This window comes from Tigheibacillus halophilus, from assembly GCF_042683165.1.
Taxonomy (GTDB): Bacteria; Bacillota; Bacilli; order Bacillales; family Amphibacillaceae; genus Tigheibacillus; species Tigheibacillus halophilus.
Genome location: NZ_JBHUIZ010000003.1, coordinates 57,672 through 115,342 on the forward strand (window position 1 = coordinate 57,672; position 57,671 = coordinate 115,342).

Below are 57,671 nucleotides of genomic sequence, written 5' to 3' on the forward strand. Positions count from 1 at the left end.
GAAAGAATTGCCGGAAGATATCTACATCCAGGAAATTCAGAGCGTTTTTCCGTCTATTGCAGAGACACTTGTACATATGTATATGGTGGATACGATATGGCTCGGTGTAATGAAGGGCAATAGCATGGCGGAAATCCAAGCTTCAATCGCAAGCGTGCAGGAAATAACGAAAGATAATCAACTACAAAAAATGGAGAAATTGTTCCAAGATTTATCAGCGGAGTATCAAACATTTCTTCATCATGAGTCTGACTTGGATAAAGAGATTTCTCCTGAGCATCCACAATTTGGCCGTTTGGACACACAACTTTCCGAATTGGTACAGCATGTAGTAAACCATGGTACATATCATCGTGGAAATCTTTCGGCGATGATCCGTCAACAGGGATATGCCAGTGTTGCCAACGATTATGTTTTCTATCTATACGAGGGGAAGGCGGAGAAATGATTGATATATGCTTGACGAATGGAATGGCAGCGATAATGCTCAGCTAATTAAAAGCGATATATATGCACACAAAATCATATAGCTGTGGACAATGCGTCCTTGATGCAACAATTCGATGTCAAAGAAAAAGAGCTTTTTGTCAATTACTTCTAGGATACATCTTTCTTACGAGACCATAGATGGTGAATGGCTTTGTAAGCACTGCTGTCCAATTCAGCAGGAAGGCAGGAATCTTTTTGGGAAAAAAGATTTCACATAAAATCGGCAAGGTCTCGCAAACAACACGAGTGTGTTGTCAGCAAAGCTGAGGAACAGGTCCTGTACTGACGACTTTGCTGTATAGCCACTCCTCTTAACAACCGGCATTCATTTATTGCGCTCATTATAATGACTATATATTTTGGTGTCAAATGGTTTTGATCCTATACTAGCTGACAGGTAGAATCATATTGAACCAACGTAAGAAAACCTATGATAATAGCAGCTGCAATCAAACACAATGCCCCGGTAAACTATCCAAATCCAATGCATCAATTTTGCCAAGGTAAACCCGTTTTGAACAATTTTTTCAAAACGGGTTCTTTATATTGAATTACTAATTTTTACTTGAAATCAGTTATCATTTTCTATTTTTCTTGGTTCGGCACGATATACTTTAAATGCCATGATTACAGCAAATAAAGTCATTGCGAAGGCAATGAGGTAGACAAGTTTTACACCTGCAACCATTGCCTGGCTAATTGTTGCAGGATCAGCAGGTGTGGCTGATTTCTCCAGAAAACCAATCTGTCGCGTGTTCATGATGCTGATAAAAACAGATACACCGATGGCACCTGCCACAGGCTGCAATGTAGTCATCACAGCTGTACCATGCGGATACAACGATTTAGGCAACTGATTCAAACCGTTTGTTTCTGCAGGCATCATGATGGCCGAAATACTGAGCATCAGTAAAATATAACTGACGACAATGACCCAAACCGATGTCTCAGCTGTCAGTTTGCTCATGGAAAATACAGTACCGCTTAAAACCAATGTCCCAGGAATCATCAATACACGCGGCCCGAATTTATCAAATAAATGCCCTGTCAGCGGTGACATGAACCGTTGAGGATACTCCCGGGCAGTAATACCAAGCCTGCAGCTGCCGCTGTCAATGCCAATGGACCTTGCATGAAAACTGGAAGTATGATTTCAGAGGCAAACATCGCCATGATGATAATCAGAAACATAAACACAGCATGGGTGTACATCGGAAATTTGAATACACGCAGGTCCATGACAGGATCCTTTAGCTTGAACTGTCTCATAGAAAATAAAACAACGGCAAGTACGCCAATAATAATGGCAGTGTAAGCATTTGGACTGAAAAATCCTGTCTTGCTTTCACCAGCTGCACTGAATCCATAGATAATTCCACCGAATCCAATCGTGGAAAGCACAATTGATAAAATATCGATTTTTGGTTTGGTGACCTCAGATACATTCATTAAATATTTATATGCAAAGGCTATGGAGAACAGGGCGAATGGAATCACACAGATGAATAGGAATCGCCAGCCTAGATATTCTACTATAATCCCAGATAGTGTCGGACCAATCGCAGGTGCGAACATTATGATCAGACCGACCATCCCCATGATTTTACCACGCTTTTTCGGTGGATATAACAATAAGAATACATTAAATATAATTGGCATCAGGAGTCCTGTGCCAACAGCTTGAATCAATCTGCCAACTAGCAGGATGGAAAAGACGGGTGCAATGGCACTGATTATTGTTCCCGAGGTGAAAATAATCATCACACCCATGAACAATTGTCTAGTCGTAAACCATTGCAGCAAGATGGCTGAAATAGGAATGACGATTCCCATCACCAGCATAAAACCGGTTGCCATCCATTGAGCAGTAGGAAGTGTAATGTGAAACTCCTTCATAAGAGTTGTCAGTGCAATGTTTAATAATGTTTCATTCAATATGGCGAAAAACGCACCAATAATCAATGTCAGCATAATCGGCAATGTTTTTACGTGCGGATCATCGGCAAGAAATTCGTATTTCGGGGATTTGTTGTCGTCCATCGTAACCCTCCAATCGGACATAACAGATTGATATGCAACGTACCTCTAAAAATAATTTCCATCAAAAAACTCCTATTCAATTCTGAATAGGAGGCAATGTTTACTTACAATGACCATAAAAAGAACATAACCAGGCTATATCACTTTTTATTGGTAACGAAGAACATGCTAACCCTATTTAGAAAAGTCAGTTATAAACCCGTTGCAGCAATCACACTTCGATGTGACTAAAGAGCACAGTCGTAACGTATAACGGAATTTTCTGAGGAAATAGGATTAGAAAATCATGTAACTCAATCACCCTTCTGCAATGTAGTAACCATATTGTATATGTGGGATTCGGGTAAGTCAAGTAATTTTAAGACTGCTGATAAGTTGCAATGAATGGTAGAAAGAATAAAAGGATATAGGGAATTTGTTTAGACATGGAGCAAACCATTTACAACCAAAAATGGACCATTTAACCATTCTTTTCGACCATTCATGCAAAAGTCCCCTGTGGAGATGGAGGAACATTTATAATATTCGGTAAGCGCTTACAAACGAGAAAGACATGGGCGTTAAATTATGCACGGGGGGTAAAAAAGAGATGAATGGCGAGCAGTTAAGACCGATTCTTCCGGAAAAACCTGACTATGTGAAGGTGGAACAAAGTAAGGAATTCAAGAATTACATGGGGAAACGTAAAAAATTCATCGTACCGTATACTGTCTTTTTCCTTGTTTTTTATTTTCTATTGCCGATATGCACTTCGTATACAACCTTTTTGAACAAGCCGGCAATTGGCGATATATCATGGGTGTGGTTATTTGCTTTCGCGCAATTTGCCATGACATTCATTCTCTGTATCATTTACGTGAAAAAAGCTGGGAAACTTGATAAAGATGCAGACAGGATTATTCAGGAACAGTTGGAGAAGGGAGGAGAAATGAGATGAGTGCCACGGTCATCATATTATTTTTGGCAATTGTGCTGCTTACGTTGGTAATCACCTTCTTTGCGGCAAAGCATACAAAAACGACTGGGGATTTTTATACTGCCGGTGGTGGTTTAAAAGGCTGGCAAAACGGGATTGCTATTTCGGGAGATTATTTGTCAGCTGCATCCTTCCTAGGTATTGCAGGGGCCATTGCATTAAATGGATTTGATGGTTTCTTTTACAGTATCGGATTTTTGATTGCATATCTGGTAGTGATGTTTCTGGTAGCTGAGCCATTACGCAATCTTGGAAAATATACGCTGGCAGATATGATCAATTCTCGGTTTGACGCCAAAAAAGTACGTGGTGCAGCAGCGCTCAGTACCATCACGATTTCCATCTTTTACATGATTGCGCAGCTTGTTGGTGCAGGTGCGTTGATTCAGCTTTTGTTCGGTATCGATTATTGGATTGCTGTGCTGATTGTTGGCGTTATGATGACAATATATGTTTTATTCGGCGGAATGATTGCCACGAGCTGGGTGCAGATTACTAAAGCTGTACTGCTGATGGCGGGTATGGTAGTTATTTCGTTCCTGGTTCTATGGGAATACAATTTCAATTTGGGGACGATGTTTTCCGAAGTGAAGACGGCAACAAGCCATGGGGCGGCTTACCTGGAGCCGGGCTTGAAATACACACAGCCGCTGAGCACCATTTCTTTGATGTTGGCTCTCGTATTAGGCACTGCTGGATTGCCACACATCCTCATGCGCTTTTTCACAGTGAAAGATGCGAAGTCTGCCAGAAGCTCAGTTGTCTCGGCAACATGGATCATTGGTATCTTCTACATCTTGACCTTGTTCCTGGGATTCGGTGCAGCTGCTTTTGTCGGTGATTCGAAAATCATCGCTGCCAATGCAGGGGGCAATATGGCAGCACCGCTGCTGGCAGAAGCACTTGGTGGAGAATTCCTGTTTGCATTCATCTCTGCGGTGGCATTCGCGACTATCCTGGCAGTAGTTGCCGGTTTGGTACTTTCTGGCGCTTCTGCATTCGCACACGATTTGTATGGAGAAATTTTTAAAAAAGGCAAAGCAACAGAGAAACAGCAAATGCTGGCTGCCCGCTATGCAGCATTGGGAGTGTCAGTTCTGTCAATCGTGCTTGCTCTGTTTACGCAATATATGAATGTGGCGTTCCTTGTTTCACTTGCTTTTTGTATGGCAGCCAGTGCGAATTTGCCAGTCATTTTATACACAGTTTATTGGAAACGCTTCAATACAGCAGGGGCAGTCACGGCTATTCTTTCTGGCTTAATTTCTGCACTAGTGCTCGTATCCATGAGTCCAAGTGTATTTTCACCGGTGGAAGGTGCAGCGTTGTTCATTGGCAATCCGATTTTCCCATTGGATAATCCGGCACTTGTATCTGTACCATTAGGCTTCTTAGGAGGCTACATTGGAACAGTAATTTCTAAGGAATCGAATCCAGTCCGCTATGCAGAGGTCAAAGTGAAAGCGAATACGGGTTTCAGGGAACAAGCTTAAACTAAATTTTGTCAGCCCATCAGGCTATGCAGAAAGTACTCGCAGCTATCACGCTAACTACACTCGTAGCGGCGCTGTAGGAATGCGTTAATTGAATGTCTGCATAGCCCCATCATGTTTTTTAAACAATCTATCATAATTCATCTGTCATTGCGATAGCATGATAAAAAGAGAAAGGGGAATAAGCATATGAGTAAAGTCGCTGCAAGAACAGGTCAGCCAAACCTGATTAATTATGATGAGACCTGCGCAAATTTTTCCTGGAATGATGTGGAAGCTGCTTTTACCTGGCACGAAACAGGAAAAGTGAATATGGCATACGAGGCTATTGATCGCCATGCTGAAACATGGCGTAAGAATAAAGTTGCCTTATATTACAGTGATGGGAAACGTGATGAGAAGTATACGTTTCAAGAAATGAAATGGCTGTCTAATCAATTCGGAAATGTGTTGAAAAAGATTGGTATAACAAAAGGAGATAGGGTGTTCCTTTTTCTGCCGCGCTCTCCTGAAACCTATATCAGCTTGATGGGCACGTTGAAAATAGGGGCGATTGCCGGTCCGCTTTTTGAAGCGTTCATGGAACAGGCAGTGAGGGACAGGCTCGAGAACAGCGGTGCGTGCGTCTTGGTTACGACAACAGATTTGCTTTCGAGGGTGCCTTATCATGAACTGCCAGATTTGCAACATATCATCTTGGTTGGAGATGGAGAGGCCCCTGCAGATACAGAAGAGGTCAAATTTTATTATTTTAAAGATGAAATGGCAAACGCGACCAGGAAATTGGATATAGAATGGGTCGATCGGGAAGATGGCATGATTCTCCACTACACCTCGGGATCCACAGGTAAGCCAAAAGGTATTTACCACGTACACAATGCAATGATTCAGCATTATCAAACAACCAAATGGATTTTAGACCTGAAGGAAGATGATGTATTTTGGTGCACAGCTGACCCAGGGTGGGTGACCGGTACATCTTATGGTGTGTTTGGGCCGTGGCTGACAGGGGCTTTGAATGTCATTCGCGGTGGCCGTTTTACTCCGGAAGACTGGTATCATACGATAGAAAAATATGGTGTTACAGTTTGGCACAGTGCACCAACAGCTTTCCGCCGATTGATGGCCGCTGGGGATGCTGAAATAAAAAGACATGATTTGCGTTCACTGCGGCATATTCTGTCGGTCGGGGAGCCATTGAATGCGGAGGTGGTGCACTGGGGCAAAAAGGTGTATGGCCTTTACATCATGGATCATTGGTGGATGACAGAAACCGGCGGAGCCTTAATTGCTAATTATCTCTGCATGGATGTCAAACCGGGCTCGATGGGCAAGCCATTCCCTGGTATCCAAGCAGCGATTTTGGATGATGCAGGCAATGAACTTCCACCTGGTCAGATGGGGAAACTTTGCATTCGTTCGGGATGGCCATCAATGATGCGGAAAGTCTGGAAAAATGAAGCGAAATTCCAGAGCTATTTTGATATTCCTGGCTGGTATTTTTCAGGTGATTTGGCTTCAATGGACGAAGAAGGATATTTTTGGTTTCAGGGGCGTGACGATGATGTTATTATGACTTCCGGCGAGCGGGTCGGGCCATTCGAAATTGAAAGCAAGCTTGTAGAACACCCTGCTGTTGCTGAAGCTGCAGTGATTGGAAAGCCTGATGAAGTACGCGGAGAAATCATTAAGGCATTTGTATCGTTAAGAGATGGTTATGAAGCAAGCCCGGAACTTGAGAAAGAATTACGTGAATTTGTCAAAACAGGACTGGCAGCACATGTAGCTCCACGAGAACTCGAAATTCGCGATTTTCTGCCAAAAACAAGAAGCGGAAAAATCATGCGCCGTGTTTTGAAGGCATGGGATTTGGATTTGCCTACAGGAGATTTATCAACCATGGAAAAATAGAGAAACAGAGCATCCCCTTTCGACTTGAGAAAGGGGATGCTCTGTTGAGGTGAATCATGGGCGGTTTGATCGAATGTTTGCCAGGGGTGCCCAATCCTGAGGGTCGACCAAGGCATGTCATTTGACTATCCTCGGCAATAGTACAATAACTTTACATAAATGGGTTTTTCAAAGCCAATTTCTATGGTGCGGTTGGATGGCCGTCATTGATTTCAGTTTCAATTTTTGAATGTCTGATCTAGACAAAATATCCCCCCTCCTTGTTCTTCTCAAAGGCTATTCGTAATGCCCGTATGGAGATGCAGCTGTTTAGCATTTGGATTTGAAGGGAAAAAATGAAATAGAAATTGGAGGGAAGATGAATGACGGAAAAATTCGATATACTTGTAATTGGGTCAGGACCAGCAGGATCTAATTTGGCGGGACTGACAAGTGGAAAAGGCTTGAAAACTGCCATTGTGGAAAGTCGTGCATATGGCGGAACATGCCCATTAAGAGGATGTAATCCGAAGAAAGTACTTGCCAGTGCTGCAAAAATGATAGCTGAAGCGGAAAATATGCAAGGAACAGGCATCTCTGGAAATAGCCATATCAATTGGAAGGATTTGATTACCTTCAAACAATCTTTTGTCGACCCTATACCGGAGGCAAAAGAAAAGAGTCTTCAAAAAAAAGGTGTTATCACATTCCATGGGGAGGCAAAATTTATTAGTGATAATCAAGTGAAGATAGCAGATCAAACAACAATTGAGGCTGATAAAATCATCATAGCAACAGGAGCAGTTCCGGCTGAATTACCAATTAAAGGCAAGGAACATTTGGTAATCAGTGATGATTTTTTGAATCTAACGGAACTGCCGAAGGATATCATCTTTATAGGCGGCGGCTATATTGCCTTTGAATTTGCACATATTGCCAAAAGAGCCAGCAGCAATGTTCACATTATCCAGCGTGGACAACATCCCTTAAGGAAATTTGATCCAGACTTGGTGGACAAATTGATTGCTCAATCTAAAAGCATTGGTATACAGGTGCATTTGGAAGCTGATGTCAAGGCAATTGAGAAGGATGGGCAGAAATATAGCGTAGTGGCGGAACAAAACGGTTCAAAGGTATCCTGGGAAAGCGATATGGTTGTTCATGGAGGTGGACGTGTGCCGAATGTTGCCGATCTCGGCTTGGAGGAGGCGAATGTGGCCTATGATAAACAAGGTATAAAAGTAGATAATTATTTGCGCAGCCCAAGCAATCCACATGTGTATGCGATCGGTGATGCTGCTGCATCTGAAGGGGCACCTTTAACCCCGGTCGCACAGCAGGATGCCCAAATTGTCTTTAAAAATATAGGGAAGGAAAATAGTGTTCGTCCTGATTATACAGGAGTGCCATCAGTTGTTTTCACGACACCGAAACTGGCTTCCGCTGGCTTGTCTGTAGCAGCAGCCCAAAAGCTCGATAAAGAAACTGAAATTCACGATTTGGATATTTCCAGGTGGTTCACTTATGCACATGTCAATAGTGAATTTGCTGCTGTGAAAGTGATTATGGAAAAGGACACACAGAAAATACTTGGAGCTCATATGCTTGGTGATAGTGCAGATGAGTTGATCAATATATTCGCGATGGCCATCCAGCTGAGATTGACTGCAGATCAGCTGAAAGGAGTGACATATGCTTTTCCGACAGCAGTATCAGATATAGGATCGATGCTTTAGGAAATACCTACGCTGGCTTACTGCCTGGTTTTCAGATGCATAGAATAGAGTAAATGACTGAAACTAATTGCGATGAAAATCAGAGGAGGATGAAGTGCATGCCTAACCCTAAAGGACCAAAACAAAGAGAACATGTGGATTTACCAGAAAGTCCGAAGCAACCATATGGTGAGCCATTAAGCGGGTCTAAGAAAGTGAAAAATGCTAATCATTCGCGTCAGAATAGCAAAACACATCATGATATGTGAGTTGAAGAAGGCAGGCGGTTAAGCCTGTCTTTTCATATGTTTTTTCTTAGCTGTTTTGTTGGAAAGCAGTCAACCCGCAAGATAATTTTTCATGTCCCATGGCTTGTCTAACGGATCATAAAAATAGTATGATGTTACACAGAGAGAAATGGAGGTCATCGTTGTGTGGAAAGACTTCAAGGAATTCATCAATCAAGGGAATGTCATGGACTTGGCAGTCGGCATCATCATTGGTGCTGCATTCGGTAAAATCGTTTCTTCCCTGGTTGATTATATTATCACGCCATTGCTTGGCATCTTGATGAAGGGAATCAATTTTTCGGAGCTGTCATATACGGTGGGCAATGCCGACATAAAATATGGTCTGTTTATCCAAAATGTCATTGATTTTTTTATCATCGCATTTTCGATATTTTTATTTATCCGATTGTTGATGAGATTCAAGCGCAAAGAAGAAGTGGTTGAAGAAGAGGCGGAAATAGATCCAAAAGAAGCACTGTTGACAGAGATAAGGGATTTATTGAAAGAGCAGAAGAATCCTGAATAAGAAGAAGGGATAGGATATTATCCCGAAGTTAGTTTGAAAATCTAATTTCGGGGTCAATAACCCATTACCCTTCTTTTTTTATGATGCTGTCATGAAAAACATATTTTTTGTCTTTCCCTGCGAAGCTGCACCGTGCCCCGGCAAGAGCTATTTAACCTTCCAGCAATTTTAAGTGACAGCGGCGGTTTCGCGGTCCGTCGAATTCGCAAAAATAGATTCCTTGCCATGTTCCTAATAGCAGTTTCCCAGCAGAAATGATTAAAGACTGTTGATGCCCAACGGTAACAGCTTTCAAATGTGCTGCTGTGTTTCCTTCCATATGTCTGTCTTTCGGATGCTTCCATGGAAATATTTCTTCCAATCGCATGAGTATATCTGTTTTTACGTCAGGGTCGGCATTTTCATTGACTGTAACCCCAGCTGTCGTATGCAAAGATGAAACGACAAGTATACCATCTTGAATGCCAGTTTCATGCACCCAATGTTCGATTTCAGATGTGATATCCACAATCTCAGCGTGATTATTTGTTTTCACTGAAATTATTTTTTCCACTGCATTCATCCTTTCCGTTCCAGTGGTTTCCCACTTGATTTTAAACGCAGTATAGGTTGTATCGGTAAAATATGTCAAATTTTTCGTTTTCCGCTGGAAACGCCGCCACTCCCTCAGAAGCAAAGTGCGCTTCTTGGGAATTTTTGGCTGTTGCTTTTCCCACAGGAGTCCCCACTTTCCGTTACAACCAACGAGGTAAGCTATCTCCCGGTTAAACTTTCTTTAGAAACTTAGTCGGTGGTGTCCCGATCATTTCAAACCAGCAGTCTCTTTCACTTAGTCCTTTTATGCAGAATGATGACTTTATCGTGCCTAAAGATATATGTGTGCCGAATCAAATGAGCTAATAGAGTTTTCCTTTACATATTATCTTGAAATGGCTGTCGAGAGTCAGTATATAAACCTATTGTGATGCAAGAAATAGTGGAGATTTGCGCTGGAAAAAGAGCTGATAGGCAATATTGAAATTGATGAGTTGAAATAAGCAGGGGATATCTCTTGTTTTATTAAAAAGGCACCACCAAATTCCGTTTTGGAAATTTTAGTGGCGCCTTTTTTGTACAGCCATAGTGATCTACCGAAATATCCGAAGATTTTCAGTGGCCTCAGATTTCTCTGGGGCTTACTGCTCTACAATTATTTATCTTTTTTCTTCGCTTCCAATTCTTTTTTGTGGGCGAAATAGATTTTCTTGGAAATCAGCGTCTGCAATACGATGAACAAACCGCCGACTGCCCAATATAATGGTAGTGCAGCAGGCGAATTGATGGAAATGACACCGATCATGATTGGCGAAATCCAGCCAATCATCGCCATTTGCTTTCGTTGCTGCTCAGCTAGTCCCATCTGTGAAACCTTGAACTGTACAAAATAGATAATAACCGCAATGACCGTCAATGCGATATCCACATGTCCCAGGTCGAACCACAGAAAATGATGGGTTGCGATTTCAGGTGTTCTGCGAATGGCGTAGTAAAATGCCAGTAATATCGGCATCTGAATGACCAAAGGTAAACAACCGGCCATTGACGCAAGTGGATTGAAATTATGCTTTTGGTACAGCTGCATCATTTCCTGCTGCATTTTCGTTTGTGATTCACGGTCTTTTTTTCCTTTGTACTTTTTCTGAATAGCATCCAATTCCGGTTTCATGATGCCCATTTTATCCTGCATTTCCAGACTGCTTTTCGTCTGTTTCAGCATAAATGGCATCAAGACAAGACGAATCGCCAATGTGATGATAATAATCGAGAGGCCGTAACTGCCACCCATAAAGTCAGCGAGTGCTTTAATCAGTACAGAAAAGTTGTAGATAAAATAGTGATTGAAAAAGCCCGTCGTATTTTCTTCAATTGGCTTGTTGAGATCAGAGCATCCTGTCAGTACCAACGCCAATAATAAAACAATCAGGCCATATTTTTTAATGAAAGTGAATACAGATTTATTTTCCATCGTAGTCCTCCTCGTAATATAAACAAGTATGCTGTGTTTTTACGTATGGGGTCTGAATCTGTATCATCCTCGGGTGCTTCGGTACGTTTTACTTTTAATGTAATCCAATTCCGGATTCCCGTAATTTCACCGATTGGTTCGGGAATTGGCGGGAGCTGGATCTTGGGAGCTTGTCCCTGTGCGTAAAATCCCTGGTCATTGACAAAACGATGCAGATGGACATTAGCGATATGCAGGACACTTACTGCAGATAAAAGGATGCTCAAATAAAAATAAAACGGGGAGACATCATTGATAAATTCTGTGAGTAACTCGACAGACAACTGTATTCACCTCCTTCAATGTCTAATTTTTCAGCGTAAAGAACATAAATAATCTTCTTCATACTGCATGTTCTTTGGAGATGGGCATCAATAATATGAATTGAAGAATAACATCGTTATATCCATACATAGGCAAACAATCCCACATTCATCCATCATACATGAATTACGAATGAAAATAAATAAAAAAAATATATTTTTTGAACGTTCATGAATGGGAAGGGAATGCAGAGGCATAGTATGATTCATTCTCGGCCAGAGGATAAAGCATCATGGCCGGTTTTCATTTCAGTATTAAACAGTGAGAGCACCTTTAGCGAAAACCGGTTTGTCTATGCTGTTCAGATGGGAAGATTGTGAGTTTATCACTTGGGAAAAACAGAAATAAGTAAGTCTTGATATTATTGGTACGCAATGGAGAAATAGAAAAGACGGCAAATTTTTCCGTCTTTTCTTCTTGAAGGAATGATTCATTTGTTTTAGTGGGATACACTTACGAGCTCGCTCACCCAATAATTTTGCAAATATAGGTAGCTGTCTTATACACGATCTGTTTGTTTATCATAGGTTAATAGTGAATTAACACAAGAAAGGGGAAAATGATATGAGTTTTCATCATCATGGGAATCCTTGCGGGTGCCAGCCAAGGAGAATCGTCCATCCTGTAAAGCATAATTGTGTGCATTGTTGTTCAGAAAGCGTCGTGGAGCATATTCACCCAGAGCATACAACCATCATGAATCACCATGTCGTTAAAAATAAACATGTTTTTCCTAAAACTGCATCAGTACAGAATTCGTGCAGCAATGTGAATGTGTACGGTGGTTCGCCGCAAATGCCAGCAATGCAGGATCCAGGGTACGGTCAAGGGCATCATCACGGCTCCCACCATCATGGCCACCATCATATGCAACACAGTCATCAACACGGCCATCACCATGGCCATCATCCACACCAAGGGCAGAAATGGTGTTAGGAAAGATTTAGCATGGATGTATCGGGCGCTTATGGCAATTTCATTTTGCTGTAAGTGCTCAATTTATAACAGCCAAAGAAATTTTAACGGTTGATTGCGGTTTCTTTAACATAGAATATTCCAAGCAGACTGGTGCTGGCTGTGTTTTAGCGGACTGGATCATTAGGCTTCTGATTGAATTATTTATTATATTTTTTCATGTATAATGGGGATACATTATCATGAAGGTGTGTGAATCGTTGTGAAAATTTTAACGGTAACAGGTTACAAACCAATGGAACTGAATATATTTAAACAAGATGATCCTCGTATTGCTTTTATAAAGTTCGCACTTGAAAAACAGCTCATAGCTATGATGGAGGAGGGGCTGGAATGGGTAATTATTTCCGGACAGATGGGTGTAGAATTGTGGGCAGCTGAAGTAGTTTTGGATTTGAAAGAAAGCTATGATATACAGCTCGGTATTTTTCCGCCGTTTGAAAATCAGACAAGCCGCTGGCCGGAAAATTATCAGGAAACATATGAGGAATTGATCATGTCGGCTGATTTTGTTGAGCCAATATATAAGGGGGATTATAAAGGCCCTTACCAATTCAGGGCAAAAAATAAATGGTTTGTGGATAAGAGTGATGCCTGTCTGCTCATTATTGATGAAGAATTTCCCGGAAGCAATAAATTTTTTTTGAGTGAGGCACAAAAGGCCGAGGATTACGCTATTTATATGATTACGCCGGACGATTTGGATGATGCAGTGACGGAATTACAGATGTCTGACCCGGATTATTGGAGTTGACAGGCAATTTTCATTTCAATAGCTTGGCAAATTTCCGTCTGCAGTTTTATCCACTACCTCATGTTTTACCAAAGGGACTCATCCATCTCTTGTTTAAAAAGATTCATATCAATTTCGCAATTTTTTGCTTCAATGGTATATTGCCACCCATACAGCTTGGTATCGTGCATCCCATCAGGTTTAAAATCCGGCGCTTCTTTTCTGGAAGTTTCCTTTGTTTGAGGCTGGGCTGACCATAATATAGTATGCTGTTTCGCGTTCTTTTCTGCACCGTCCAATGCTTTTGACAATTTGCTTTTATTGGAGAAGTCCCCATAAATACCAGCATTCCATTTCGCTTGATGGAGAGTTTCATACCAGCCTTGGATAAACGCAGAGTCGACTTTGTAGTTTGGTTCTATATCTGCAAAAATAGCAACAGTATTGGGTGCATCTATTTCGTTAGCAAATTTCAGAGCTTGTTTTGCTGATTCTTTTCCATTATCGTAACCAGTAGCATTCTGAAAGTGATTATAGATTAATAAGATTTTAATACCCTCGTCATGTAAATAAGAAGCTTCATTTTTTGTTATTCCCTTAGATACTTCCTTGTCGCCAAGATAACGCCCCCATACTTGCGGTTTTCCATAATTCTCTCTAGCACAGGAATATAATGCTTTACTGACCTCTGATGCAGAATCGACGCCCCAGTATACTTTGCTGTTTTTCTTCCTTTCGTTACTGTTCTTCTTTTCTTGTCTCTCCTTTTTGTGTTTACTGTCATTCTCTTTTTTCACGTGGTCTTTAATATCTACGTGTTCTGCATTCTGAGCTGATTGCTTGTTTTCAATGGCTTTATTGAGAATTCCAATGAAAAAAAGTACAACAATCACTATTAAAAGTAGGGACATTAACCATTGCCAAACCCTTTTAAAAAAATAGATTCTTATCAACTCCCTTTTTGGCTATACAGTCAATATATGAAATCCGACATTGCGAGTGCAGGCTATGATTCCAGGGTTGGATACCTGTTTTTGCTTGTTGAATCAATCGTTCATGAAATATTCAGATTTCTGGTCCCTTTTTTCCGGCATAACATGGTACGCTAATAAGAAGAACTTCTATCAAAAGGGGTGAAGATAAATTTATGGAACAATTTCCAGCTCTTGAAACAAAGAGGCTATCACTTATCCAGATGCAGCATGATCAAATGCAAGCATTGTTCTCGATTCTTTCACTGAAGGAAGTTACTGAATACTATGGCATGGAGCAGTTACAGGAAGAACAGGAAGCTTCAGCTATCATTGATTCATTTACTGCCATGTTTGACCAGAAGCGGGGAATTCGTTGGGGGATCGTTTGGAAAGAAACAGGAGATTTAATCGGAACAATCGGGCTTAATCATTTGTTCCTTCAGGGCAAGCGTGGAGAAATCGGTTTTGAAATCCACCCTGAATACTGGAATAAGGGTATTGTTACCGAAGCAGCAACTTCAGTTATCCGTTATGCATTTACAACATTGGATGTATACCGAATCGGTGCGGTAACTTTTCCAGCTAATGATGCGAGCAGACATGTGCTCCAAAAACTGGGATTTCAAGAAGAGGGTGTGCTGCGTGGATATATTCATCAGGCAGAGGCGAACCACGATGCGATCATGTTTTCTCTACTTCGTCCAGAGTGGAGAGGAATGAATCAAAAAGAGAATCGTGAAATTGATGAGCGTTTGCAATATACGGATCACCTGACTGAAATTATCCGCCAGGCAGAACGCCAAGGTGACTTTGATAATCTAAAAGGTAAAGGAAAGCCATTAAAACTGGAAAAGTCGTATTTTGCTAATCCTTATGAAAAGCAATTGCATAAAACGATGAAAGAGAACCATGTGCTGCCACATTGGGTTAAACTTGGCAAGGAAATTGATCAGGAAAAGGAATTGTTATCTGCGTTGCAGGGTAAAGCATACACAAGGAAAATGAAACAAATCAATAAAAAAATCAAAGAATATAATTTTGCTTGCCCGCCGTCCTTACAAAGGAATATCCTTCGTGAATAAGGATATTTCATTCTGAAAAAAGGTGCTAACTATGACAAGATCAATCGAATAATAGAAACCAGTGAGTCAAAAGACCTGATGTTGTTACAGGGTGTAAAGACCCATTTTTTTACTTGAAAATAGGATGGTGCGAATTATCCTCCATTGGCAGATGCGGCCAAGCTGTCCATTACAATCATAATATAGATAGTTTTTTTGATAAAAGACAATTCGTTTAAAAAGGATATCTATTCAATCAAATCATAAGATGAAAAATGGATCATTGACCTAAAATAGGTGAAATGATTCATTTTTTATGGGCAATTTTGCTATGAGTCATATTAGAAAAATGTCGCGTGTAACTTGAAATCCTTGTACATCAGTATTTACACTAGACAGAAATTTTTGGAGGATAGGCTATTAGTACCTAAAACAGCAGTTTTTTTATAGTTCTATGAACCTAAAGTAATCGACAGGAATTTCATCGACAGGAATCGACTGCATTCTGCTTGGCCGATGCACTAAACTATGAGAAACAGTGGAAAGGGGTGGCCGCTATAGTTCTGCTTTTCATGAAAGCGCTTTAAATTGTTGTGGAATGAAAGCAGTGAATCGTTTTCGGCAAGACCAGCCTTTCATCGTTAAAAATCGTCAAAAGGGAGGAAGAGCAATGAAGAAAACATCGAGCGCTTTACTAAGTTTTCTGTTGCTTGTCATGATGGTAACGCCAACACCGTTTTTGGCAGACCGTGTGCTGGCGAAAGGGCAGAAAGACAATCTCGATGCCAAGGTGCAGAAAATCATGGCTGACATGTCTATAGAAGAAAAAGTGGGTCAGCTATTCATTGTCCATGTCTATGGTAAAACAGCGACAGACGAAGCATACGAACAAACGAACATCGACCAAGAACGGGGCGGTAAAAATTTTAAAGAAGTGATAGAAAAATACCATATTGGAGGAGTGATCTATTTCAATTGGACAGACAATATCACCATCCCTCTTGATGCAAGACAGGTGAATAACCTGTCTAACGATATACAGAAGGTAGCTATGAATGATAACGGAATTCCGTTATTTGTTTCAACTGATCAAGAAGGTGGCATTGTGCAGCGTGTTGTTGAACCTGCTACTGTTTTTCCCGGCAATATGGCTCTTGGGGCTACAGGATCCGAGCAATTGGCTAATGCTTCAGGCCGGGTGCTTGGAGAAGAATTGAAAAGCCTTGGAATCAATGTCGATTTCGCACCTTCGCTTGACGTGAATATGAATGCCGAAAACCCGGTTATTGGCGTTCGTTCATTTGGAGAGGATCCGGAAATGGTATCACGTCTGGGAGTAAGTCAAATAGAGGGTTACAATCAAGAAAATATCATATCGACCGCAAAGCATTTCCCGGGGCACGGTGATACGGATACCGATTCGCATTACGCTTTGCCCATCATCGACCATGATTTGAAAACATTGCATGATATTGATTTAAAACCTTTCAAAGCAGCTATTGATGAAGGTGTTGATGCTATCATGACGGGGCATATCGTTGTGCCGGCATTGGATGATTCCGGGTTGCCCGCAACGTTGTCGAAACCGATTCTTACCGATTTACTCCGGGATGAGATGGGCTTTGATGGGCTGATCATTACAGATAGCCTGGGGATGTCGGGGGCCAATGTGGTGCCGGAGGAAAGAGTCGGGGTAGAGGCGTTCAAGGCAGGCGCGGATATCCTGCTGAATCCGCCTAATGTAGAGCTGGCGTACAACGGCGTACTGGATGCTGTGGAAAGCGGGGAGATAAGTGAGAAAAGGCTTGATGCGTCCGTATTCCGTATTTTGAAAAAGAAAATGGAAAACGGATTGTTCAAAAATCCTTATACATCCTCTGATGCCATTAACAATATTGGTTCAGAAGAAAATTTACAAACCGCCGACGACATTGCTGATAAAAGTATCACTCTTGTGAAAAATGATGAGGACCTACTTCCATTAGATGGAAGTGAAACAGTGCTGGTGACCGGTCCTTCCGCAGCCCAACCGGATTTGCTCACTAGGTTCTTGAAAGACAAAAATGTGAAGGCGGATGCATTTTCTACAGGGGTGAGCCCATCCAAAGAAGAGATATCTCAAGCAGTTTCTAAAGCGGAAAAGTCAGACGTCATCATGATAACCACCTATACGGCAAATACAAATGAAAAACAACAGGAAATGGTTAATGCAATACAGGAGACCGGTAAAAAAATCATCGTGGCTGGGATGCGTAATCCCTATGATTTAATGGCCTTTCCAAATGTTGCTGTGTTTTTAAATACCTACAGTTATTTAGATGTTTCCGTTGCAGCACTTTCGCGGGTGCTTACAGGAGAAGTCAACCCTTCAGGTGAATTGCCAGTAGCCATCCCTGATCAGTATGAGATCGGCCATGGCCTGGATTATATTGGAAATGTGGAACATACAAAGGATATACAAACACTGGTAGACAGGTTTAAAGCAACAGATGATATGAAAAAGGATACAGCACGTAAGTTGACGATTCATTTAAATGCGGTGGAACGTTTTGAACAAACCGGTAAAACCGACAAGGCCAGCAAACATTTAACTGGATTCCAACAGCTAATCGCACATGACAAAAAGAATGGAGATATCAGTGAAAAAGCTTTCAGTTATTTGGATACGGCTGCAGCGAAACTACAGCATAAATGGAGTAAGTGATCTCTGTTGGAAAGTTGAGGTAGAGAAAGTAATTCCAGTCAAGACAAATGAAGAAAGCTTCATAAATAAATTAAATAAATAAAAAAGGGAGAGGAAAAATGATGGGGATGAAAAAACAATTATCAATGGGAATTATGTCTGCAGCATTGGGAATGACATTGATTGGGGGAGGCACTTACGCCTATTTCAGCTCAAGTTCTACAAGCAATAATACATTTGCAGTCGGGACGCTGGATCTCTCTGTGGAACCGACCGTTGTTGTTGATGTAGGTGATTTGAAGCCTGGAGATTCAGTGATCCGAGATTTTGAATTGCAAAACAATGGTTCGCTTGATATGGAGAAGGTTTTTCTTCAAACAGAATACGAGGTGAATGATGCCAAAGGGGACAATACCGAAGACTTTGGCAAGCATATTGAAGTGGAATTTTTGTATAACGCTGATAAGCTGGACGAAGTTATTTATAAGACCACACTGGACAAGCTTAAAGATATGTCACCTGAGGCGGTTAACAAGCACATTTTTTATCCGAATTTTGGAGAAAAAGGGTTGCCGGCTGGAGAAGCGGATGATTTAGTGGTCAAATTCAATTTTATAGATAATGGGGAAGATCAAAACCAGTTCCAAGGAGACTCATTGCAATTGAAGTGGACTTTCCAGGCACAGCAGACTGAAGGAGAAGAAAAGTAAAGGAATTGAAATCTGTTGCTTGAATCGAGTCCAGGATTGTATTTCAAAAAAATAAATAAACTCCAAGCAGGAGGCGAAATCCATGAAAAAAAGCCGGATTTTCATAGTAATGGCAGCTGTACTGATAATGGCTGGTACTGGAGCAGCTATATCTGGCAACTCTGTGGAGGGCAAACCACCATCTGGCAAAAAAACACAGCTTAAACTTGGTGTGGATGTGTTGCTGAATGAGGAAATCGATAAGCTGAAAGGCAAACATGTTGGGTTGATTACGAATCCTACAGGAGTCGATAAGGACTTGAATAGTATAGTTGACCTCTTGGATCATGCCGAAAATGTAGACTTGGTTGCGCTATATGGTCCCGAGCATGGTGTGAGGGGAGATGCGCAGGCGGGAGAAGGCGTCGATTATTATATTGATGACAAAACAGGGCTTCCTGTATACAGCCTGTATGGTGAAACAAGGAAACCGACACCGGAAATGCTGGAAGGCGTGGATGTACTGCTATTTGATATACAAGATGTCGGAGCTCGTTTTTATACGTACATTTACACGATGGCCTATGCGATGGAAGCAGCCGCTGAAAACAACATTGAAATGATTATTTTAGATCGCCCGAATCCGATTGCAGGACAAGTGGAGGGGCCGGTACTGGAGCCGGATTTCTCCTCATTTGTCGGTCTGTATCCGATCCCGCAAAGGCATGGTATGACGGTAGGCGAACTGGCACAGTTATTTAATGAAGAATTCGATATTCATGCAAAACTTGATGTTATCAAGATGAAAAATTATAAGCGTGCAAGCTATTATGATGAAACAGACTTGCCGTGGGTACTGCCATCACCTAACATGCCGACAGTAGAAACTGCGTCCGTTTATTCCGGAACTGCTCTGATTGAAGGGACGAATGTCTCTGAGGGGAGAGGGACTACCAAACCATTTGAGTTAATTGGGGCTTCTTACATTGACGGTGATGCGCTTGCCCAAAAATTGAATCAAGCGCATTTGCCTGGCATCAAGTTTCGCGCAGCTTACTTCACGCCGCAATTTTCAAAGGAAAGCGGTAAATTGTCCGGCGGCGTTGAATTGTTTGTGACAGATCGGGAGAAGTATCAAGCGGTCACCACAGGGGTAGCAATTGTGAAAACGATTCATGATATGTACCCGGATGATTTTTCTTTTCTGGCAAGCTTCGACAATTTGGCGGGCAACAGTTGGATCAGGGAAGATATTGAGAAAGGAAAGTCTTTGGAGGCAATGGCAGAGAAGTGGCAGGGTGAATTAAAGGAGTTTAAAACACTGCGCAGAGATTACCTTTTATACCAGATTACCACTGAAGATTTACTAAAAATGATTGATCAATTGAAAAGCGACGGTATGATTGCAAATAATGAAACAGCTAACATGTTAAAAATGCATCTGCAGGCAGTACAGCAGTTTGAAAGAAAGCAGTCCGCTGAGAAAGTGTTCAAACATATGGATGGATTTTTGGATTTACTTAACAGACAATATCAAGTTGGTGATATTTCAGAACAAGGTTATCAACAGCTGAAGATAGAGGCAAAATCGATGCAGCAGCAATGGTGAATAAAAATTGGCTGTAATCTGATAGTACATTCAGAAGTTCAAAAAAGAATAATTAACTAAAGGTGTATAGGCAGCAGCCTGGAATTTGCATCAAGGGAGGGGAAATAGTATGTTGAGGAAAACAATGCCAGCGATGTTCATCTTTGTATTCATGCTTTCATATATCGTACTGGATGCCGGGACAATTTCAGCTGCACACGAGCTGCCACAAGTTGATCCGGCAGCAGTGCATATGCTGGACAAGCCTTTGGAAGATTTGGATACCGAAGTGGAGCGTGCGATAGGGGAGGACGTAATGCCAGGGGCAGTAGTGGCTATAGCAAAAGATGGAAAAATCGTGAAACAACAGGCCTATGGATATGCAGCACGCTATATAGACAGTGATTTCTCGGAAATGGAAAACCCTGTACAGATGCAAACAGATACGATATTTGATATAGCATCCATGTCCAAGCTTTTTACAGCAACGGCCATCATGCAATTATGGGATCAAGGGGCGTTCGATTTGAATGAACCGGTTGCCCAGTATATTCCGGAATTTGCAAAAAATGGCAAAGGGGACATCACGATTAAACAGCTGCTGACCCATACTTCCGGGCTTAGGCCAGGTCCTTCCAAAAGTCTTTATGAAGTGGAAGGAGATAGGGAAGACCGTTTAAAGTTTGCGATGGAGGATGCACCGCAAACAGATCCTGATACGGATTATATATATAGCGACATCAATTTCATGACGCTTGGAGTACTAATTGAGCGTATCAGCGGGCAGAGAGAAGATGTTTTTGTGCGAGAGCATATCACGGAGCCGCTGGAAATGCGTGATACGATGTATCAGCCGCCTGCTGGTTTAAAAGATAGAATCGCGGCAACGGAGTACCAACCATGGACGAACCGGGGGCTGGTTTGGGGAAGTGTGCACGATGAAAATGCATGGGCCCTGGATGGTGTCGCTGGCCATGCTGGCGTATTCAGTACAGCAGCAGATCTGAGCGTGTTTGCTGAAATGATACTTCATAATGGCTCTTACCAAGGAATACAGGTTCTTTCTAAAAAGGCGATCAAGCTGATTCAAACCAATTGGAACGGGGATTTTCCAGGGCAGGATCATGGCCTTGGCTGGGAATTGAACCAAGATTGGTATATGGATGCGCTTGCCGATGAAAACGCAATGGGTCATACAGGCTATACAGGAACATCTATTGTCATTAATCCCAATAACCAAGCTGTCACCATATTACTGACCAATCGCGTACATCCAACGAGAGAAACAGTTTCAACCAATAGCATCCGGAAAAAAGTTTCCGAAAAAGCCGCCCATGCAATTTATGGGTGGAGCGCAAAGGATTTGCAACGTTTTGTTGTAAAATTGCAAGCCGATGGCGAATTCGAGAGCAGTATGGTCTCACGCGCTTTGGAGACACATTTGACAGCAGTGAGCCAATTTGAGAAAAAAAATTCTCCAGAGAAGGTGGTCAAGCATCTACAAGGTTTTAAATTAATGCTAAAACATGAAAGAGAGAACGATGCGATCAGTGCGGAGTCATATCAGCATTTGTATGACAGTGCAGATTACTTGATGCAGAAATGGCAGGAATCTTAGAGGGAAAACCCGTTATAGCCGAGGGCTTTAACGGGTTTTATTAAAAACAAAAGGGAGAAATCGATAATGAAAAAAAGATGGTCATTTTTACTCAGTTTGATTTTCTTTGTTGGATTTCTAAACCTCACAATAGCATCAGCCGCACCGAAACCCTCTGATGAGGTAAATGCAAAGGTAGCGACCTTTAATATTCAGGCGGGATCAGGTGCCGACGGAAAATACGACTTGAACCGAATTGCATCTGCGCTTTCTGAAATGGATGCAGATGTCATCGGGTTACAGGAGGTGGATGTTCATTGGGGCAGCCGCAGTGATTATGAGGATACGATACAGTTACTTGCTAAGAAATTGCATATGCACTATTATTTTGCTCCGATATATGATTTTGACCCAGATACAGAGGGAGCCCCAAGGCGGCAATTTGGCGTTGGAATATTGAGCAAATATCCGATTATTCGAACTGAAAACCATTTCATCACGCGTCTATCCACACAGGACACGGATCCGATACCAACACTTGCTCCTGGTTTTTTACAAGCTGATATAGACATCGATGGAGCTGCCGTTTCTTTTTTTGTCACGCATCTGGATTATCGGCCAGACCCTGCTGTACGGATAATGCAAGTATCGGATATGATGGAGATTATGTCTGAAAACACCTATTCCATCTTAATGGGTGATATGAATGCAGGGCCTGAAGCAGAAGAACTCTCTCCTTTATTAAGATGGTTCCAGGATGGATGGGATTTACAGGGAGAAGAGCCAGGTTATACTTATCCATCCAATGCACCCGAAAAACGGATTGATTATATCTTCGCCTCCAAACGAATGCAAGTCAATGCATCGGGCCTAGGGCTCTCTGGACCGTCAGATCATGTACCCGTCACAGCTGAATTGACATTAGCTCCAGGCGGCCATTCTCTATCAATTGCGGGCATGCAAATGCTTGTGGATTTATTTGCCAAGCGCGGGGAGATCACCGATGATTTATCAGCACATCAGCTGTGGCTTCATTTGTCTGCAGTTCAGCATTACAAAAAACAGTCGAAGGAAGATAAAGCGTTAAAACATATGCGTTCTATTCAAGTATTATTGAAAGAATTACGTAAGGAACAGACTGTATCAGATGAAGCTTATGATGTGTTAAGAGGAGACGCAGTATATTTAATGAATAAGTGGCAATCGGGAATATAAGAAAAACGAGGCATTCACCGCAACCTGAAGGTGGATGCCTGTTTTTAAATGAAATCGAAATTCGGGTCCTGGTTCTTGCGGACGCGTAATCTGCCTTGATGATGATATACTAGTATATATGGATTATCGAAAAGGCAGTGACAATCATGAATTACAAAATGGTGAAGAAGAGGACCTTATCTCCATTAATAGATAGTCAAGGACATGTCATCCCCGGGAGCCTGCGTGTCAAAGAATATACAGATATTAATCAATGCCGCCAAGGGATAATTATAGAGAGTGAAAAACCCGGAAAGCCTGTATTGCTGTTCATTCATGGCGGCCCTGGTCTGCCAGCTTATCCATTGATGAAAAAAGGCGGTCTGCGGCTTGAAAAGTACTTTACAGTTTGCTATTGGGATCAGCGCGGAACTGGAATGTCGTTTGTCAAAAAGGATGGACAAGAAAAAGTTACCGTGGAGCAATTGCTGGCAGACACGATTGCAGTAACGGATTATTTACGAGACAGATTTCAACAGGAAAAGATATATTTATTTGCACATTCATGGGGGACCTTTTTGGCAACTATTACAGCAGGCAGATATCCAGAGCGATACCATGCCTATATCGGCTCTGGGCAGATTGGCAATCAAGTAGAATCAGAAAAAGAAACGCTTTCCTTTCTGAAACGTGTTGCTAGAAAAAAACGGGATAAACAGGCATTGAAGCATATGGAATCACTGGAGATCGACACGAAGTACTATCAAAATGAAAAATATGAATTCGTTTTACGTAAATATTTGATGAAATATGGAGGAGCGATGTTTCGCAGGCAATATTCTCTTATAAAGCTTTTAGCGGCCTATGCGGTCAATGATGCATACACCTTTTGGGAAAAAGTCAACATTATCCGTGGGATGCAAATTTCTTCTCCGCTTCTTCGCCATTTGGCTGAGATTGACTTGATTGCCAAAGTACCTGTTATCCATATACCGATATACATCATCCAAGGGTTACATGATTATCAGACCACCTTGCAACAGGCGATGGCCTATTATGAGCATGTGGAGGCACCGGAGAAAACTTTCTATACCTTTGAATTATCCGCACATATGCCTTTTATCGAAGAAGCTGAGCGTTTTGAAAGGATAATCGAACAAGACATTTTAAATTAAAAGGCCCCTCTGCTGAATGGTTATAATCTCAGTGGAGGGGGCTTTATGTTAATTTACAGGCGATTCATTGGGCTTTGTTGCCGCGAATTCGACAGGGTCCACTGACTTGTCTGGACTTGGCGCAGAACCTGGAGATGTTGGTACACGTTTGATAAAGAATGCTAATATCAAAGCGACCCCTGCAATCATTGTTGAAATGAGAAATGAAAAATTTATGCCGTGAAGCATCGCTTCATTCGCGATTTGTTGTTTCATTTCAGCCATGCTATGAGCGGACTCTTGTACTGTTGCGTCCATATTAGCCATGGCTTCCTTGCCGAGTTCTGTCGCTTTGGATTGTGTACGATTATTCATGACGGTGATCAACAATGCGGATCCAATTGCCCCAGATACTTGCTGCAATGTATTATTCATGGCAGTACCATGTGGATAATCCTTTTGCGGCAGTTGATTCAAACCGTTAGTCATAATCGGCATCATGACCATCGACATACCAAAGTTGCGAATCGTGAACAACATGACGAGTTGCATATAGGATGTATGCAGCCCCAATTTTGAAAAGAAATAAGTCGTTCCCACCAGAATACATAATCCCAGAATAGACATCGTACGCGGACCATACTTATCGAACAGCTTGCCGGTTATCGGCGACATGATTCCCATTACAATCGCCCCTGGTAACATAAGCAAACCAGCGTCTAATGGAGAAAATCCTCTGATTGTTTGTACATAAATCGGAATCAATATCATTCCCGAAAATAATGCCATTGCGATAACGATAGAAATGACTGATGACAAAGCAAACATTGGATATTTAAAAATACGGAACTCCAGCAACGGCTCCTTCATACGTAATTGTTGAAGGATCAGGGCAATTAAAGATATACCTCCTATGATAATTGTTCCGTAAACAAACGGATCTGCCCACCCTCTGTCACTTGCTGTACTGAAGCCATATAGCAAGCCGCCGAAGCCAAGGCTGGATAAGATGATGGATAAAATATTCAATTTGATTTCACGCTGCGGTGTAAGATTCTTTAATTTGAAGATGGCGAATAATAATGTTACGGCAGCTATCGGAATCATCATATCGAATAGTGTTCTCCAGCTGTAGTGCTCAACGATCCAACCGGATAAGGTCGGTCCGATTGCCGGAGCGACAAACATCACCAGACCGAAGAATCCCATTGCTGTGCCACGCTTTTCCGGAGGAAATGCGACCAGCATGATATTCATTAATAATGGCATCATCACTGCTGATCCGGACGCCTGGATCATTCTTCCGGCAATCAGTACGCCAAAAGAAGGTGAAAAAGCGGCAAGAGCTGTTCCTAATGTAAACAAACTCATTGCTGCAATAAATAGTGTTCGGTTTGTGAAACGCTGAATAAAAAATGCGCTGGCAGGAATCAAAATGCCGTTAATCAGCATATAACCGGTAGTCAGCCATTGTACAGCCGTTGCATTCACACCAAAATCTTTCATGATGGAAGGAAGCGCGATATTCAGTAAAGTTTCATTCAATATAGCCACAAATGCACCAATAAATAGTACGGCAATAATGCCATAAGGTGCCTTTTTAGGCGTCGCAATCGATTCAGTTGTCGTCAATTACTACTACCTCTTTCTTTTTTAATATTTATTATGTTCCTCCCAGTGGAAACCAGGTGGAAAATGCCCCCTTCTTTTTCATATTCCCTAGCATTGTTTTTCTGATACTAAAGTATTTTATACCGTCAGTCCAAAAAATACAATAAAAAAATATAAAAAAGTTTAATGTATTGATAATAAAGAGTTTAACGAGTAGAATGGAAGTATAAAAATATATAAAAAGGTGAGTAAATGAACGAGAAGAAAAAACGTGTCATCGATGTTGCATTGGAACTATTTATTGAAAAAGGTTTTGCGCAAACATCCATTCAAGATATTATCCAGGCAGCAGAAATCTCTAAAGGTACATTTTATAACTATTTCCCTTCAAAAAATGAATGTTTGATAGCTATACTGGCATATGTGGATCGTGAGGGTGACCAAAAAAGAAGAGAGCTTGCCAGAGGGAAGGACAAACGGGATGAGGGAGTGTTTCTCAAACAAATGGCTGTAAGAATGGACATGAATAAAGAACATAACTTATTCGTCCTCTTCGAATCAGTCATGTTCTCAAAAGATCCTGACTTAATCGCATTCATGCACAAGCAGCATATTCATGAAATCAAATGGATTGCCAAGCGGATAGAGGAAGTCTACACACCGGCAAACAGTCAATATACACTCGACCAGGCGACAATACTTTTAGGCATGATACATCATCTCATGCATGTATGGAAAATCGGAACAAGTGAAGACATATCACTCCATAAGTTGATCCAGTTCGCTCTTAACCGTTTGCAACCAATGATTGCGGATCAAATTGAAAAACAAGAAGTTTTTTTCCCTGTAAATTGGTTGAATGTGATCCTTGAATCGCAGACTGTAACACAATTAAAAGATCAACTCTTAGATCAACTGGATACAATGTGTACACTCATTGCTGATACAGATCAAGGCGATGCAGAGCTGACAGAATACCTCCGCTTCTTAAAGGAGGAAATTTTAAAGGAAAAGCCGCGAGCGTTTCTTTTAGAAAGTGTAATGCTGTCACTTTCAAACAAATTGGAAGATGGCATTTGTCAATTTGAGCTCAGAAAGTTTTCCCAGGCCATGTGGAAATTCATCAATGCTTATAAATAAAGTGCTTACCTGCTCCGCAAGAATCGGTAATCACAATTAAACGATACAAACCATACATCAACAGGAAGGTAAGTGTTTCTCCCCCTCCTGTTGAAAAATCATGTGTCTTCAATGTCCAAACCAATCATTTTTCGAAACGGTTCGCTGCGCAATTTCTTACGCACTTGTTTCCCCCAGCTTTTTACAGCTTCTACAGTAGTAGCCTCTTCTGCTGCAATTTCTTTCACTGTACAAGTATGGATGATACAGCCCTTTACCCATTTCCATTGATTGTCTGTCAATTGTGTTTGTAAGGCTTTCCAAAAAGGTTCATCTATAATTTCTATTCCTGTTTGATGGGGGATTGGTTGGACTGTTTCGCGCTGTCGCTTGTGATTGCCATCGTCATAATCTTTTTTATTTTCTGCGATGATTATTTGTTCCTTTTCTTTCATACGTGAGTCTTTGCGGATTTTATCAATCAAGCGGTTCCGTATTGTATAATTGAAATACGTTGCCATGGTTCCTTTGTCTGGATTATATGTTTCGTAAGCATTCCACAAGGCGCAAAGTCCTTCCTGAAAAAAATCATGGTACGGATCTGATATGTTCATTTTGTGAATTTGATAATAGATTCTTCGTTTATTTTGTTCATAAATTTCTTCAAAAGATACATGTTGTTTTTGTTTTTCGTTGTCCATAGCCCATGTTCCAGCTCCTTTGCTTCTTTTCTATACAATCGAAGAATGATGGTTCCTGGGGGCATCTGAATTACTTTTCCCGAGTATATCACGGATTCCAAACAGGAACAAGCGTTCCTGTATCGAAGCTGTTTCTTTTTATTTTTTGTTGGAAGAGACAAAATAGATACACATTTCCGTGCAGCACCAAATGGCTTACGTTATAATGGTGAAAAGGATGGATGTTCATGAAAAAAATAATTTCAACTCTGCTGGCCTTACTAGTGATAATGGCTGGTTGCAGTGATCATAAAGCCCCCGATACGAAAAAAGATCAAGCTGAAAAAGAAATGAGCTTTGCGGAAAAGCAAAGAGCTGTTTCTACATTCATCAATGAGGATGTTTATGCGATTGCTGAAGTACAACTGAAAGCATTTGATTCTTTGCAGCAAGTAATGGATGATAAGCATAACGAGAACGATCAAAAAGTGTATAAAACCATTGTCAATGAAACGATACCTGCATTTGAAAAAGCCGGCCAATTAACGAAAGATATTGATTTAAGGTTTGACGAATTGGAAACACCGCGTAAGTTCTTGCTTGATTCTATTGAAGCTTATAAAGAAGGACTTGAACTGAGAGCACAGTCGATCGAAGAAGATCGCCAAGACTTAAAACAAACGTCTGAAGCAAGATTTGTGGAATATGGGCAGTTATTTAAACAGTATAATAAGTCTGTCAAGCAAATTGCAGAGAAATTCAAGGTTTCTTACAAACCTGTCGAAAACATGGAAAATCAAGACTTGAATAAATTTAAAGTGAAACAGGATCGTATCATCGCCTTTATCAATGAAGATACAGAACGGGTTGCTGCGTATGAAAAGCAAGCCAAAGACTTCATGGACTCAGTTACAGGGGAAAACTATACGGATAAACAGACAGAGTATGAAATACTGGTAAATAAAGTGATTCCCGCATATGAAAAAGCACTGAAAGAGGCACAAAATATCAATCCAATTATTGATGAACTAAAAGAACCCCAACAGATGCTGGAAAAAACTGCTGAAAAGATGTTGAAATCCAATCAGATCAGAGCTGAGGCGATTGAAAAGCATGATGAGAAGCTTGACCGTGAAGCGGAAAAAATATACAAGGAGTACGTTGAGGAAACAGATGCGTACCATAAGAAATTAGAAAAACTTACCAAGAAATTCGATGTGGCGTACGATCCTGATAGTGATGGCTTGAAATCGTCGAAAAAGCACCCATGACTGAGGTGTCCCAAGAGCAGGCTGAGTCTGCTTTTGGGACATCTGACCAGAAGGTGCTTTTTTCTTGGCAAAAAAATGCGAACCATTTCATTTGAAATGATGGACCTGGGACAAAACTAGCCAGGTATAACTAACATGACCAGTTGTTTCCTCTTGCCTGTTTTCCAAGTATACTGATTAACCATAACGATGTGTCAGCAGAAGCCCATTACATGAATCTATTTCGAAGCACATAACGAAAATAACTTGCCATGGGCCCTATATCGCAAAAAAATGGTTGACGATTAAGACGTAATGTGGATGCCATCGGCTTTTTTTGATATGAGCTGATCGTGTACAAATAGAATCTGACTCTCAGACAGTTTTGGTTAAAAATGTCTTGCCACGTAAATGGGTTGCTGTTTTGGTTGTACATATTTTCATCTCCTCCTGTTTGAATGAAGTAGTGGAAAATAAACTGTAATAAATTAACAATTACATCCATCATATACGAATATACGTTCTGTTTTCAAGTGTAGTTTGTACTATTTTGAAGCTGTACAAAAAATGATAGGGTGATTTGGTCCCCTGTTGTTATGATTTTTTGTTTCATCAGGTTCGTACGATCATGGTCCGACAAGGCTTGCGTGTTGCATCCATCTTATCAAAATGTATATTTTTTCCAAAAACAGCCATATTGAAAATACACAGTTTTTCAATGACGGGTGGTGTTTTCATGCGGAACAAGAAAGAGAAATCAAGAATGGTACCTATTGTAATCGGTTTTGTTTCTGCAGTGCCGGCCGGTATTCTTGCCAACGTATATGATATTTCTTTTTTTCCAAGGATAATGCTGTCATTGGTAATAGCGGCGGGCTTATGGTTTACCTTTCAATTTCTGAGCAGAAATTTCAGCTGGTTTGGACAAAAAGAGCAGTGAATGGGTTGCACCCCTGAAGTTAGAATAAGAATCTGACTTTAAGGGTGTTTTTATTAAGGAGTAAATAGATTACAATGAAAAGAAGTATGAGGAATCAAAAAAAATGATGACTACTGCAAACGTCTTTTGAAAAAAACAGTATAAAACATTGTGGTAAAATAAGCATATAGTCATAGAAAATTAAACTGACGGTTATATTCACCGCTATGATAAAATAGCGGTAGCAAGAACAAACTGATGAATTCTCTTAATTCTTTTAAGGAGCGGATAATAATGAAATTTTTCCACACGGCTGACTGGCATTTGGGCAAATTGGTGCAGGGTGTCTATATGACAGAAGATCAGGCATGCATATTGGCACAATTCACTGAGGCAGTGGAAAAAGAACAGCCCGATGCCGTCATTATCGCAGGCGATTTATATGACCGTGCAGTCCCTCCGGTCGAAGCGGTTCATCTTCTTGACCAAACATTGGCAAAAATCGTCTTAGATTTGAAGATACCGGTACTTGCTATAGCAGGTAACCATGATAGTCCGAGCCGTCTTCATTTTGGCTCAAACATTATGAAAAATAACGGTTTGCATATTATCGGTCAACTAGAAAAAGATCCTCAGCCTATCAAACTTTCAGATACATATGGCGATGTTCATTTTCACCTAATTCCATACTGCGATCCCAGTGTTGTACGACATGTATATAATGATGAGACAATACGCAATCACAATGACGCCATGAAGGCAATCACTACGAACATTGTGGAAAACTTGGATCATACCGCCCGCCATGTTTTTGTGGGACATGCATTTGTAACGCCATTTGGTGAAGCGGAAGAAAATACAAGTGATTCAGAACGACCGCTTTCCATTGGCGGTGCGGAGCATGTGGATGCCCATCTTTTTCAAAACTTCCATTATACAGCATTGGGACATCTTCACCAGGCGCATCAGGCCCTGCAGGAAAACATCCGTTATAGTGGTTCATTGCTGAAATATTCCATTTCCGAAGAATTCCACAAGAAAGGTTACTACATTGTGGAGATGGATGGGGAAGGACATACTGAAATAGAGAAAAGATTGTTGTCACCCCGCCGTGACATCAGAACTGTTGAAGCCACGATAGATGAACTTCTGACACATCCTGTCAATGAAGATTATGTAGTTGTAAAACTGTTAGATGAGACGCCAGTGCTTTCACCGATGGAAAAAATACGTGCGGTATATCCGAATGCATTGCATGTGGAACGTAAAAATTACTTTTTCACTCCGGCTGGTGTGGAAGAGGGAGAGCAAAAGAAGCGCACGCAAATGAATGATTTGGATCTATTCAAGGCTTTTTATAAGGAAGTAAAAGGGCAAGCAGCCACTTCAGAAACAGAAGCGATTTTTTCAGAGGTGCTGGAAGAAATGAATCAAGCAGATTCCGAAACTTCCATACCATCAAAAGAGAAAGTATCGGTAAACCACTGATGCACAGCCAAAGGAGAGGAAACAGATGAGACCGTTAAGACTGACCATGACTGCATTCGGACCATATAAAGATACGGAAGTGATTGATTTTCAGCAGCTTGATGACCAGCAGCTTTTTGTCATTTCAGGTAAAACAGGTGCTGGAAAAACGACGATCTTTGATGGGATCTGTTTTGCTTTGTATGGAAGTGCCAGTGGGACGGATAGGGAAAATATGACCATGCTGCGCAGTGGTTTCGCATCTGATGATGTACATACATCCGTTGAACTGGAGTTTGCGCTAAAGGACAAGAAGTACCGGATTTTGCGACAGCTTGGGCACATTAAGCAGGGTAACAAAACGAAAACAGGGGAAAAATACGAATTTTTTGAGAAAAAAGATGAAAGGGAAATTCCCTGTGTAGACCGTCAGATTGTGTCCGATATCAATCAAAAGGTTGAATCTTTACTAGGTTTGACACAGGATCAGTTCAAGCAGATTGTCATGCTGCCGCAAGGGGAATTTCGCAAATTATTAACCTCAGAAACAGAAAATAAAGAGGCGATTCTGAGAAAGATTTTTAAAACAAAATCGTATCAGCAGATAGCCGAAAGACTGAAAGAGAAAAAGGATGCGGCCATGAGCTCTTATCAGCAGGCAAAAGAAATGCTCGATTCTTATTTGCATGGAATACACCATATGCTGCCGCTTCGTGAACATTCCCAGCTGCAGAAAGTGTTGCAGATGGAATACTACCACAGTCAGCAGGTTATGGCAGCGCTTGATGATGAAATCACCTATTACCGCGAGGGAATTACTGCAGACAGAAATAGGTACGAGCAAGCTTACGCATTGCATGGGAAAAAACAAACGGCCTACCACGAGGCCAAAAATATGAACGAACAGTTTGATCGTTTGAAAGAAAAAGAACAGCGGCGAGATGCACTTGCCAGCCAGGAACAAGTATTTCTTGAAAAAGAAAAGCGTTTAAAAAATGCGGAACGTGCGGCAAAAATCTTACCTTTTCAGCAGCAAGCAGAAGATTGGCGCAAAACCGAGAGAGAAAAAACGGTAAATCGCAACAATGCAGACCAGATTTTGAAGCATGCCAAGGAAGAACTGTCGGACAAACAGCAACAGGCAAAAGCACAAGCTGAGAAGGAACCGGAACGTGAAGCATTGGGCAAAAGACTGGATAGGCACATGGACTTGCTGCCTGTTGTGGAGGAAATAAACAAACGATCTGAACAGGTGATGGTTTCACAAAAACGTATGAAACTGGCAGAGGAAGCATTACAGGAAATCACCCACACATTAAAAGAAAAGCAACAGATTTACGATCAGCATCAGGAAAAAGTGAAAGCATTGGATACAGCCGTTGCGAAATTGCCTCAAGAACAAAATCGTCTGACAGAAATGCGTGAACAGGCTCGTATCCTTCATGATTATTTGAAAGCTGCAGATAAACAGGAAAAATTAATAAAAGAAAAGCGTGAACAGTCTGCTCAGCTGCAGGAGGTCCAAAAACAGTATCAGAACATGGAACAGACCTGGCTGGACAATCAGGCAAGTGTGTTGGCCGCTCATCTGCATGAAGGAGATGCCTGCCCGGTATGTGGCAGCATCTGGCACGGGCAGCAAGCGTTGGGACATGATACAGCTGACATAACGAAAGAGCGGCTGCAGGAGGCAAAAGCCGCTCTACAAAAGCAAGAGAGTAAATATGCTGGCATCGAGGCAGATTACAAACATAATGTGTCCTTGTTGACAGAAGCTTCGGAGGCTGTTAAAGCACAAAACATTACTGTAGACAACGCCCGGGAAACTTATCAGCAGCTTATCCTTTCCGGGAAGCAGCAGAGTGAAATGGTTTCCAAACTAACCAAAAATGCCGAACAGCTGCAACATTATAAAGAAAAACAAAGAATTGCTGAAGCAGAAATCAAAGAATTGAATCATCAAAAAGAAAAAAATGACCAGTCCTATCAGCAACAGAAGTCAGTTTATTTGCAAGCTAAAGCTATCTATGAAGACAAGCTGAACATGATTCCGGACAGTGTACGCAGCTTATCAGCACTTGAAAAATTGATTGCCGATCTAAAGCAACAGAAAGAGGCCCTGGATCATGCAGCAGAACAAGCGCAAAAGGGACTGGAAAAGGCCCGGGATCATTATAACCGTGCCGTGACAGATGCAGAACATGCAGTGAAGCAGTTAGCAGAAGCAAAGTCCAAAAAGGAAAAAAGTGAACAGCAGCTCCTGACTGCCTTGAAAGAAGCGGATTTTGATTCCGAAGTGGCATACCAGGCTGCAACAATGACGGAAGAAATGCAAACACATCTGGCAAAAGAAATTCGTATGTTCAGGCAGGAACAATCAACACTTGATGAACAGATATTGGAATTGCAAACGATGTTGAAGGACAAACAACGTACAGATTTGACTGAAATGGAAATACAGCTTGACAAGCTGAAACAAAACTATGAGCAGGCACTGGATAAGTGGCATGCATCTAAGGAATATTTTGATAAGGCCTCTGAATTAAAAATGAATATCCAAACAACAGCCCAAAAATGTGTGTCATATGAGAAAAAGCTATCTGTCATTGCAGATTTACATGATGTTATTCGCGGTCAGAACAGCCAGAAAATATCTTTCGAACGCTTTTTGCAAATGGAATACTTAGAGCAAATCATTGAAGCCGCAAACCATCGGTTAAAAAATTTGTCAAATGGCCAATTTATGTTGACTAGAAGTTCCCGTCAAGAAGCACGGGGGAAACAGAGCGGTCTCAGTATCGATGTATTTGATGCATACACTGGACAGACAAGGGATGTTAAGACGTTATCAGGCGGCGAAAAATTTAATGCTTCTTTATGTTTGGCATTAGGCATGTCGGATGTCATTCAAAGTTTTCAAGGCAGCATTTCCATTGATACGATGTTCATTGACGAAGGATTTGGCACATTGGATGAAGAATCCCTGCACAAAGCGATTGATACACTGGTCGATTTGCAGAAATCAGGCCGGCTTATCGGCATCATATCTCATGTACAGGAACTCAAAGATATCTTCCCCGCCATACTGGAAGTCAGTAAGAATAAAGAAGGCAGCAGTCATACAAAATTTGTAGTGAAATAAAAAAAACAGCATGGTCTTCCTTGCTGTTTTTTTATTGCATGAGCATTCAATTTTTTATAAAAAAAATGAACACCAATTATTTAGGAGAAGCCAGGACAGATGCAATCAAATTCATAATTCCTATTAGAAGTGGCAAAATAGATATGATCGGAGGGAAATCCAGTGAGCAAAAAGAAGAACGCGAAGAAAAACAAGAGCAAAGAAGAAATCAACGATATGAAAAATGACAATAAATACCGCACCAATAGACCTCCAGGGAATTAAAAAACCAAATTGTCACATGTGTCAGAGGATGCATGTGGCTCTTTTTGTTTTATCCTATTACTTTAAACGCCGGGTGAACAGATACAGTCAATTCTTTTTGGACAAATTAAATGAGGATTCTGGCAAATAATGCTATCATGGAATGAAAATAGTGTACATAAAAATGGGGGACTGGCACATGACGTTAAAAGCAATCATATTTGATTTGGATGACACCTTACTGTGGGATAGAAAAAGTGTTGATATAGCATTGCAAAACACAAGTTCATATGCAGCAGAGGTTGGCGGCGTTGATCCTGAAAGGCTGGAAAATGATGTGCGGACAATAGCGCCGCGCCTGTACGCATCCTATGAAACCTATGATTTTGCCAAAAAAATCGGTATTGGGGTTTTCGAAGCAATGTGGGCAAATTTTGCAGATCCGGGTGAGGATTTCGCCAGACTGCGTGAAATCGCACCAGCATATAGACTGAAGGTATGGCAGGAAGCATTGGCTGCGCAACAATGTCAGCAGGCGGGCCTTGGGAAGGAATTAGCTGCCATGTTTCCTGAACAGCGGAAAAAATGTCCGTTTCTTTTTGAAGATACGGTTGATGTGCTAAAGAGTCTAAAGGAAGATGATTTTGAATTGCTGCTCCTGACAAATGGCTCGCCAGATTTACAAAACACCAAATTATCCCTCTCTCCGGTGCTAAAAGAATATCTGGACGATATTATCGTTTCCGGAGCATTCGGTATCGGTAAACCGGATCCTTCCATTTTTACGCATGCATTAGAAGTGCTCGCTGTTGAGGCAAGTGAAGTGTTGATGGTGGGCGATAACGTAAAGACAGATATTTTGGGGGCGGAGAGGTCCGGCATAAGTTCTGTTTTGGTAAAACGCCATGAAAATAATGCGTCTGGCATCCATGCAACATACGAAATCAAGAATTTAAGTGAACTTTTGCCACTTGTTCAAAGACTGCGGTAAGACGAAGGAATAGGTGATTTTTTTAGTCTTCAAGAAGCATACTAAGGTTAAATGTTTTATTTTGCAGCTTAATGGATATATGTTAAAATGATTTCTTGTCTATTGGGTATTACGGAAAACTTAATAAAAAGTTTGCTTATCACTGTGAAGAAACACCGGTGTAAGTAATATGGAAAGAAGGAAATGTATGTCTGAACCCAAAACAGTGAAACACCCACAACAAATTGATAATAAAATACCAATCATCATTGTTTTGCTGTCTGGTGCCTTTGTTGCTATATTAAATCAGACGCTTTTGGCAACCGCATTGCCGCATATCATGAGAGATTTGGATCTGCATGAAACAGTGGCACAATGGCTCCAGTCCATTTTTATGCTTGTTAATGGGATTATGATTCCAATCACTGCATTCCTTATTGAGAAGTTTACTACGAGAAAATTATTTATTAGTGCTATGAGCCTTTTCGCGTTGGGAACACTTATATGTGCGTTGGCACCCAACTTCACGCTGTTATTGATTGGGCGCATATTGCAGGCTTCAGGTGCGGGAATCATTATGCCGTTGATGCAGACCGTATTCTTTTTGATTTTCCCTAAGGAAAAACGTGGTACTGCTATGGGGATGTTCGGGTTAGTCATTGCTTTCGCGCCAGCGATTGGTCCGACACTGTCAGGATGGCTTGTGGAAAACTTCCCATGGAGAAGTTTGTTCTACATTGTATTGCCAATAGTAATAGCTGACATCATCGTTGCGTATTTTCTCTTGAAAAATGTCACAAAACAAATGAATCCGAAAGTGGATCCGATTTCAATTATACTCTCCACGTTCGGCTTTGGTGGTTTATTATATGCATTCAGCACAGCGGGATCCAACGGATGGGCAAGTCTTCATGTAATTATCTCATTGATTGTGGGAGCCATCACATTGACTTGGTTCATTCTGAGACAGCTTACTCTCGAGACGCCAATCCTGGAATTCAGAGTGTTTAAAAATAAAATTTTCACGCTGACGACGGCATTGGGTATGCTTGCGTTCATGTCTTTGATTGGAGCAGCGGTCGTATTGCCGCTCTACATGCAAAATATGCTCGGGTTCTCAGCTTTTGAATCCGGATTGATGCTTCTTCCAGGTGCTATTGTACAAGGTATCATGAACCCGATAACAGGAAGACTGTTTGATAAGTTTGGTGCGAAGTGGCTGGCAATCATCGGATTAGCCATTATCACCATTACGACATTCATGTTCACCAATCTGGACAGTCAGACGACATTTCTTTATCTGACGAGTGTCAATGCGGTGAGAATGTTAGGTATCGCTATGGTCATGATGCCAACAACGACTGCTGGGTTGAATCAGCTTAGTACAGATCTTATCCCTCACGGTACTGCGATGAATAATACGATGCGCCAAATCGCAGGTGCTATCGGTACAGCGCTGCTGGTTACATTGATGGCCAATCATGCTATACCGGAAAAGGGTCTTAACGGAATCATCCATGGTGTCAATGTTTCCTTTGCGGTGGCAGGGGTAATGGCAATTTTGGGATTGATTCTCGCATGCTTTATCAAAGATACAAAACCGACAGGTGCAACAGAATAATGCTGTTAAACAATAGGAGAACACACAGCTGATCCGTGTGTTCTCCTATTTTTATCAGAAATCAATTGTGCGCACGTCTTCTATTTCTGGAAGGGCTTTCAACGCGCTTATACTGTCAGGTTCCAGATGACGGTCTACTTTAAGCAGCATGATCGCTTTACCGCCCTCATCCCATCGGTCCACCTGCATCGTTGCGATATTGATATGATGCGTTCCAAGTAAATTCCCCATTTTTCCGATAACGCCGGGCTGGTCACGATGGTGGATCAACACGATGTGACCAGTCGGCGTCACATCAACGTGGAATTGATCAACATGGACAATTCTTGGGCCAAGTCCATTCAGCAGCGTTCCTGCTGCAGTAACAGTACGCTTTCCAGTCACAATATCAATTCGCAGCAGGTTTGTGAACCCTTTGGTAGTTTTCGTTTTATTTTCATGCACTGTGATCCCCTTTTTTTCCGCCAGGTACATCGCATTCACTTCATTGACATGATCGCCAAGATGCCGCTTCAATAGACCTTTGATTGCTATCCTGCTTAATGGGGTGACCTCATATTCCGAAACATCACCGGCATAATTCAAAACAATTTCTTCAATAGCTTCATCAGACTGATAAGAAACAAACTCCCCAAGCTTTTCCGCCAATAAGAAATAAGGTTTTACTTTACCCATATGTTCATTTGAAATAGCAGGTATATTAACAGGGTTTGCGGCAGCAGATCCTTGCAGATAGCACGCAATATCCTGGCTGACATCAATTGCCACATTTTCCTGTGCCTCTACTGTCGAAGCTCCTAAATGGGGTGTAGCAATCACTTCAGGAAGAGTCAAGAGTTTGTTCTCAAGGGCTGGTTCATTTTCAAAGACATCAAGTGCCGCACCGGCAACTTTTCCAGAGACAATTGCATCGTAAAGTGCTTCCTCGTCAATAATACCGCCACGAGCACAATTGACTATTTGCACATTATCCTTCATTAATTTAAAGGCCTCTGCGTTGATCAGATGTCTGGTATTTTTCAGCAATGGTGTATGTACCGTAATAAAGTCAGCTGCCTTTAAAACTTCTTCCAGGCTGCCATAGCCAATGCCGATTTTTTCAGCTTTTTCCTCTGTTAAAAACGGATCAAAGGCGATCACTTGCATTCGCTGGCCTTTCGCCCGAAAAGCGACTTCTGTCCCGATACGGCCCAGCCCTACAATCCCCAGTGTCTTACCTTTAAGCTCAGTCCCAAGGAACTTTTTTCGATTCCATTCATGCTGTTTAAGGGAATGGTAAGCCTGTGGAATGTTTCGTGATAGGGACATGATCATTGCCATGGTATGCTCAGCGGCGGAATTGGTATTGCCGTGTGGTGCATTAACAACGATAATGCCGCGCTGTGTTGCAGCTTGTAAATCAATGTTGTCCGTTCCGACTCCAGCTCGGCCGATAATTTTCAACCGATCCGCTTTTTCAAGTAGTTCCGCAGTGACTGATGTTTGGCTTCGTACAATCAATGCATCGTATGTTGGAATTTCAGCAAGCAACGCTTCCGGTGAAAGTTCTGTTTGGACCGACACGTTTATGTCGGAGTGTTCGCGAAGTGGCTTAAGTCCCTCTTCACTTAATGGATCAGCAACTAATATATGAAACATCATCCACGATCCTCCTTACGGCTTAAAAAATGAAAGTATTCTTTTTCTGCTTCTTTTGTTCCGACCCCGAACGTATCTGCACCTGTTAGTTTGGAAAGCCCCATTTCAAGTAAACTGATGCAAAGCAGCACATCGTTTGGAGAACAATATCCCATATGGCCAATACGGATAATTTCATCGGCCAGATGTGCTTGCCCGCCAGCAACATTGAGGTTGAAACTGCTTTTCAACATCATTTTTAACTGCTTGGCGGAAAAATGGTCGGGTTTGATGGCTGTTACGGTAGGAGATGCGATATCATCTGCGGCAAGCAAAGGCAATCCCAACGCTTTACAAGCTTTACGTGTCATGTTCATCATCAATTGATGGCGATCATAGATTTCCGAGAGCCCCTCCTGGTCTATCAATTGCACTGCTTGTTTCAGACCATAAAGTAAAGAAACTGGGGGCGTATACGGCGTAGAATCCCCCTCTAATGATTTCCTGTATTTCCGCAAGTCGAAGTAGAAACGTCTTTGCGAGTTGTCTTGAATCTGTTTCCACGCTCGCTCGCTCACAGCTATAAAAGCCAGCCCAGGGGGAAGCATCAATGCTTTTTGTGAGCCGGTGACTAACATGTCGATACCCCAATCATCCATATGGCTGGCAGTTCCGCCTACAGAAGAAACCCCATCTACCACCACGTAAGCGTTGGAATACTCGCGGACAACTGCAGCTAATTCTTTGATAGGATTGAGCACTCCTGTCGAGGTTTCACAAAAGGTCAGGAACACTGCCTGAATGGTTGGGTGATCCAGAAGGAAGGACTTTAAATCATCAGGATTCGCAGCGGTTCCCCATGTCACATTCATGTGATGGGTTTTCAAATCATGCGCCTCACAAATGGATGCAAATCTGTCGCCAAAAGCTCCAGTGACTGCAACGAGTACTTCATCGCCAGCATTGGCGATATTTACTGCTGCGCTCTCTAAACCACCGGTGCCGCTGCCTGCAAGAACGATTACCTCTTGCTTTGTTCCAAAAATCGGTCGGAGAAGCGGTTGAATCGTATGGATGAGTTCTTTGGTTTCTTGATCTCTATGTCCAACCATTGCTTGATTCATTGCCTGCTGAACGCTTGGCGGAATAGGAGTAGGACCTGGTATTCTTAATTGTTGAGAAAACATGCGTAATCACCTTCCTGAGTAGAAAAATCAATTTGAATTATCTAAAATGTTAATGAATAAAGGATAGCAGATACGAAAATGTTGTCAATAAAAAAATACGCTTTTACATGTAGAAAAAAAGATTCAGTGGGAATGATCATTCCCACTGAATCTCAGCTGAGCATATAACAAATGATGAGTTAGCTATACCGAACTTTTCAAATTGGGCTGTTTTCTACGTTTCAACAATGTTCCGTTGTTACATCCATACCAATCATTCTTTTTCTGAATGTTTATCATGCAGGGCTGCCCAAAAAGCCACTGCCATGGACAGAATCAAAACGATGAACGGAGCTCCAAAAACCATGAAGTCAGTCATAAAATCACCTCGTTAGAAGTACTTATTTGCTATTTCCACGCACGTAATCTTTATCAAAGAGAAAGAGGCGCAGCAACAAGTAAAGGGATGGGAGCAGCAATGCCAATCCAGCTATGAATGCGATCACCAGTCCTATCGCCATTGCTTCGTTTGTGAAACTGTCATATAGTGTCAGCTGTGGATATAAAAGATATGGGTAATGGGAAATGCCATAGCCATAGAAAGCAAATCCAAACTGAGCAATCATCAGGATAACCGCAAATCCAAGATGCTTTCCCATCCACAGAAGCCAGATTGTCCCAATAAAGAACACCAGCGATAATGCGAACATCCACCATAAATTGAGAATTCGTTCAAAATGTGCAGGATTGTGAAATTGCAATTCATACATAATCCCGCCAGCAGTAATGATGGTCGGCAATGCCCAAATTAATGCATATTTGCGCATAAGCTCCATCGCTGGAGCATCATTTGCTTTACCAGCATACCAGGTCAGAAATACTGCTGAGATAAATAATAACGCAGTGATACTCAATACAACAATGCTCCATGTGAGCGGACTAGTGAAAAGAGTCCAGTAATCGAGTACGGGAGCATTATTCACCATAGAAATAAATCCACCTTCTGAAATAGTGAGTACGATCGACAGTGCGGCTGGAAGCAGCAGACCGGCGGCACCGTACATAAAGGCGTACCCTTTATGCGGTTTGTGGCCGTATGTTTCAAATGCATAATAGGCACCACGGATAGCTAACAAAATGATCGCGATGCTGACCGGAACCAATAATGTCGTGCCATAGTAAAATGCGGTTTTTGGAAAAAAACCAACAATCCCGACGAAGAAAAATACAAGAAAAACATTGGTTACTTCCCATACAGGCGACAGATAACGCTGGATGACAGCAGAAATGATATGCTGCTTGCTCGTAAGTTCACTGTAAGCATTGAAAAAACCGGCTCCGAAATCGATGGACGCGATAATCAAATAGCCAAATAAGAATGTCCAAAGTACCAAAATCCCAAGTATTTCCATATTCATGATCTTTCACCGCCTTTTGCAGATGCTCGGTCAGCAAGTTCACGTTCAATAGGGTTATTGCGGAACATTCGGATCAAGACAACAATGGAGCCGATCCCTAGAATAAGGTAGAGCAAACAGAACAATAGCAGCATCAAATCCACTTGATTGCTCGTGGTGGCCCCTTCAGATGTTCGCATGATGCCCCGAAGAATCCAAGGCTGTCTGCCTACTTCCGCAAGCCACCAGCCTGCTTCCATCGCAATAACGGTCAACGGCCCGCCAGCTACCAGCAGCCAACGAAAGATTTTTGATTTTATAAAGGACCAATTCATTTTCAACCCTAACCAATACAGGAAGGAAATCAAAATCATCAACGTTCCGATTGATACCATGGTATCGAATAAATAATGAATGTACAGCGGCGGAGTATCCTCTTTTTTATACTGATCCAATCCGATCACTTCCGCGCTCGGAGAATCACCTGCTAAAATGCTCAAAGCGAAGGGGATTTTCAGTGCATATTTCACCTCGTCACCGTCTCTTACTCCAAAAACAACCAAGGGTGCTTTTGTACCGGTTTCCATATGCCATTCTGCGGCAGCAAGTTTCTCAGGCTGATACTTCGCAAGATATTTCCCGGAAAAATCTCCAATCAGTAAAGAAGCTATCGAGAAAATCAAACCGACTTTTACCGTTAGAGCCAGCGCTTTTTTGTGGTATATATGGTTGGAGCCACGCAATAAACGGTATGCTGCTATGGATGCCAACACAAAAGCACTCATCATGAAGGCTGTTGCTACAACATGTGATACTTTAGTCGGCATGGCCGGGTTAAACATTGCTTTTATCGGATTGACATCGACCAATTCACCATTTGCAATCCTAAAGCCTTGTGGAGCATTCATAAACGCATTGACAATGGTAATGAATACCGCTGAGAAAGATGCCCCAAGCGCAACGGGAATCAGTAGAAGAAAATGCTTCTTCTGATTGTCAAAACGATCCCACGTATATAAGTAAATACCGAGAAAGATGGCTTCAAAGAAAAAGGCGAAGGTCTCCATGAATAGCGGCAAAGCGATCACATTTCCTGCAAGCTCCATGAAATTTGGCCACAGGAGGGAAAGCTGCAGTCCGATTGCGGTCCCTGTCACAACACCAACTGCTACAGTTACAACAAACCCGCGTGTCCATCTTCGCGCAAGCAGAATATAATGTTCATCATTCTTTTTAATGCCCACCCATTGTGCAATCATAATCATGAGTGGCACCCCTACACCCAATGTGGCGTAAATAATATGAAATGACAGTGTTAATTCGGTAAGCATGCGGCTGAAAAACACTGCTTTATCATTTATCAATTTCTTGACACTCCTTCATTAATGGAATAATTTCCCGATTATTGACAAAAGCATAATGCCGGCAACGATAAAAGAAAGCCACATCAACTTTCTTTCCTGTTTTTTATACATCCGTATCATTCCTTTCCATTAAAACAGACAATGATGTGCAATCTGCAAATGTTGGAAATGCATCATTCTATATGTTTCCCTTTCAAGTGTAAGACAAACCTGGATATTATCAGGACTGTTGAAACGCAGGATGATACAATAAAAAGTTAGCAAAAATGAACATCTATGCTGATGCAGAAGCAGCAAGAATCGTGTTGCATTCTGGGATATCAATCAAGTTGGTCAGTCTTGATGTTTACAATGAGAACATTTCTGACCAAGGATGGGATAGAATGGTTGAAGGGAACGAAATACTATAATTTCATCTTCCAAAGTACAAACCAATACCGCGAATACAGTAAACTGCATTATGGGAGAGATGGCTGTGCACTGCATGATCCATTAACGTGTGACCCTACACTTGTGAAAACTGCCAGATATTATGTTGATGTCGAGACGAAAAGTGATCTGAGCTACGGGCAGACGATTTGTGATTTCCGTAATAATTGGCAAAAACCGAGTGTTGAAATATGTTTAGACGTTGAAAACGAACGATTTATTAATTCATTCATTGATACATTACAAAAATAATTCACGTCGCGATTTGGGGATTTGGCAGGTCGCCCTTTTAAAATGATTGTTTGCGATGACGGACAGATAGCGTCTGTCATCGCAAACAACTAAGATGCGACCGAACGAATTATTTGACAAAAAATCACTCTATGGAAAGATTCATCATTTTAAATAAGATCTTCTTCCCTTCCAAAAATAAATGTCCCTACTTATTGCTGGTATGTGTAGCATTTTTTTCAGGCTTTTATTCTTCGAATCAGATGAAAAACGTATAAATATGGTCTGTGTACAGTCTTTATTTCATAAAATAACGTGACGTACATCGGCAGCAAAAAAATCCACTTCTTTTTAAAAATGGATTTTTTGCAGTAAATTGGGGAGGGATTAGATGACGGTTGAAAAAAAACCGAGGGACGAGCTTGGACAGATGATCAAAGAGATACAGCGGAATACGCTTGGTGATATTCTGACAAGAACACGGGCGAAATTCGGCAACAAGGTTGCAATGACTTATAAACATGACCAGTTGACTTACGCGGAATTGGATGGTCTTGTGAACAAAACGGCAAGGGGATTTTTGGGAGACGGCTTAAAAAAAGGCGATATGATTGCAGTGATGTCAAAAAACAATCTGGACTTTGTCGTCGTTAACTTCGCGCTGGCACGAATCGGTGCAGTAATGGTGCCGATCAATTACATGCTGGCAGCCGAGGAGGCTGCCTATATTTTAGAGCATGCACAAGTTTGTGGTTACCTGGCAGAAAAAGAATTTATTCCGATAATGGAAGAAGCATCGAACCGAAAAGGACTGAAAAGCTGTTATATTTTGGATGCAGACCAGGATGAAGTTGGCCGATTACATTGGAGGTGCTTGAAGAATGTACAAGCAGGTCAATTAGAGGAACAGATTATTGCAGATGTTTCCGATGAAGACCTTGTACATGTACTTTATACAAGCGGAACAGAATCTAAGCCAAAAGGTGTGATGTTAAGTCACAGAAGTATCATTAGTGAATACGTGAGCTGCATTGTGGATGGAGATATGCGCAGCGATGACATTGTCCTTCATGCACTGCCCTTTTATCATAGCGCCCAGCTTCATGTTTTTCTAGGCCCTAGCATCTATCTTGGAGCAAGCGGTGTCATTGTGGATGCGGCAAAACCGGATGTGATGCTAGAGATGATCGAAGCCAAAAAGGTGACCCAGGTATTCTGCCCGCCAACAGTCTGGATCGCCTTGCTGCGACATCCTGATTTTTCACGACGAGATTTATCATCTCTCAAGAAATGTTACTATGGAGCTGCCACTATGCCGCGGGAGATTCTCAAAGAACTTGCCGAACGACTTCCCAATGCTCACTTTTACAATTTTTACGGACAGACAGAAGTGGCACCGCTGGCAACAACATTACAACCGGAAGATCAGCTCAGTAAACTTGGATCAGCGGGAAAACCGGCTTTGAATATACAGACGAGGATTGTAAATGATGAGGGGCAGGAAGTGTGTCGCGGCGTAGTTGGAGAGATCGTCCATCGCAGTCCGCACGCAATGGATGGATATCTGTATGACCCGAAAAAAACGGCGGAAGCATTCCGCGGAGGCTGGTTCCACAGTGGTGATTTGGGAGTGATGGATGAAGATGGCTACATCACCATAGTCGATCGTAAAAAAGATATGATCAACACAGGCGGAGAAAATGTCTCCAGCCGGGAAGTGGAGGAAGCGATTTACGAGCTTGCCGGCGTATCGGAGGTTGCGGTTATCGGTATGGATGATGCGTATTGGATTGAGGCGATAGTGGCAGTAGTTGTACCGAAAGAGGAAAGCGGACTAACTTCTGAAGCAGTTATCGCTTATTGCAAAGAGAAACTGGCAAAATTTAAGATCCCAAAACGAGTGGTATTGACGAAACAACTCCCGAAAAATCCGAGTGGGAAAGTTTTGAAACGTACACTGAGGGAGCAATATAGTGGTAAACGTATGGAAAAAGGATAATTGCAGTCAATCCATATGCATAATTGAGTATTCATTTTCTGATACTATTTTCAGGAGGTGTTGACATGCCGGAAAAAAATGATATTTGGAGTAAAAAACAAAGTCAGTCAAGTGTAACTCCACAGGGATTATCGGAAGAAGAAACATCCCAAAGGCCACAGTCGCAGCTGGAACAACGTGCAAAAAAGAAAAATACAAAGCTGTAGTATCAACGAATACCAGTGACCTCGCTGGTATTTTTGCTTGCATTCTTAATATAATCCACAAAGGAGAATTGAATCGGGAGGGAGTTTGTTTATCTGAAACAAGGAGGCTTGCATGACATTTTTATGATTCATCTACTCCGATGAGAAGACCCCGGTAAAGTATGTATACACCTGTATAAGCACCGGTAATCAGGAAGGCGGGATTTAAAAATAGCCCATGAATAGTAGTCATAAACACAGTTTTTTCCTGAATGATTTGATAAATGGACAGGGAAGCGATATTACCGAAGACTAATAGGGACAAAAGTGCACCTGTATTAAAAAGCAGTCGCATTTTTGGCCAATGATTTTGTATATAAAACATCATTAGGGGCAGGAGGGCACTCATGGCAACGAAAGCAAATTCCATCATATATCACCGCTTAGCCTTTCTTTAGCTTCCAATGCAAAACTGTTAAACCACTCATTCACCGGGTTTGAGGCTTCTGATTCTGAATGTATATTTCGCGTCGATGTCTAACCTTTAGATTCTGAAACTTTAAGTATACAAAGCGTGTGAATCAAAGCTTTAGAGAGGAAAGGGAGTGTCTGGAAAACGTGACTGGCTTAGAAGCTTTTTACAACTTCTTAGACAGCCACGTTTAGTTAGAATTGTTCCGCTCAATCTCTTTTATCTTTGTCATCTTCTGAAAAATTTGTTTCTTCTCCAAACTCCGTACCGTAATTAACTCTGCCAGCTCGGATAGTGTCATCCCTATCATCGTCTTCTAGCGGTGCAAACAACATTCCTAGACAAAACAGGCCGCCGATTCCAACAAGCGTATATACAACTCTTGAAAGTGTAGCACCTTGGCCTCCGAATAAAGTGGCTACTAAATCGAATTGGAACAGACCTATTAGTCCCCAGTTAATCGCGCCGATGATGACGAGAGCTAGTAAGATTCTTTTTATAATCTCCATTCGTTTTAACCTCCAGTTTGATGGGAATTGAAGAATCTTCATGATTAAGATTCCATCTTATTTTTAACCGTTTCCATTTATTCATACTTGAAATCTGACATAATTTGTTGTAGGAGCAGAACAATATGAAAAAACTACGAAGAATTCAGGTGAAATGAAGATAGCCCAAGAATTCGAGCCCGTGAAATTTGAATTTGGGCGAATCTAAACGAAAAACATAATGGGAACGGTATGGGATGTATAAATATGTCTATCAGGATGAACAACAGATAGTGATCAAAGATGCGCCAGGCGGCTAAGTACATCGTTTCTTTCCTGAAGCTAAAACAGAAAATTCCACTTGACGCATAAATGCAGTACCTTCTTTCCTGCTGGTTCATACATTAAAAGCATGAAGGAAGGAGGCGCAGGTCATTGTTGTCTACAAATGCATTCTTACAAGCGATGGTGCCGCTTTATATCATAAGTCTCGTCGGTTTGGTAAGCCGCAGAATGAAGATTCTTCCGCAACATGCCAACCAGGTTATCACCCAGCTCATGTTATACATCACATTGCCTGCATTGATTTTATTTTCATTGCATGCGAAACTGACCGTGGAATTGATGGCTGATTTTGCTTGGATGGTCACCATGTCCATCTTCATATTGAGTGTTTCCGTTTTTGCCGGTGCATGGCTGCGAAAGAAAGCGGCATTACCTTGGAAACAAAAAAGCGTCTATGAAAGCTTGATCATTTTTGGAAACCAAGGTTTTATCGGGTTTGCGGTCAGCTATATGTTAATCGCAGAACAAGGCATCATTTACTTAACACTTTTTAATATTTGTTATCTTATTTTGATTTGGACATATGGCATTTATCTTTTTACCAGAAATGAGCAATCTGTCAATTGGAGAGGCCTGTTCTTCAACCCTGGCATTTTATCAACCTTGATTGGCTTGGGAATGCTTTTTCTTCCATTTAGTTGGCCTGCCCCGATTTTGAATACATTCGAAAGTTTGGGGAAAGTGACCATCCCTTTATCGATGATATTGATAGGAAGCATGCTCGCTGATATCCAACGGGAAGATTTATGGAAATACAGTAAGAATGTCTACCTATGGATGGCGGCAGGCTGTAAGCTGCTCTTCCTCCCATTATTTTTGCTGATTTTCCTTCTTTTTCATGTTTCATACCCACTAATTATCATTGCGGTGATGACCTCTGCCATGCCCAGTGCTTCTACTACATCTGTTTATGCACAAAAATTTGGTGGAGACGCTGTTTTCGCTTCATTCGGCGTGATCCTGACAACGTTGCTGTGTACATTCACAATTCCACTTCTTTACAGTCTGCTTCATTGGCTTCGCCCCTTTTTTTATGATGGCGCTGTATTCATTTTCCAGTAATGTTAATACTATGGAAAATAGACATAAGGGGCGATAGGATGATACATTTGGAAACCGATATGGAAGGCAGGCAGATGAATTTCGGTCAAGCTCGTAAAGCACTAAAGATATATGGCTTCCATATGGGGGGTAATTGGGAGTATGATGGCGGGATGTTTGATGGAGTGATGCACAAAGAAAAGGGTGAAACTTTTTACATAAGACTTCCCTTTCAAGTGTTGCAGGGTGAATTGGATAGAAGTGACGCGTTGATTGAATTTCAGAAGCCTTATGTGATCAAGCATGTTGTACATGTAGGTCTTGATAAAGATGAAAATTCCTTGCTCGCAGCCACAGGCTTCAACCAATTTCAGGATCCACTCGATAAAGATGGTCATATCCGTGATAAAAGCAAATGGCAGGAATTTGGTGAAGAAGCGATTGGGGATATATTGGATAAGTTATGATGTGAACAGATAGACCAATCATTTGGGGAAGGAGCTTGCGCTTTTCTTATTCAACAGAATAGATAGACATAGATAAAAGAGCTTGGCATTTTTGCCGAGCTCTTTTTCTTGTCCAGTAGAAAATGCATCATGATCATATATCCCCATAAACGGGTATATAAAGAAAAATTGTATTTTATTAATCAGAATGAAAACTATCCTATGTAAATCGAGGTGAAGCTTGTGCTGGAGAAAGTAAAAAGGAATTTTAAGAAACCAGAAGGGCTACTGGGAAAACTCGCTGGCAAAATCATGGCTGCAGAAAATAAAGGGCTTAATGAATGGACGATTAGACACCTCCATATTTCTCCCGGTGACAAGGTACTGGAAGTAGGTTATGGTCCTGGCTATGGCATCGATTATCTGACAAAAAAGTATACTGATATTCAAGTAGACGGCATTGATGTCTCTAAAACAATGAAGAAGCAAGCTGCTCATCGGCTTGACAAGGAAATCGAGGCAGGAGAGGTCCGGTTATTGGTGGGAGATATTGCGGACACAGGTCTGCGGGAGAATCATTACCAAAAAGTGCTGGCAGTGAATAATTTCACCCTATGGCCAGATAAAGTAAATGGTCTTCAACGCATATTCAATGCTCTTGTTCCTCGTGGAGAAATTGCAATCACTATGCAGCCGAGGCAGGATGATGCGAAACGGCACAGAACGAGAACCTTTGCCAGGAAAATGAAACAGGATTTGAAAAAAAGTGGTTTTCGCCATATCAGATTATATTATAAAAAATTTTCTCCTGAAATGGCGGTATGTGCTACAGCAATAAAACCGAACAAAACATGATCATCCATCAACCCTTGTTGGGAGAGGTTTCCATACCCTCATTTCGTTTCCACTGCTATATTCATTGCATGATAGGAAGGAGTGATAGGTTTCTATCATTTTTCTGTATTGGATTTAACTTGGAAGCTGAGATATGCTGAAAACAATGGAGAAAGGCGTGATGATATTGACATTTCAGTTAGAAAAACTTGATCATGTACAATTAGCTATACCAGAAAGCGGGGAAGAAGAGGCAAGAAACTTTTATGGGAAAGTTTTGGGGTTTCAGGAGGTCGAAAAGCCTGAAACTTTGAAACGACGTGGCGGGGTTTGGTTTAAAAAAGAAGACCTGCAGTTGCATTGTGGCGTGGAGGAACCATTTACCCCTCAGAAGAAGGCCCACCCAGCCATCCGTATTAAAAATCTTGCAGCTTTGATAGTCCATTTGCGTAAAAAGAAAATAGCATTTCAACAGGACACATTGCTGCCGGGAGCAGATCGAATATATGTGTTTGATCCGTTTGGCAACCGGCTGGAATTTTTGGAATGGCAAAATAAGTAAGGGTTAGAAGGAACTGCTTTCCTAAATTAAGACAATATTAGTACCAGATACTAATTCCCTATGGTAAAATAAAAGAAAAAATCAAAGGGGAATATTTCATGTTATATAGTTTTGCTGCAAATGTAATAAAGGTCTTTCTGAGCCTGTTCGGCAGAATAAATATCAGTCATAAAGAACGGCTGCCAAAGAATGGAGGATACGTCATTGCCTGCACTCACACCGGCTGGGTTGACATTTTATGGCTTGGTGTAGCCACTATGCCAACCAAACTACATTTTATGGCTAAGAAAGAATTATTTGAAAATGGTTTTACGCGGTGGCTGTTGACAAACCTGAAAGCATTTCCGGTCAACAGAGAAAACCCGGGTCCGAGCGCGATAAAAATTCCCAAAAAGCTGCTTAAGGAAGGAAAAGTCATTGGCATTTTTCCTAGCGGAACCAGAACGCAAGAAGACGTTCCATTAAAAAGAGGTGCGGTAACCATTGCCATGACATCAGATGTTCCGTTGGTTCCTGCCGCGTATGTCGGCCCGAATAATTTTTCAGATTTGAAAAAAAGGCAAAAACCAATGATTATGTATGGCGAACCAATCATACCGGATCCAGAGATGTCTAAAAAAGAAAAAATGGCATATTTATCGAGTGAGCTGGAAAAACGGACCAATGCATTAAAAGAAGAACTGCAGATGAGCAAATGAACAAATTACTGATGACGTGATGCCAACAGCGTCATGGCAACTTTTCGCGAATGGAAAATGAAAATGGTTTGATAAATATGAAAATAAGATTGTATTAGATCTAGTCCTTTTGTATAATAAACACTGTGAGTCACTCGTAACCAAAAGAGGATCACAAGCGGTAACTTGTGATCCCGGACAGATACAGGCAAGGATACGGCGACTTCAGGTCCGGGAGTGAAATAGGTAATGCCTCCATTGCGTGTCAGTGGGGGTATTACTTGTTTTCACGGCTGTTTACGATTAACAAAACAAGTGTTGAAAAAGCGATCATCAATTCAATCGTCTTATCAATAGGAATCATTCGCTTGCCCCCTTTCATAGGGGAACGCAAAGCCGCCGTTTTGTCAACTCCACATCAGCTCAGTCCAATATATCCTTGTAAGGTACCTGTCTCTAATAGTATACTATATTTTATACAATAAATGGCAAAATTGTATGAAAATGGTATAAATTTCATAAAATGGAGAATAAAATAAGCGATTCAGGCATTGATCATATGATTGAATGCCTATTTTAGCTTCTTTATTGGCCGGTTCTTGAAGAACATTCGAAGGCGGATGAATAGATTTATAGTAATCTTCATCTTTCCTTTATTCATGGAAAGGCATCATAAAGTCATAAAATTGTCTTAAGGATATGGGGAATCACCGCTGCAGACGGTTTATAATAGCATTAGAAACAATCAAAAGGATGAGAAGTATGCTGGAGATTCTATTGGATAAATTTCATTTTTCATCATTATGGAATGGCGGTATCATGTTGTTTTCCTGCTTTCTTCTGATCATATACTTTTTTATGCTGCCAACTGAAAAAGGCCACGTTTTTTGGAAGAAGGTCTCTTTTGTAATTGGGACTATTGGGATGTTTCTTGCAATCGGAAGCCCATTGAATATCATAGCAAGAATTGCGTTCAGAGCTCATATCATGCAAATCGTTGTATTATTTCTCATTGTAGCGCCTCTATTGGTCTATGGCGCAAAACTGCAGCTGTTGTATAAAATGGGAGAACAGGCTTTAATAGGCAGTGTATTTCGTTTTGTATCCAGTCCAGTTTTTGTTATCATTTTGTTTTATTTATTGTTATATGCTTACCATGTGCCGATTATTTTCGACTTCGCCCGAATGGACATGTTTCTAAATTATTTTTATTTGTTGGCATTATTTATTGCTGCTATTTTGTTATGGATACCGCTCATTCATGGCAGGTTGTCTGTCAAAGAAAAACAGCGATATGCAGGTTTGCAGGCCTTATTGATGCTTCCACTCGGCATATGGCTGCTGTTCTCTGACAGCAGCTTATTTACGACCTATACTGATTTGAGTTACTTTTCTCAGTCTCTGGAGCTGTGTCTGCCAGCTGGAGAAACACTTCCATCTGAATATATTGTACAATTATTGCCTTTTTCTCCAATATATGAACAGCATATGGGTGGAGGGATTTGGTTAGGAAGTGAGTTGTTGGTTTTTTCACTTGTTGGTATTTCTTTTTTTGCGAAGAAGAACTGAACTATATTATCGTTTTCAGCTCCGGCCAAAGACCGGGGCTGTTTTTGCGGGATAAAGTCACCAGAGAGGGAAGAATATAAAAGGAACACTGATTTTTAGATGCCTATGGCTGCAATAAAGACAGCGTTTGCAAGCGTATCATAAGTTTTTTCGGGTATGGTTTAATATGGAAGTTTGCATGTTTTACTGCTATAATTTATATTTGAATATAAAATGAATGACCATTCATTCGAGCAAGGAAGGTAAAAAATGAAAAACAGCTGGCATATATATACGACTGATATCAAAAAAGTAACCACAAACTGGGTAGCGGCCATCATCATTGGCGGATTGATTCTTTTACCGTCGCTGTATGCGTGGTTCAATATTAAAGCATCCTGGGACCCATATGGCCAGACTGATCAGATACCAGTGGGCATAGTCAATGAAGACCAGGGTTCCTCAGTCCGGGGCGAGAAAGTCCATGCTGGCAATGAGCTGGTAAAAACGTTAAAAAAGAATGATTCTTTTGATTGGAAATTCACAACTCGTAAAAAAGCGATGGATAAGGTAGAGTTTGGAGACTATTATGCTGTTATCGTCATCCCGAAAAATTTCTCAGATAAGCTATCCACTGTCATCAACGATAAACCACAAAAAGCAACAGTGGAATATTACGTGAATGAGAAAATCAATGCAATCGCACCTAAAATCACGAGTAAGGGCGCGAGTGTCATTGTGGACCAGATCAGCAGCAGCTTCATTTCTACGGTGAACGGTACGATTTTTGATATTTTCAACAAGCTGGGTATCGAATTGCAGGAAAAACTGCCTGATATAGAGAAATTTGAAGACTATATTTTTACTGTAGAGAAAAAACTGCCGGACATCAAGAAAACACTTGATAGCACATACAGTGATGCCAAGGACGCCGACAAAATCATAGCGAAGGCACAAGGAATGATTCCAGACGCCAAGCAAGGCGTGCAGCAAGGCTTGGATACGATTGATAATACTACGAAATTCCTTGACGATGCACAAAAAAGATTGGATGATATGGCGCCAAAAGTAAAAAAAGATTTGGCAACGGTGCAACAGGTATCAAGTGATGTCAGCAAATTCATTCATGAGGTGCAATCCCTTGACATCAATTGGGATAAGGGCGACAAACTGAGTGATGATATTGATACAAAGATTACAGAGAGTATCGGAAAAATCGATAAAGTCGAATCTGCTTTGAAGCAGCTGCAAAAGCAAAACAATGCTGACCAATCGCCAGGGGTTTCAGCTGTCAAAGAAAATGTGAAAAAACGGCTTGATCAGCTGGCAGGAGAATTACAAGAAAAAAATCCGGAAAGTTTAGATGCTATCGATCAGGCAATGGCTGATTTGCAGCAGGAAATGGATAAGTTAAATAATGAGGGAGACTCAAGTGAAAATCGTCAACAGAAAATCGAAAATGCCTTGGGCCAATTAGAAGTGTTAAAACAGGCATTACAGGAAGTTCAGCAAAATTCCGGGGATATCAAAGAATTTATAAAAGATAAGAAAGGACAGGTAAATGACGATCTTACCAACATTAAAGGTGTAGCGGATAATACGAATAATCGTATTGGGGATTTTGTCAATGAGTTCAATCAAAATATTGAGCCAACCCTTCGTAAGGAAGTTTCCAGCGCTAAACAGACATTGAACAAGGCACGAGGGATGCTAGTCGAGGTGCAGGATACGATTCCTGAAGTTGAAAGGCTGCTTGGGAGTACGAAGAAAAACCTTGGTGATGGTCAAGACATACTGAAATATACACTTAACCAATATCCTTATGTGCATAGCAAAATCACTGAGCTTGCCGATAAGATCAGGGATATACAAAAAGAAACAGATCTTAATGATATTATCCAGCTGCTGGAAAATGACCCCGCAGCTGAAAAAAGCTTTTTTCAGCAGCCGGTAAAACTGAGCGAGAATAAATTATTTCCGATTGCCAACTATGGTACAGGGATGACACCTTTCTATACTGTGCTTGCTATCTGGGTCGGAGCACTGCTTCTCATATCATTACTCGCGACAGATGTCCATGATAGGGAAACGGCATATAAGACACATGAGGTTTATTTTGGTCGTTTGTTCACATTCATAACAATCGGTTTATTGCAGACAATAGTTGTACTTCTTGGGGACATTTTCATTGTTGGAGTGGATGTGCGGGAAATAGGATGGTTCATTTTATTTGGCGTTATTACCAGCCTCATTTTCATCACAATCGTTTATACGCTTGTTTCCTTATTCGGGGATACAGGAAAAGCAGTTGCTATCATATTCCTGGTTCTGCAAATTGCAGGGGCTGGCGGAACATACCCAGTGGCGTTACTGCCGCATTTCTTTCAGGTGATTAACCCATTCCTGCCTTTTACACATGCAATTGGATTGATGCGTGAAGCAGTAGGTGGCATTGTCTGGGCACGCGTGTACCATGATTTGTTATTCCTGGTTGGAACAGGAATCATATTCCTGCTTTTGGGAGGATTTTTGAAAGCTCCATTAAATAAACAGACGGATAAAATGACAAAAAAATCTAGAGAATCAGGCGTGTTTCACTAAACAAGAGGGAGCATCAGTGGTGTGCTCCTTCTTGTTTTTGGCCAGAAAGAAATTGATCGGGGTGAATGAGTAAGGCGGCAGCATTTTCGAACTAATATCAGATTGCTACAACCAAGCACTTTTTGCGATATAATAGGGAAGTGAAATATTTATCATTTTAAAGGGGAAATCCTGAAATGAAACATAAAAAAGCTTGGATGATCACCGCAGGAATTATTGTGGTTCTCTTGGTTATAGAAATTGCTGCAAGTATTTTCTTTTATGATCTGGCCATCAAGCGTGGACCAAAAGACTTTTTGAATGACAATGAAGATCTGGAGGTTTCCGATAAAGCGATGGATGAATTTTTGCAAGGTGACTGGATTGCCTGGGTCAACAAGCAAAATTTTAAAGAAATGACACTCACTTCACGGGATGGCTTGAAACTCAAAGGTTATTATCTTCCTGCGAAAAAGCCGACTAATAAAGTAGTCATGCTTGAGCATGGTTATCTCGGGCACGCCAAGCAAATGGGGCTTTATGGCAAATATTATTACGAAAAGCTTGGCTATAATGTATTCATGGCAGATGCCCGCGGGCATGGAGAAAGTGGGGGAGAATATTATGGGTTTGGCTGGCAGGATCGGCTCGATTTGATTGACTGGACAAATTTGTTAGCTAAAAAACTTGGACCGGGGTCAGAAATCGTCTACCATGGGCTTTCCATGGGGGCGGCAACTGTTTTAATGGCAAGCGGTGAAAAGCTTCCAAAGCAGGTTAGAGCAATTGTAGCAGACAGTCCATATAATAGTGTATATGATCTGTTTGCTTACCAGATGAAACGGATGTACCATCTTCCAGCTTTTCCTATTTTGGACGGTACCAGTATCGTTACAAAAATCAGGGCTGGTTATTCGTTGAAAGAGGGGTCGGCACTGCATCAGGTCGAAAAAGCTGATGTCCCGATACTATATATCACTGGAAATGCTGATACATTTGTACCGACTAATATGACACATGATCTCTATGAGCATACTAATAGTCCCGCAAGAATTTTGACTGTCAATGGGGCCAACCATGGTGAATCATTTGTACTGGCAAAGAAAAAGTATCTTGCCACCTTAAGTAGCTTTCTTCATGAATACGTCCAATAGCATAGGAAGAATCAACCACCCTCCGTGACGCGGAGGGTGGTTTCATTTGTCTGATGAAAATGCAACGAAGCCATTTCTGTTGGAGGGGGTACGAAATCATCTGGTTTATGAATGGATGAAGCTGAAGCTTTGCGAAGAATTTGAGTGGGTGAGAAGATAAGGCAAATTTCTATTTTCCTGTAATAGTCATTTTCAGAATAGCTGCATATTCCCTGATATATAATTTCCATTTAACCGCTGTTGGCGTTTTGGCGGCTAATGGGTAAGCTTTGATGCCGATTTTATCTGCTTCACTGGTCGCGCGGAACAAGTGAAAGTCATTGCTGACAATGACAGCCTCCTTGATTGGGTAAAGCTGCTTGCTGAACAAAAGATTTTCACTTGTGCTGGTGGATTCTTTTTCCAGCAGTATTCTTTCTTCATCAATCCCGTGGTTAACCAAATAGGAAGCAATAGCCTGTGCTTCAGTAACATCTTCCCCCTTACCCATTCCTCCCGATGCGATTGCTTTGGAGGCTGGATTTTCCTGCAAATAACGAAGTGCGGCTGCAGCTCTATACAGCAGGCTTTTGGACATGACGGTCCCATTGACTTTTGCCCCCAAAATAAGTACGTAGCCGACCTGCTTTGGGGGCGGCTGTGATGCTGTCCGTTTCATTTGTATGTGTGCATAGACTGCAAACGAAATTCCTGTAACAGCAATTACCACTAATAGGATAAAGACCATTTTTTTCACCTGCCCGCTCCAATCCTTCTTGAAAATGGAAAGCTCTGCATTTCATTATAAATGAAAACTCCTTCAGCTGTGAATCAAAAATGCAGCATGAAGGTCCTTCATGCTGCAAAAAACTTTATAGATACTTTTCAAACCAGCGGCAAATGTGATGTAATCTTTCTAAACGCATTTTGGGTGCGCCGCTTCTGCTTAATTCGTGAGTAGCATTTGGAAAACGTACGAATTCCACTTGTTTTTTCAAATGTTTTAAAGTGACGTACAATTGTTCTCCTTGCTCAATCGGGCAGCGGAAATCGCGTTCGCCATGAAGGATGAGCAATGGTGTTTCAACCTTTTCGGCATATTTAAGTGGTGAGATATCCCACAGCTTTTTTGGATCGTCAAGCAAGTTCAATCCGTGCTCCCATTCGGTAAAGAAATAGCCAATATCGCTGACACCGTAAAAACTGAGCCAGTTACTGATAGAACGCTGTGTGACGGCAGCTTTAAAACGGTTCGTATGGCTCACAATCCAATTTGTCATGAATCCGCCGTAGCTTCCGCCCGTTACACCCAGACGCTCTGCATCAATGAAATCGAATGATTTCAAGGCGTGGTCAACAGCAGCCATTAAGTCTCTGTAATCTTTACCTCCATAGTCTTTCCTACAGGCATCGACAAATTTCTGCCCATATCCATAGCTTCCGCGTGGATTGACATACAAAACGACATACCCTTTTGCAGCAAGCAACTGCATTTCATGGAAGAAGGTACGCCCATACATGGCATGCGGGCCGCCATGGATTTCAAGGATAAATGGATATTTCTCACCGGAAGTGAAGCCGTATGGTTTTAAGAGCCAACCTTGGATTTCCCAGCCGTCTTCCGCCGTGAATGTCACTTCTTCCGGTTCAATAAGCTCCGTCTCTGCAAGAAAAGAGGCATTGGCATCTGTTAGTTGCGT

49 protein-coding genes and 3 pseudogenes (2 of these 52 cut by a window edge) are annotated in these 57,671 nt (G+C 41.5%); 36 read left to right on the forward strand and 16 right to left on the reverse strand.

Annotated elements, in window-relative coordinates:
* On the forward strand, positions 1-448 hold the 3' portion of the coding sequence (locus tag ACFSMW_RS00815) for a DinB family protein (protein WP_390352183.1). It extends 74 nt beyond the left edge of the window; 448 of the gene's 522 nt are visible here — the last part of the coding sequence; the start codon falls outside the window, past its left edge; its stop codon occupies positions 446-448.
* Positions 449-1,060: 612 nt separating this feature from the next.
* Here the strand turns inward: ACFSMW_RS00815 and ACFSMW_RS00820 are convergent.
* A pseudogene (locus ACFSMW_RS00820) lies at positions 1,061-2,529 on the reverse strand (MDR family MFS transporter).
* Positions 2,530-3,118: 589 nt separating this feature from the next.
* Between ACFSMW_RS00820 and ACFSMW_RS00825 the strand changes: the two are divergent.
* The 6 genes from ACFSMW_RS00825 (at position 3,119) to mscL (ending at position 9,419) form a co-directional block, all read left to right on the forward strand.
* Positions 3,119-3,466 carry a DUF485 domain-containing protein gene (locus ACFSMW_RS00825; RefSeq protein WP_390352185.1) on the forward strand — a complete coding sequence of 116 codons (348 nt, stop codon included), beginning with the start codon at positions 3,119-3,121 and terminating at the stop codon, positions 3,464-3,466.
* Positions 3,463-4,998, forward strand: a complete 1,536-nt coding sequence (locus ACFSMW_RS00830) for a solute symporter family protein (protein ID WP_390352187.1) — start codon at positions 3,463-3,465, stop codon at positions 4,996-4,998. Before ACFSMW_RS00825 ends, ACFSMW_RS00830 begins: the two co-directional genes overlap by 4 nt.
* Before the next feature lie 189 nt (positions 4,999-5,187).
* The gene (acsA, locus tag ACFSMW_RS00835; RefSeq protein ID WP_390352189.1) at positions 5,188-6,909 is read left to right on the forward strand and encodes an acetate--CoA ligase; all 1,722 of its coding nucleotides are present in this window, start codon (positions 5,188-5,190) and stop codon (positions 6,907-6,909) included.
* A gap of 362 nt (positions 6,910-7,271) precedes the next feature.
* Positions 7,272-8,624 (forward strand): dihydrolipoyl dehydrogenase family protein, encoded by a 1,353-nt coding sequence (locus tag ACFSMW_RS00840; protein ID WP_390352191.1) that lies wholly within the window; start codon positions 7,272-7,274, stop codon positions 8,622-8,624.
* 98 nt (positions 8,625-8,722) lie between these two features.
* On the forward strand, positions 8,723-8,872 hold the full coding sequence (locus ACFSMW_RS00845) for a small acid-soluble spore protein P (RefSeq protein WP_390352193.1): 150 nt from the start codon (positions 8,723-8,725) through the stop codon (positions 8,870-8,872).
* A gap of 163 nt (positions 8,873-9,035) precedes the next feature.
* A complete protein-coding gene (gene mscL, locus ACFSMW_RS00850) occupies positions 9,036-9,419 on the forward strand; it encodes a large conductance mechanosensitive channel protein MscL (protein ID WP_390352195.1) in 384 nt (127 codons plus the stop codon).
* Positions 9,420-9,570: 151 nt separating this feature from the next.
* Here mscL and ACFSMW_RS00855 read toward each other — a convergent pair whose 3' ends face one another.
* The 3 genes from ACFSMW_RS00855 to ACFSMW_RS00865 all read right to left on the reverse strand — a co-directional run bounded on the left by ACFSMW_RS00855 (position 9,571) and on the right by ACFSMW_RS00865 (position 11,747).
* Positions 9,571-9,972 (reverse strand): secondary thiamine-phosphate synthase enzyme YjbQ, encoded by a 402-nt coding sequence (locus ACFSMW_RS00855; protein ID WP_390352197.1) that lies wholly within the window; start codon positions 9,970-9,972, stop codon positions 9,571-9,573.
* A gap of 636 nt (positions 9,973-10,608) precedes the next feature.
* The gene (yidC, locus tag ACFSMW_RS00860) at positions 10,609-11,424 is read right to left on the reverse strand and encodes a membrane protein insertase YidC (protein WP_390352199.1); all 816 of its coding nucleotides are present in this window, start codon (positions 11,422-11,424) and stop codon (positions 10,609-10,611) included.
* A complete protein-coding gene (locus ACFSMW_RS00865) occupies positions 11,379-11,747 on the reverse strand; it encodes a hypothetical protein (protein WP_390352201.1) in 369 nt (122 codons plus the stop codon). The genes yidC and ACFSMW_RS00865 overlap by 46 nt, the downstream gene beginning before the upstream one ends.
* 604 nt (positions 11,748-12,351) lie before the next feature.
* Here ACFSMW_RS00865 and ACFSMW_RS00870 point away from each other — a divergent pair.
* Together ACFSMW_RS00870 and ACFSMW_RS00875 are read left to right on the forward strand one after the other, a co-directional pair.
* On the forward strand, positions 12,352-12,723 hold the full coding sequence (locus ACFSMW_RS00870; RefSeq protein WP_390352202.1) for a CotD family spore coat protein: 372 nt from the start codon (positions 12,352-12,354) through the stop codon (positions 12,721-12,723).
* A 241-nt stretch (positions 12,724-12,964) separates the two neighbouring features.
* Entirely contained in the window at positions 12,965-13,516 is a 552-nt protein-coding gene (locus ACFSMW_RS00875; protein ID WP_390352204.1) for an SLOG family protein, read from the forward strand.
* Between the two features lie 65 nt (positions 13,517-13,581).
* Here the strand turns inward: ACFSMW_RS00875 and ACFSMW_RS00880 are convergent, their stop codons facing one another.
* Positions 13,582-14,448 carry a glycoside hydrolase domain-containing protein gene (locus ACFSMW_RS00880; protein WP_390352206.1) on the reverse strand — a complete coding sequence of 289 codons (867 nt, stop codon included), beginning with the start codon at positions 14,446-14,448 and terminating at the stop codon, positions 13,582-13,584.
* Positions 14,449-14,642: 194 nt separating this feature from the next.
* Between ACFSMW_RS00880 and ACFSMW_RS00885 the strand changes: the two are divergent.
* The 9 genes and pseudogenes from ACFSMW_RS00885 to ACFSMW_RS00925 all read left to right on the forward strand — a co-directional run.
* Positions 14,643-15,176, forward strand: a pseudogene (locus ACFSMW_RS00885) (GNAT family N-acetyltransferase); the annotation flags it as partial.
* A gap of 9 nt (positions 15,177-15,185) precedes the next feature.
* Entirely contained in the window at positions 15,186-15,551 is a 366-nt protein-coding gene (locus tag ACFSMW_RS00890) for a DnaJ family domain-containing protein (RefSeq protein WP_390353863.1), read from the forward strand.
* A gap of 649 nt (positions 15,552-16,200) precedes the next feature.
* Entirely contained in the window at positions 16,201-18,234 is a 2,034-nt protein-coding gene (locus ACFSMW_RS00895) for a glycoside hydrolase family 3 protein (protein ID WP_390352208.1), read from the forward strand.
* A gap of 101 nt (positions 18,235-18,335) precedes the next feature.
* Positions 18,336-18,923, forward strand: a complete 588-nt coding sequence (locus ACFSMW_RS00900; RefSeq protein ID WP_390353865.1) for a TasA family protein — start codon at positions 18,336-18,338, stop codon at positions 18,921-18,923.
* Positions 18,924-19,005: 82 nt separating this feature from the next.
* Positions 19,006-20,247: pseudogene (locus ACFSMW_RS00905) on the forward strand (exo-beta-N-acetylmuramidase NamZ family protein); the annotation flags it as partial.
* Positions 20,248-20,250: 3 nt separating this feature from the next.
* Positions 20,251-20,511: an FIMAH domain-containing protein gene (locus ACFSMW_RS00910; RefSeq protein WP_390353867.1), complete on the forward strand. Its 261-nt coding sequence runs from the start codon at positions 20,251-20,253 to the stop codon at positions 20,509-20,511.
* Positions 20,512-20,620: 109 nt separating this feature from the next.
* Positions 20,621-22,108 carry a serine hydrolase domain-containing protein gene (locus ACFSMW_RS00915; RefSeq protein WP_390352209.1) on the forward strand — a complete coding sequence of 496 codons (1,488 nt, stop codon included), beginning with the start codon at positions 20,621-20,623 and terminating at the stop codon, positions 22,106-22,108.
* Between the two features lie 66 nt (positions 22,109-22,174).
* Entirely contained in the window at positions 22,175-23,302 is a 1,128-nt protein-coding gene (locus ACFSMW_RS00920) for an endonuclease/exonuclease/phosphatase family protein (protein WP_390352211.1), read from the forward strand.
* A gap of 146 nt (positions 23,303-23,448) precedes the next feature.
* Positions 23,449-24,456, forward strand: a complete 1,008-nt coding sequence (locus ACFSMW_RS00925) for an alpha/beta fold hydrolase (RefSeq protein ID WP_390352213.1) — start codon at positions 23,449-23,451, stop codon at positions 24,454-24,456.
* Positions 24,457-24,504: 48 nt separating this feature from the next.
* On the opposite strand, the gene ACFSMW_RS00930 is transcribed toward ACFSMW_RS00925, so the two are convergent.
* Positions 24,505-26,067 carry a DHA2 family efflux MFS transporter permease subunit gene (locus tag ACFSMW_RS00930; protein ID WP_390352214.1) on the reverse strand — a complete coding sequence of 521 codons (1,563 nt, stop codon included), beginning with the start codon at positions 26,065-26,067 and terminating at the stop codon, positions 24,505-24,507.
* A 231-nt stretch (positions 26,068-26,298) separates the two neighbouring features.
* Here ACFSMW_RS00930 and ACFSMW_RS00935 point away from each other — a divergent pair, with 231 nt between their 5' ends.
* Complete coding sequence (locus tag ACFSMW_RS00935; protein ID WP_390352216.1) at positions 26,299-27,186, forward strand: TetR/AcrR family transcriptional regulator; 888 nt, start codon at positions 26,299-26,301, stop codon at positions 27,184-27,186.
* A gap of 98 nt (positions 27,187-27,284) precedes the next feature.
* On the opposite strand, the gene ACFSMW_RS00940 is transcribed toward ACFSMW_RS00935, so the two are convergent.
* The gene (locus ACFSMW_RS00940; protein ID WP_390352218.1) at positions 27,285-27,866 is read right to left on the reverse strand and encodes a sigma-70 family RNA polymerase sigma factor; all 582 of its coding nucleotides are present in this window, start codon (positions 27,864-27,866) and stop codon (positions 27,285-27,287) included.
* A gap of 227 nt (positions 27,867-28,093) precedes the next feature.
* On the opposite strand from ACFSMW_RS00940, the gene ACFSMW_RS00945 reads away from it, so the two are divergent.
* The 6 genes from ACFSMW_RS00945 (at position 28,094) to ACFSMW_RS00970 (ending at position 37,457) form a co-directional block, all read left to right on the forward strand.
* The gene (locus ACFSMW_RS00945) at positions 28,094-29,116 is read left to right on the forward strand and encodes a hypothetical protein (RefSeq protein WP_390352219.1); all 1,023 of its coding nucleotides are present in this window, start codon (positions 28,094-28,096) and stop codon (positions 29,114-29,116) included.
* Positions 29,117-29,831: 715 nt separating this feature from the next.
* Positions 29,832-30,035 (forward strand): hypothetical protein, encoded by a 204-nt coding sequence (locus tag ACFSMW_RS00950; protein ID WP_390352220.1) that lies wholly within the window; start codon positions 29,832-29,834, stop codon positions 30,033-30,035.
* A gap of 273 nt (positions 30,036-30,308) precedes the next feature.
* Positions 30,309-31,502 (forward strand): exonuclease SbcCD subunit D, encoded by a 1,194-nt coding sequence (locus ACFSMW_RS00955; protein ID WP_390352222.1) that lies wholly within the window; start codon positions 30,309-30,311, stop codon positions 31,500-31,502.
* A gap of 25 nt (positions 31,503-31,527) precedes the next feature.
* Positions 31,528-34,623 carry an AAA family ATPase gene (locus ACFSMW_RS00960; RefSeq protein WP_390352224.1) on the forward strand — a complete coding sequence of 1,032 codons (3,096 nt, stop codon included), beginning with the start codon at positions 31,528-31,530 and terminating at the stop codon, positions 34,621-34,623.
* Between the two features lie 442 nt (positions 34,624-35,065).
* The gene (locus tag ACFSMW_RS00965) at positions 35,066-35,857 is read left to right on the forward strand and encodes an HAD family hydrolase (RefSeq protein ID WP_390352226.1); all 792 of its coding nucleotides are present in this window, start codon (positions 35,066-35,068) and stop codon (positions 35,855-35,857) included.
* A 187-nt stretch (positions 35,858-36,044) separates the two neighbouring features.
* On the forward strand, positions 36,045-37,457 hold the full coding sequence (locus ACFSMW_RS00970) for an MDR family MFS transporter (protein WP_390352228.1): 1,413 nt from the start codon (positions 36,045-36,047) through the stop codon (positions 37,455-37,457).
* Between the two features lie 54 nt (positions 37,458-37,511).
* On the opposite strand, the gene serA is transcribed toward ACFSMW_RS00970, so the two are convergent.
* The 5 genes from serA to ACFSMW_RS00995 all read right to left on the reverse strand — a co-directional run bounded on the left by serA (position 37,512) and on the right by ACFSMW_RS00995 (position 43,001).
* The gene (serA, locus tag ACFSMW_RS00975; protein ID WP_390352229.1) at positions 37,512-39,098 is read right to left on the reverse strand and encodes a phosphoglycerate dehydrogenase; all 1,587 of its coding nucleotides are present in this window, start codon (positions 39,096-39,098) and stop codon (positions 37,512-37,514) included.
* Entirely contained in the window at positions 39,095-40,261 is a 1,167-nt protein-coding gene (locus ACFSMW_RS00980) for a pyridoxal-phosphate-dependent aminotransferase family protein (RefSeq protein ID WP_390352230.1), read from the reverse strand. Before ACFSMW_RS00980 ends, serA begins: the two co-directional genes overlap by 4 nt.
* Positions 40,262-40,514: 253 nt before the next feature.
* Positions 40,515-40,619: a cytochrome bd oxidase small subunit CydS family protein gene (gene cydS / locus ACFSMW_RS00985; RefSeq protein ID WP_390352232.1), complete on the reverse strand. Its 105-nt coding sequence runs from the start codon at positions 40,617-40,619 to the stop codon at positions 40,515-40,517.
* 22 nt (positions 40,620-40,641) lie between these two features.
* Positions 40,642-41,658, reverse strand: coding sequence for a cytochrome d ubiquinol oxidase subunit II (locus ACFSMW_RS00990; protein WP_390352234.1), 1,017 nt, complete (start codon positions 41,656-41,658; stop codon positions 40,642-40,644).
* A complete protein-coding gene (locus ACFSMW_RS00995) occupies positions 41,655-43,001 on the reverse strand; it encodes a cytochrome ubiquinol oxidase subunit I (RefSeq protein ID WP_390352236.1) in 1,347 nt (448 codons plus the stop codon). The genes ACFSMW_RS00990 and ACFSMW_RS00995 overlap by 4 nt, the downstream gene beginning before the upstream one ends.
* Before the next feature lie 387 nt (positions 43,002-43,388).
* On the opposite strand from ACFSMW_RS00995, the gene ACFSMW_RS01000 reads away from it, so the two are divergent.
* The 3 genes from ACFSMW_RS01000 (at position 43,389) to sspL (ending at position 45,866) form a co-directional block, all read left to right on the forward strand.
* Complete coding sequence (locus ACFSMW_RS01000) at positions 43,389-43,682, forward strand: nucleoside hydrolase (protein WP_390352237.1); 294 nt, start codon at positions 43,389-43,391, stop codon at positions 43,680-43,682.
* Between the two features lie 370 nt (positions 43,683-44,052).
* On the forward strand, positions 44,053-45,660 hold the full coding sequence (locus ACFSMW_RS01005) for a fatty acyl-CoA synthetase (RefSeq protein WP_390352239.1): 1,608 nt from the start codon (positions 44,053-44,055) through the stop codon (positions 45,658-45,660).
* Positions 45,661-45,725: 65 nt separating this feature from the next.
* On the forward strand, positions 45,726-45,866 hold the full coding sequence (sspL, locus tag ACFSMW_RS01010; protein ID WP_390352240.1) for a small, acid-soluble spore protein L: 141 nt from the start codon (positions 45,726-45,728) through the stop codon (positions 45,864-45,866).
* Positions 45,867-45,987: 121 nt separating this feature from the next.
* Here sspL and ACFSMW_RS01015 read toward each other — a convergent pair whose 3' ends face one another.
* Together ACFSMW_RS01015 and ACFSMW_RS01020 are read right to left on the reverse strand one after the other, a co-directional pair.
* Positions 45,988-46,278 carry a transposase gene (locus ACFSMW_RS01015; RefSeq protein WP_390352241.1) on the reverse strand — a complete coding sequence of 97 codons (291 nt, stop codon included), beginning with the start codon at positions 46,276-46,278 and terminating at the stop codon, positions 45,988-45,990.
* A 248-nt stretch (positions 46,279-46,526) separates the two neighbouring features.
* A complete protein-coding gene (locus ACFSMW_RS01020; RefSeq protein ID WP_390352242.1) occupies positions 46,527-46,826 on the reverse strand; it encodes a DUF378 domain-containing protein in 300 nt (99 codons plus the stop codon).
* A gap of 414 nt (positions 46,827-47,240) precedes the next feature.
* On the opposite strand from ACFSMW_RS01020, the gene ACFSMW_RS01025 reads away from it, so the two are divergent.
* The 8 genes from ACFSMW_RS01025 (at position 47,241) to ACFSMW_RS01060 (ending at position 55,992) form a co-directional block, all read left to right on the forward strand.
* Positions 47,241-48,212 (forward strand): AEC family transporter, encoded by a 972-nt coding sequence (locus ACFSMW_RS01025; RefSeq protein ID WP_390352243.1) that lies wholly within the window; start codon positions 47,241-47,243, stop codon positions 48,210-48,212.
* Positions 48,213-48,250: 38 nt separating this feature from the next.
* A complete protein-coding gene (locus ACFSMW_RS01030) occupies positions 48,251-48,658 on the forward strand; it encodes a YugN family protein (RefSeq protein WP_390352245.1) in 408 nt (135 codons plus the stop codon).
* 222 nt (positions 48,659-48,880) lie between these two features.
* Positions 48,881-49,492, forward strand: coding sequence for a class I SAM-dependent methyltransferase (locus ACFSMW_RS01035; RefSeq protein ID WP_390352246.1), 612 nt, complete (start codon positions 48,881-48,883; stop codon positions 49,490-49,492).
* A gap of 133 nt (positions 49,493-49,625) precedes the next feature.
* Positions 49,626-50,033 (forward strand): VOC family protein, encoded by a 408-nt coding sequence (locus tag ACFSMW_RS01040; RefSeq protein ID WP_390352248.1) that lies wholly within the window; start codon positions 49,626-49,628, stop codon positions 50,031-50,033.
* Positions 50,034-50,131: 98 nt separating this feature from the next.
* Positions 50,132-50,731: a lysophospholipid acyltransferase family protein gene (locus ACFSMW_RS01045; RefSeq protein WP_390352249.1), complete on the forward strand. Its 600-nt coding sequence runs from the start codon at positions 50,132-50,134 to the stop codon at positions 50,729-50,731.
* A 741-nt stretch (positions 50,732-51,472) separates the two neighbouring features.
* Positions 51,473-52,279 carry a cytochrome c oxidase assembly protein gene (locus ACFSMW_RS01050; RefSeq protein WP_390352250.1) on the forward strand — a complete coding sequence of 269 codons (807 nt, stop codon included), beginning with the start codon at positions 51,473-51,475 and terminating at the stop codon, positions 52,277-52,279.
* 249 nt (positions 52,280-52,528) lie between these two features.
* The gene (locus ACFSMW_RS01055) at positions 52,529-54,859 is read left to right on the forward strand and encodes a YhgE/Pip family protein (protein ID WP_390352251.1); all 2,331 of its coding nucleotides are present in this window, start codon (positions 52,529-52,531) and stop codon (positions 54,857-54,859) included.
* A gap of 176 nt (positions 54,860-55,035) precedes the next feature.
* Positions 55,036-55,992: an alpha/beta hydrolase gene (locus tag ACFSMW_RS01060; protein WP_390352253.1), complete on the forward strand. Its 957-nt coding sequence runs from the start codon at positions 55,036-55,038 to the stop codon at positions 55,990-55,992.
* Positions 55,993-56,161: 169 nt separating this feature from the next.
* Here ACFSMW_RS01060 and ACFSMW_RS01065 read toward each other — a convergent pair whose 3' ends face one another.
* Both ACFSMW_RS01065 and ACFSMW_RS01070 read right to left on the reverse strand, forming a co-directional pair.
* Positions 56,162-56,719, reverse strand: a complete 558-nt coding sequence (locus ACFSMW_RS01065) for a YdcF family protein (protein ID WP_390353869.1) — start codon at positions 56,717-56,719, stop codon at positions 56,162-56,164.
* Positions 56,720-56,843: 124 nt separating this feature from the next.
* Positions 56,844-57,671, reverse strand: partial view of a S9 family peptidase gene (locus tag ACFSMW_RS01070; protein ID WP_390352254.1) — the end only. Its footprint extends 1,173 nt past the window's final position; 828 of the gene's 2,001 nt are visible here — the last part of the coding sequence; the start codon falls outside the window, past its right edge — the gene reads right to left on this strand; its stop codon occupies positions 56,844-56,846.

What these genes read in the sequence shown, in the direction of transcription:
- ACFSMW_RS01050 (WP_390352250.1), top strand. Translation starts at nt 51,473, where the DNA reads ATGCTGGAGATTCTATTGGATAAATTTCATTTTTCATCATTATGGAAT.
- ACFSMW_RS01055 (WP_390352251.1), top strand. Translation starts at nt 52,529, where the DNA reads ATGAAAAACAGCTGGCATATATATACGACTGATATCAAAAAAGTAACC.
- ACFSMW_RS01060 (WP_390352253.1), top strand. Translation starts at nt 55,036, where the DNA reads ATGAAACATAAAAAAGCTTGGATGATCACCGCAGGAATTATTGTGGTT.
- ACFSMW_RS00825 (WP_390352185.1), top strand. Translation starts at nt 3,119, where the DNA reads ATGAATGGCGAGCAGTTAAGACCGATTCTTCCGGAAAAACCTGACTAT.
- ACFSMW_RS00960 (WP_390352224.1), top strand. Translation starts at nt 31,528, where the DNA reads ATGAGACCGTTAAGACTGACCATGACTGCATTCGGACCATATAAAGAT.
- ACFSMW_RS00925 (WP_390352213.1), top strand. Translation starts at nt 23,449, where the DNA reads ATGAATTACAAAATGGTGAAGAAGAGGACCTTATCTCCATTAATAGAT.
- ACFSMW_RS00900 (WP_390353865.1), top strand. Translation starts at nt 18,336, where the DNA reads ATGGGGATGAAAAAACAATTATCAATGGGAATTATGTCTGCAGCATTG.
- ACFSMW_RS00895 (WP_390352208.1), top strand. Translation starts at nt 16,201, where the DNA reads ATGAAGAAAACATCGAGCGCTTTACTAAGTTTTCTGTTGCTTGTCATG.
- ACFSMW_RS01005 (WP_390352239.1), top strand. Translation starts at nt 44,053, where the DNA reads ATGACGGTTGAAAAAAAACCGAGGGACGAGCTTGGACAGATGATCAAA.
- ACFSMW_RS00965 (WP_390352226.1), top strand. Translation starts at nt 35,066, where the DNA reads ATGACGTTAAAAGCAATCATATTTGATTTGGATGACACCTTACTGTGG.
- ACFSMW_RS00940 (WP_390352218.1), bottom strand. Translation starts at nt 27,866, where the DNA reads ATGGACAACGAAAAACAAAAACAACATGTATCTTTTGAAGAAATTTAT.
- ACFSMW_RS00890 (WP_390353863.1), top strand. Translation starts at nt 15,186, where the DNA reads ATGAATCAAAAAGAGAATCGTGAAATTGATGAGCGTTTGCAATATACG.
- serA (WP_390352229.1), bottom strand. Translation starts at nt 39,098, where the DNA reads ATGATGTTTCATATATTAGTTGCTGATCCATTAAGTGAAGAGGGACTT.
- ACFSMW_RS00870 (WP_390352202.1), top strand. Translation starts at nt 12,352, where the DNA reads ATGAGTTTTCATCATCATGGGAATCCTTGCGGGTGCCAGCCAAGGAGA.
- ACFSMW_RS01045 (WP_390352249.1), top strand. Translation starts at nt 50,132, where the DNA reads ATGTTATATAGTTTTGCTGCAAATGTAATAAAGGTCTTTCTGAGCCTG.
- cydS (WP_390352232.1), bottom strand. Translation starts at nt 40,619, where the DNA reads ATGACTGACTTCATGGTTTTTGGAGCTCCGTTCATCGTTTTGATTCTG.
- ACFSMW_RS01065 (WP_390353869.1), bottom strand. Translation starts at nt 56,719, where the DNA reads ATGGTCTTTATCCTATTAGTGGTAATTGCTGTTACAGGAATTTCGTTT.
- ACFSMW_RS00980 (WP_390352230.1), bottom strand. Translation starts at nt 40,261, where the DNA reads ATGTTTTCTCAACAATTAAGAATACCAGGTCCTACTCCTATTCCGCCA.
- ACFSMW_RS01015 (WP_390352241.1), bottom strand. Translation starts at nt 46,278, where the DNA reads ATGATGGAATTTGCTTTCGTTGCCATGAGTGCCCTCCTGCCCCTAATG.
- acsA (WP_390352189.1), top strand. Translation starts at nt 5,188, where the DNA reads ATGAGTAAAGTCGCTGCAAGAACAGGTCAGCCAAACCTGATTAATTAT.
- ACFSMW_RS01040 (WP_390352248.1), top strand. Translation starts at nt 49,626, where the DNA reads ATGCTGAAAACAATGGAGAAAGGCGTGATGATATTGACATTTCAGTTA.
- ACFSMW_RS00945 (WP_390352219.1), top strand. Translation starts at nt 28,094, where the DNA reads ATGAAAAAAATAATTTCAACTCTGCTGGCCTTACTAGTGATAATGGCT.
- ACFSMW_RS00830 (WP_390352187.1), top strand. Translation starts at nt 3,463, where the DNA reads ATGAGTGCCACGGTCATCATATTATTTTTGGCAATTGTGCTGCTTACG.
- ACFSMW_RS00970 (WP_390352228.1), top strand. Translation starts at nt 36,045, where the DNA reads ATGTCTGAACCCAAAACAGTGAAACACCCACAACAAATTGATAATAAA.
- yidC (WP_390352199.1), bottom strand. Translation starts at nt 11,424, where the DNA reads ATGGAAAATAAATCTGTATTCACTTTCATTAAAAAATATGGCCTGATT.
- ACFSMW_RS00990 (WP_390352234.1), bottom strand. Translation starts at nt 41,658, where the DNA reads ATGAATATGGAAATACTTGGGATTTTGGTACTTTGGACATTCTTATTT.
- ACFSMW_RS01020 (WP_390352242.1), bottom strand. Translation starts at nt 46,826, where the DNA reads ATGGAGATTATAAAAAGAATCTTACTAGCTCTCGTCATCATCGGCGCG.
- ACFSMW_RS00915 (WP_390352209.1), top strand. Translation starts at nt 20,621, where the DNA reads ATGTTGAGGAAAACAATGCCAGCGATGTTCATCTTTGTATTCATGCTT.
- ACFSMW_RS00920 (WP_390352211.1), top strand. Translation starts at nt 22,175, where the DNA reads ATGAAAAAAAGATGGTCATTTTTACTCAGTTTGATTTTCTTTGTTGGA.
- ACFSMW_RS01030 (WP_390352245.1), top strand. Translation starts at nt 48,251, where the DNA reads ATGATACATTTGGAAACCGATATGGAAGGCAGGCAGATGAATTTCGGT.
- ACFSMW_RS00935 (WP_390352216.1), top strand. Translation starts at nt 26,299, where the DNA reads ATGAACGAGAAGAAAAAACGTGTCATCGATGTTGCATTGGAACTATTT.
- ACFSMW_RS00840 (WP_390352191.1), top strand. Translation starts at nt 7,272, where the DNA reads ATGACGGAAAAATTCGATATACTTGTAATTGGGTCAGGACCAGCAGGA.
- sspL (WP_390352240.1), top strand. Translation starts at nt 45,726, where the DNA reads ATGCCGGAAAAAAATGATATTTGGAGTAAAAAACAAAGTCAGTCAAGT.
- ACFSMW_RS00955 (WP_390352222.1), top strand. Translation starts at nt 30,309, where the DNA reads ATGAAATTTTTCCACACGGCTGACTGGCATTTGGGCAAATTGGTGCAG.
- ACFSMW_RS00845 (WP_390352193.1), top strand. Translation starts at nt 8,723, where the DNA reads ATGCCTAACCCTAAAGGACCAAAACAAAGAGAACATGTGGATTTACCA.
- ACFSMW_RS00950 (WP_390352220.1), top strand. Translation starts at nt 29,832, where the DNA reads ATGCGGAACAAGAAAGAGAAATCAAGAATGGTACCTATTGTAATCGGT.